The sequence below is a fragment of the Pseudomonas sp. URMO17WK12:I9 genome (assembly GCF_900230165.1).
In the GTDB taxonomy this organism is placed as follows: Bacteria; Pseudomonadota; Gammaproteobacteria; order Pseudomonadales; family Pseudomonadaceae; genus Aquipseudomonas; species Aquipseudomonas fulva.
The window spans coordinates 113561-170713 of record NZ_OCMQ01000005.1 but is presented as its reverse complement, the minus strand read 5'-3'; the positions used below and the strand labels follow the sequence as shown (position 1 = coordinate 170713).

Sequence of the window (57153 nt, the reverse complement as noted above, 5' to 3'; positions counted from 1 at the left end):
GTCCAGCCGGCGGGCAGGTAGCCATTGAGCGGGTCATGCGCGCTGGTCTGGTCGGTGACCATGTCTGGCCGCACCCCGCGCCTGACCAACTCAGGCAATACGTCGGCCGCATTGCCATGCAAGGCGATGGAAATAGCCTTGCCTTCGGCGGTGTAACGGGCGATGCGCGCCAGGGCATCGTCCAGGTCAGTGGCCTGCTCATCGACGTAGCGGGTTTGCAGGCGGAAATCGATACGGCTTTGCTGGCACTCGATGTTCAGCGAACAAGCCCCGGCCAAGGTCGCGGCCAATGGCTGGGCCCCACCCATGCCACCCAGACCTGCGGTCAGCACCCACTTGCCCTTGAGGCTGCCGCCGTAGTGCTGGCGACCCGCCTCGACGAAGGTTTCGTAAGTGCCTTGGACGATGCCCTGGCTGCCGATGTAGATCCAGCTGCCAGCGGTCATCTGGCCATACATGGCCAGGCCTTTGGCGTCCAGCTCGTTGAAGTGCTCCCAGCTGGCCCAGTGAGGGACCAAGTTCGAGTTGGCGATCAGCACGCGTGGTGCGTTGCTGTGAGTCTTGAACACGCCGACCGGCTTGCCGGACTGGACCAGCAGGGTTTCGTCGTCTTCCAGACGGGTCAGGGTTTCGACGATCTTGTCGTAGCAGTCCCAGTTGCGCGCGGCCCGGCCGATGCCACCGTACACCACCAGTTCCTTGGGGTTCTCGGCGACCTGCGGGTCGAGGTTGTTCATCAACATGCGCAGTGGCGCTTCGGTCAGCCAGCTTTTGGCAGTGAGCGTATTGCCACGCGGGGCACGGATTTCAACGTCACGGTATTTGTTGTTGTCGGTCACGGGAATGTCCTTTGCGGTCGGCTGCAGCAGATGTGTCGTGGAACAATACAAACACATCTTTACTTGTATGTACAAGCATGGACAAGTGAAATTCGCAGACCTTGACGCCGCAAGCGATGCCAGCCCAGGGTCAGCTCAACGGGGATCGAGTTCGATCAGGCAGCACTGCCCCTGTACGTCCAACGCCAGCAACGCTTCGTTACCTTCCAGTTGCAGGCAGTCATGACGCCCCAATTGCAGGGCCTGGTGCCCCGCCGCCACTTCTACCGCTTGGCTGGCGGCAAACAGCAGCACGGTCGAGGCCGAGGTGTGCAAACGGTTGAAACCTTCCAGCCATTGCAAGCGCGCCCGATAGCGCTGCGGTGCGTAGATGAGGTTGAAATCACGAATCGGCCCGCCGATAAGGTGGCAATCGACCTCGCTTGCCCCCTCGAACGCAAACCCGTCGAATGGCAGCAGCGGCCGGCTGAGTTGGCCGTCTACCCACAGACGCATGCCATCGCCCTGCAGCACGGTGATGATCCGCTGGTAGCCGGCGAAGCTCGAAAAAGCGCCCGACGCCTGGATATCGGCAATCGACAAGCGCCAGCCAAAACCGTCCAGGCCGTTGCCGTGGTCACGGGCGATTTCCTCGGTGAAGCCAGCGCCGTTTTTCCAGGGCATGCGCGGATAGTCCCGCGCCTGCAACACATGCAATCGGCTCATTTGCCAAAACGTCCTTCCAGGCGATGGCGCGAACCGGGGTGAATCAGGCGCGCGGCCGTGACCGGCTGGCGCCCGGACCAGGTACGGCGGCGGATCAGCAGGCATGGCTCGCCGCGTTCGATTTGCAGGAGCTGGCATTCTTCAGGCTCTGCCAGGATCGCCTCGACCACATGCTCGCCCTCCGTCAGCGGAGCTACCTGGGACAGATAGGCATAAGGCGTCTGACGGGTGAAGTCCTGCAGAAGGTATTCGGGCGCCACGGCCGCATTGACGTAGCGATCTTCGATCTGCACCGGGGTATCGTTCTCGAAATGCACGATCAGTGAATGAAATACCCGCTGACCTTCGCGCATGTTCAAGGCCAGCGCTCGCTCGGAACCTGCAGCTTCCTCGGCAAGCACCACGACCTGGCAGCTATGCCGGTGCCCGCGTGCGGCGATTTCGTCGGCGATGTTGTTCACTTCGAACAGCGCCGAGCGGCCTTTGGGCTCGGCTACGAAGGTGCCGACACCTTGCATGCGCACCAACAGCCCCTCGGCTGTGAGCTCGCGCAGGGCGCGATTGATGGTCATGCGGCTGAAGCCCAGTTGGCTGACCAGTTCGCTTTCCGAGGGCACACGGTGATGCGGCGGCCAGCTACCGTCGTCGATGTGCTGCTTGATCATCTGTTTGACCCGCGCGTACAGCGGCGCCGGGCCTTCGCCCATGGGGGCAACCAGCGCGTTGGCAGGAGGTGTCGGCACGGCCAGAAATCCTTGTGCATAAGAAATGAGCGTTAGCTTGCCGGAGTTTACCCGGCAGGCAAACGCCTGTATATGTATATACAAGCTAACAAGAACAGGAGCCTGCAATGCCCGCCTATTTTGCCCAACGCGCCTTGTTGCCTACGGGGTGGGCCCGAGACGTGCGCTTAGACGTCGGTACGGACGGGTTCCTGACACGCATTGAAGCCGGCGCTTGCGCCGACGGCGCAGAGCGTCTGGCGGGGCCCCTACTTCCCGGTATGCCGAATGTGCACTCCCACGCGTTCCAGCGGGCCATGGCCGGGCTTGCCGAGGTCGTCGGCGACCCCAATGACAGCTTCTGGACCTGGCGCGACCTCATGTACCGGCTGGTCGGGCAGATCACGCCTGAGCAGCTGCAGGTCATCGCCCGCCAGCTCTACATCGAGATGCTCAAAGCGGGCTATACCGCGGTGGCGGAATTCCATTACGTGCACCATGACCAGGCAGGCAATGCGTATGCAGACCCGACCGAGTTGTCTCGCCGGATCAGCGCAGCGGCCACGCAGAGCGGCATCGGCCTGACCCTGCTGCCGGTACTCTACAGCCATGCAGGGTTTGGCGGCCAAACGCCAAGCGATGGCCAGCGCCGGTTCATCCAGTCCACCGATCACTACCTGCGTTTGCAGGCGCAATTGGCGCCGCTGCTGGCCGCGCAACCGGCGCAGGGGCTGGGCTTGTGCTTTCACTCGCTGCGGGCCGTGACGCCTGGGCAGATCGCCGGGGTATTGGCGGCCAGTGACGACAAATGCCCGGTGCACATTCATATTGCCGAGCAGCAACGGGAAGTCGATGACTGCCTGGCCTGGAGCGGCCTGCGACCCTTGCAATGGCTGTATGAGCACGTGGCCGTGGATGAGCGCTGGTGCCTGGTGCACGCCACACACGCCCAGCCGGACGAAGTGACAGCCATGGCCCGCAGCGGCGCCGTGGCGGGATTGTGCCTGACGACCGAAGCCAACCTGGGCGACGGCATTTTCCCGGCCACAGACTACCTGGCACAGGGCGGGCGCCTGGGGATTGGTTCGGACAGCCATGTCTCGCTAAGCGTGGTTGAAGAGCTGCGCTGGCTGGAGTACGGCCAGCGCCTGCGCGACCAGCGACGCAACCGCTTGCATCGCCGCGAGCAACCGATGGTCGGGCGCACCTTGCTCGACGCTGCGTGGGCAGGGGGTGCACAGGCGCTGGGTCAGCCCATTGGCGAACTGGCTGTAGGCAAGCGCGCCGACTGGCTGGTGCTTGATGATCAGGACCCCTACATCGCCATGGCCGACGGTGATGGCATTCTCAATCGGTGGCTGTTTGCCGGCGGTGACCGGCAGGTTCGCGACGTGATGGTCAATGGCCAATGGGTGGTACGCCAAGGCCATCATCTGCAAGAGGAGCAAAGCCGCGCGGCATTCGCTCAGGTACTGCGGCAGCTTTTGGGATGACCCTATCAAGGCCGCTTAGCGGCGGCCGCGATTCGAGCTGAGGCGCTACAGCAGGCCCCGGGTAGGCATGACGTTCGCTTCCGCCCACCACGCCTGCAACCCACTCAGTGCATCTTGACGATCTGCTGGTCGGAAGCTCGCCAGATCAACCGGCTGGTGTCGTAGCCCTGCTGGCGGGCCTTGGCGAGCAAGTGTTCGCGCTCCCAGGCCGGCAAGCTGGGCGTGCGTGACAGAATCCACAAGTACTTGCGGTCCGGGCTGCCGACAACCGCGGTGCGGTAGCGCTCGTCCACATACAAGATCCAGTATTCGCCCCTGGCAACGCCAGGGACCAGGCGTGTGAACCAGTTGTCGAATTCCACCCACAGCCTGTCGGTATGCCCTGGCGCCTCGATGTAGGCACGGCCTTCGGCACGCAGCCACTCGTCACCCAGGGTGCGGCAGCGGTTCAGCAAACCGAATGACCCGTCGGGTTTGAGGTTGTAATGGGCCTCCGACTGTTCGCAGCCGGCCTGATAGCGCATGGGCAAGCGTGCAAGCTCGTACCACTTGCCCTGGTAACGCTTGAGATCCACCTGCCCCGCGGTCTTCGGTGCAAGCGGGTCGTTCATCGACCCCGCGCACCCGCCGAGCAAGAGGGTCAGGCACAGGCCCAACAGTAGCCCGGCAGCCCTCATTTGAGACCCTGCCCCGAATACATCAAGACCTTGTCCGACGCGTACTGCACGCTGATGAAGCTCCGCTCGTCCCCCCACGTGCAACTGCTCATGCCCAAGGCGCCAGAACACTCGGTCGGCGTGCCGAGCAATTGCTCGACCTCGGCCTTGCTCATGCCGGCCTTGAGTTTGGAATAGTTTTCCTGATTGATCTTGCTGCAGGCGGCGAGCACGACACACAGCGACAACAGGGCGAGGGAACGCAACGACATGAAGACACTCCTGAACGAGGGAGCAGGCGAGTGGCCTGCAGTGCCCTTCGACGGGAAAATGCCTCCCAGGTTCCCTGTTGGACCTGCCCAAGACCGCTACCGCTGATCGGGAAAATGGCTTATTCGAATGAGCCGCCCGGGGCTTGGTGTGTTCAATATGGGGTTTTACGTGCCTGGGCCGGGTCTGAAACAGCAGACACTAATGGGGCCGCTGTGCGGCCCCATTAGTGTCAAGTCAATCGCATTAGCCCATGGAGGGCGGCCTCAGTCATTGGACGTAGAGCGCTGCTTCAGAACCTGGAACCCGGCTCGAGCAGAAAATCCATCTCTTCACTGGTACTGGGCCTGTCCAGCACGAGGTTGCGGTGCGGGAACCGGCCAAACCGCTCGATTACCCGCTGGTGTTGCTGGGCATAATCCAGGAAGCCTTCGAACAACCGACGGTTGGCTTCAGGTTGCTCGTCAAGCAGCACCTGGTAGCGCTCGACGGACATGTTCTGCCAGTCCAGCACTTCGGCATGCTCGAGCACCAGCAGCACGAATACCCGCTGGATCGGGAGCAACTGATAATCCCAGTCCTTCTGCAACCCCTGAAGGGCGACCACTTGCGCACGCCGATCACCCTCGAACGCACGTGGCGTGTCGCGGTAGATCATGCGTGGCAGCTGATCGAGCAGTAGCAGAAGCCCAAGCCAGCCCTGAGGGCTCTGCTGCCACTCGTCGAGCCCACCTGCCAAGGCCTGGTCGACAAGCTCACCGAACAGCGCCTGGGCCTCGGCGTCGTGATGCTTGCCGAACCATTGGGCGCTCTTCTCGTCAGCCACGGCCTGGGCGCTGGTGCCCCAACCGAACCACCATTCCAGCAAAGGCTGCCAAGGTGCGAGCATGACTTACTCCTTGTGGTAGGCGGTGACGCGCTCAACCTCTTCCTTCGAGCCCAGGATCACCGACACACGCTGGTGCAGGCTCTCTGGCTGAATGTCGAGGATGCGGTCGTAGCCGTTGGTGGACGCGCCACCGGCCTGTTCGATGATGAACGACATCGGGTTGGCTTCGTACATCAGGCGCAGCTTGCCCGGCTTGCTCGGCTCACGGGCATCACGCGGGTACATGAACAGGCCGCCACGGGTGAGGATACGGTGTACGTCGGCCACCATCGAGGCGATCCAACGCATGTTGTAGTTCTTTTTCAGCGGGCCGGTCTCGCCTGCCAGCAGCTCGCCCACGTAGCGCTGTACCGGGGCTTCCCAGTGACGCTGGTTGGACATGTTGATGGCGAATTCGGCGGTGGTTTCCGGAATGCTGATGTTCTCGTGGGTCAGCACGAAGCTACCCAGTTCGCGGTCCAGGGTGAAGCCCTTGACGCCGTTGCCCAGGGTCAGAATCAGCATGGTCTGCGGGCCATAGATGGCGTAGCCGGCCGCAACCTGCTCGGTGCCCGGCTGCAGGAAGGCATTTTCGTTCAGGGTTTCGTTCTGGCTCAGGTACTCGTTAGGGCAACGCAGTACCGAGAAGATGGTACCGACCGACACGTTGACGTCGATGTTGGAGGAGCCGTCGAGCGGGTCGAAGACCAGCAGGTAGGCACCTTTGGGGTAGCGACCCGGAATCTGGTAGGCGTTGTCCATTTCCTCGGACGCCATGCCGGCCAGGTGACCGCCCCATTCGTTGGCTTCGAGCAGGATGTCGTTGGAGATGACGTCCAGCTTCTTCTGGACTTCGCCCTGGACGTTTTCGGTGCCCATGCTGCCCAGCACACCGCCAAGGGCGCCCTTGGACACGTGATGGCTGATTTCCTTGCACGCACGCGCCACCACTTCGATCAGGAAGCGCAGATCGGCAGGGGTATTGTTGCTGCGGGTCTGCTCAATCAGATAGCGACTCAGGGTAACGCGGGACATGTATGGCTCCAACAGGATTGGGGATGGAAAACCCACGCAGTTTACAGGGAGAGCGGCGGGCTAGCGAGCGATGAGACTCGCCACGGCTGTCAGACGGCACAATGGATCGGGAGTTCAGCGCTCGCCAGGCCGACGGTCGGCACAGGGCTGCCCGGCCCCATGCTGGCGCCGGGCGGACTGTGATCGCTGCTGCTGGCAACGTCGACGAGCCAGGTGGCGGTGCCCACCTGGCCTGCCCTGTGTCAGTCCAGCGCCTTCCAGATCTCGGTCGCGTACTCGCGGATGGTCCTGTCCGACGAGAACCAGCCCATGCGTGCCGTGTTCAGCACTGCCATGCGCCACCACTGCTGCGGCTTGTGCCACAGGTCTTCCACCCGCTGCTGAGCGTCCCAGTAGGCATCGAAATCAGCACAGACCATGAAGCGGTCGTAGCCAATCAGGCCATCGATCAGACCGGTGTAACGCGAAGGGTCGTCCGAGGAAAACACACCGCTGCGGATGGCCTGCAACACGTCGTTCAAGCGCCCGGAGGCCGCGATGGCAGCCGAGGCGCCGAAATCGCCGGCGCGCTTGCGCGCTTCCACTTGCTGCGCCGTCAAGCCGAAGATGAACATGTTGTCGGGGCCGACCTGCTCGCTCATCTCCACGTTCGCGCCATCGAGGGTGCCGATGGTCAGGGCGCCATTGAGGCCGAACTTCATGTTGCTGGTACCCGAGGCCTCGTAGCCGGCCGTGGATATCTGCTCGGAAAGGTCCGCCGCCGGGATGATGCTTTCGGCCAGGCTTACGTTGTAATTGGGCAGGAATACGACCTTGAGCAGGCCGCGCACGGTGGGATCGTTGTTGACCACCCGGGCGATGTCGTTGGTCAGCTTGATGATGAGTTTGGCCTGATGGTAGCTGGCCGCTGCCTTGCCCGCGAAGATCTTGACCCGGGGTACCCAGTGCGTACCCGGGTCGTGGCGAATAGCCTGGTACAACGCTACGGTGTGCAGCAGGTTGAGCAGTTGCCGCTTGTACTCGTGGATGCGCTTGACCTGCACGTCGAACATCGCTTCCGGGTTCACCGTAACGCCCACGCGATCCTGGATGATGCTCGCCAATGCACGCTTGCTGTGCAGCCGCTGCGCTGCGAACTGCTTGCAGAAACTGGCTTTGTCGGCGAACGGAACCAGCCCGGTCAGCAGGCGCTCAGGGTCGTCCAGCAGCTCGGGGCCCAATGCCTCCACCAGCATGCCGGTCAGTTGGGGGTTGGACTGATAGAGCCAGCGGCGGAAGGTGATGCCGTTGGTCTTGTTGTTGATCCGCTGGGGGTACAGCTTGTGCAGCTCGGAAAAGACCGTGCTCTTCATCAACTGGCTGTGCAGCGCCGATACGCCATTGACGCTGTGTGAGCCAAGGAACGCCAGGTTGCCCATGCGCACCCGCCGGCCGTTGTCTTCTTCGATCAAGGACACGGCACGCAGCAGGTCGAAATCATGCATGCCTTTGGCACGCAACGAATCGATATGGTAGGCGTTGATCAGGTAGATGATCTGCATGTGCCTGGGCAGCATGCGCTCCATCAGGGCCACCGGCCAGGTTTCCAGGGCCTCGGGCAGCAAGGTGTGGTTGGTGTAGGCCAAGGTGCCCACAGTCACTTCCCAGGCGGTGTCCCAGGGGATTTGATGTTCGTCGACCAGCAACCGCATCAGCTCGGCCACGGCGATGGAGGGGTGGGTGTCGTTGAGCTGGATAGCCGCCGCATCGGGCAGGTTGAGCAAGTTGTCGTGCATGTTCAGGTGCCGACGCAGCAGGTCTTGCAGCGATGCTGACACGAAGAAGTACTCCTGGCGCAGGCGCAGCTCCTGGCCAGCCTCGGTACTGTCGGCCGGGTACAGTACGCGGGAGATGCTTTCGGCGCGCGCTACCTCGGCAACGGCGCCCAGGTGGTCCCCTGCATTGAAGCGCTCCAGGTGCAGTTCCTCCAGCGCCCGTGCACGCCACAGGCGCAAGGTATTGACGCTGGAGCCTCTCCAGCCAACGACCGGCGTGTCGTACGCCACCGCCCGGACGGTTTCGCTGGGAGACCACACCTGGCGCTGGTTGCCATGCGTGTCGCTGACCGTTTCGACGCTGCCACCAAAACTGATGGGGTAGATGACTTCGGCCCGCTCGAATTCCCATGGGTTGCCGAAATCCAGCCAGTTTTCCGTCTGTTCCTGCTGCCAACCGTCCACCATGGCCTGCCGGAACAGCCCGTGCTCGTAGCGGATACCGTAACCATGCGCGGCAATGCCCAGCGTTGACATGCTTTCCATGAAGCACGCTGCCAACCGGCCCAAACCGCCGTTGCCCAGCGCCGCGTCGGGCTCAAGCAAGCGAATGCGCTCCAGGTCCACGTCCAGGCCATCCAGCGCGTCGCGCGCGATGTCCAGCAAGCCCAGGTTGCTCAGGCTGTCATACAGCAGCCGACCGATCAGGAACTCCAGGGAGAGGTAATACACCCGCTTCTGACTGCGTCGGTAGGATTGCCGGGTATGGTCCATCCAGTGATCGACCATATGGTCGCGCGCAGCCAGGGCGATGGCTTCGAACCAGTCATGGTCGAAAGCATGCTCCGGGTCCTTGCCGACGGCATAGGTAAGTTTATCCAGCACTGCAGCGCGAAAATCCGCGACTTCAGCGTCACGCGCTTTGGGTTCCTGGGACATGCGTCATCCTCGGGGCAAATGGACAAGAGCAGAAAGCAAATGTTGAGCCTAGACGCTTCGACCGGCCGCAATCACCAGTGTTCGAGTATTTGCGTGGCCGCATGCAACCGGTCATAAAATTGTTCATAAATTGAGCAATTCCGGTATCATCGCGCGCCCTATACCGTGATCCGCCTCATAAAACGATGAAAACGACCCTGATCGCCGCTGCCGAAGTCGACCGCCTGGAGACTTGGCAGCGCTATGCCAGCCACATGTGCGGCGGCTGCCATTCAACTTGCTGCACCTTGCCGGTGGAGGTCAAGATCAAGGACCTGATCCGCATCGGCGTGGTGGATGAATTCGAAAAAGACGAGCCGCCTAAAAACGTGGCCAAGCGTTTGCAGAAAGAAGGCATCATCGAGCGCTTCAACCAGAAGTCGGGCATCTTCACCCTGACGCGCATGAGCAACGACGATTGCATGTACCTGGATCGTAAGAGCCGCCTGTGCACCATTTATGACAAGCGCCCCGACACCTGCCGCAACCATCCGAAGGTCGGGCCACGGCCGGGGTATTGTGCGTACAAGCCGAAGGTGGTTGGGCGCTAAGACCCAATAGGGGTCGATAACCTGTCGGTATTTGCATACCGCTGGAGCCTAGCTGGCCACCGACAGGACAACGAGTCGCCAGACAAACAAAAACGCCCCCAGCCTTTCGACGGGGGGCGTTTTCATTCAGCCTGAGCTAACTCAGTTCTTGGCTTTCTTGGCAGCGCGGGTACGCTCGCCTTCGTCCAGGATCTTTTTGCGCAGACGGATCGACTTCGGCGTGACTTCGCACAGCTCGTCGTCCTGGATGAATTCCAGGGCCTGTTCCAGGGTGTGACGCACTGGCGGTACCAGGGCGATGACTTCGTCTTTGCCCGAAGCACGCATGTTGTCGAGCTTCTTGCCTTTGGTCGGGTTCACACCCAGGTCGTTGTCGCGGCTGTTCAGGCCGATGATCTGACCACCGTAGATTTCCTGACCGTGCTCGACGAACAGCTTGCCGCGCGCTTGCAGGGTTTCCAGGGAGTAGGTCAGGGCCTTGCCGGTTTCGACCGACACCAGTACACCGTTCAGACGGCCGGACATCTGGCCCGACTTCATGGTGTCGTAGCGATCGAAGATCGAGGTCAGGATGCCTGCACCGTTGGTCAGGGTCAGGAACTGGTTACGGAAGCCGATCAGGCCACGGGCCGGGATGTTGTACTCAAGGCGCACACGGCCCTTGCCATCCGGAACCATGTTGGTCAGGTCGCCCTTACGCAGGCCCATCTCTTCCATGACCTTGCCCTGGGATTCTTCAGGGATGTCGATGGTGACGTTTTCGAACGGCTCTTGCTTGACGCCGTCGACTTCACGAATGATCACTTCCGGACGGCCCACGGCCATCTCGAAGCCTTCGCGACGCATGGTTTCGATCAGCACCGACAGGTGCAGCTCGCCACGGCCCGATACCTTGAACTTGTCAGGAGAATCGGTTTCCTGAACGCGCAGGGCTACGTTGTACAGCAGTTCCTTGTCCAGACGGTCCTTGATGTTCCGGCTGGTGACGAACTTGCCTTCCTTGCCGCAGAACGGCGAGTCGTTGACCTGGAAGGTCATGGACACGGTTGGCTCGTCAACGGTCAGTGGCTTCATCGCTTCGACGGCGGTTGGGTCGCACAGGGTGTCGGAGATGAACAGCTCGTCGAAACCGCTGATGCAGACGATGTCGCCAGCCTGGGCTTCTTCAACGTCGACGCGGTGCAGACCGTGGTGGCCCATCAGCTTGAGGATACGGCCGTTACGCTTCTTGCCATTGGTGTCGATGGCGACAACCGGGGTGTTCGGCTTGACGCGACCACGGGCGATGCGGCCAACGCCGATCACACCCAGGAAGCTGTTGTAGTCCAGTGCCGAGATTTGCATCTGGAACGGGCCGTCACGGTCAACCGAAGGCGCAGGTACGTTGTCGATGATCGACTGGTACAGCGGGGTCATGTCTTCGGCCATGTCGGTGTGGTCCAGGCCGGCAATGCCGTTCAGGGCCGAGGCGTAGACGACTTTGAAGTCCAGCTGCTCATCGGTGGCGCCCAGGTTGTCGAACAGATCGAAGATCTGGTCCAGAACCCAGTCAGGACGCGCGCCCGGGCGGTCGACCTTGTTGATGACCACGATTGGCTTGAGGCCAGCTTCGAAGGCCTTCTTGGTCACGAAGCGGGTCTGTGGCATCGGGCCGTCCTGGGCATCGACCAGCAGCAGCACGGAGTCAACCATCGACATCACACGCTCAACCTCGCCACCGAAGTCGGCGTGGCCGGGGGTGTCGACGATGTTGATGTGGTAGCCGTTCCAGTTGATGGCGGTGTTCTTCGCCAGAATGGTGATGCCGCGCTCTTTTTCCTGGTCGTTGGAGTCCATCACGCGCTCGTCGTTGAGCTCGTTACGCTCGAGCGTGCCCGACTGGCGCAGGAGTTTGTCTACCAGGGTGGTTTTGCCATGGTCAACGTGGGCGATGATGGCGATGTTACGCAGATTTTCGATCACAACTGTATCTCGATCAGAGGATTCGGTTGCCGCCAGTGTAGGCGGCGAATAAGTACGTTTGAGGCTCAGCGGGCCCGCAGGTCGGGAGGGCGATGGCGGATGCTGCCGCCATACAGCCCTGGCGTCTTATGCCGGACGATAAACACGCACATTGGCATGTCCCTCACTGAGCAGGTGGTGTGCGTGCAGACGGCTCATCACACCTTTGTCGCAATACAGCAAGTACTGGCGCGTGGGGTCCAGGTGCTTGAACTTGCTGTTGATGGCATAGAACGGAAGCGCCTGGACTTCGATACCGTCGATCGCCAGAGGCTCGTCCTCCTGGGCGTCGGGGTGGCGGATATCGATGACGATCTGGCCCGGCAATGCCTCGGCCACTTCTTCGATCTCGATGTCCTTGCCCAGCTCATCGATCACATGGTCGATGGAGATGAACTTGGCGCGCTCGATGGCGCGCTCGAGTACCTGCATCTCGAACTGCTTTTCTTCGTGCTCCATGCGGTGACGCTTGGCATGGGTAGTCGGGTTCACCGAAATCACGCCGCAGTATTCGGGCATGTGCTTGGCGAAATCAGCGGTACCGATGGCGTTGGCCTGGTCGATGATGTCCTGCTTGTGGGTCGCCAGCAGAGGGCGCAGCACCAGCTTGTCGGTGGCCGAGTCGATGATCGACAGGTTCGGCAGGGTCTGGCTGGATACCTGGGATATGGCTTCGCCAGTCACCAGCGCGTCGATCTCAAGGCGCTCGGCCATTCGCGCCGCGGCACGGAGCATCATGCGCTTGAGGGTGACGCCCATGTAGCTGTTGTCGACCTTGTTGAGGATCTCGCCGACCACTTCCTCGAAGGGTACGCTGATGAACAGCACGCGCTGGCTGCTGCCGTACTTCTTCCAAAGGAAGTGTGCCACTTCCATCACGCCCAGTTCGTGGGCACGTCCGCCGAGGTTGAAGAAGCAGAAGTGCGTCATCAGGCCGCGACGCATCATCTGGTAGGCGGCCACGGTAGAGTCGAACCCGCCGGACATCAGGACCAGGGTCTGCTCCAGGGCGCCCAGCGGGTAGCCGCCAATCCCTTGGTGCTGGTTGTGGATCACGAACAGGCGCTGGTTGCGGATTTCGATGCGTACCAGCACTTCCGGGTTCTTCAACGTGATGCCGGCCGCACCGCACTGCTGGCGCAGCTGGCTGCCAACGTAGCGGTCGACGTCCATCGACGTGAAGTCGTGGTGCCCACCGCGCTTGCAACGCACCGCAAAGTGCTTGCCGGCCAGCAGGTGGCCGAAGTGCTGCTTGCACTTGGCGACGATGTCGTCGAAGTCGCCCAGGGGGTACTCCTCGACCTGCAGGAAGTGGGTAATACCCGGTGTACAGGTCAGGCGCTCGACGATCTCGCGCTGAACCTTCTCGTCCTCGATGCGGGTGATTACCTCGAGGTTGTCCCAGACACCATCGACCACGAGCTCAGGATCCAGATCCTTGAGCACGTTGCGGATGTTCTTGGCGAGCTGACGGATGAAGCGCTTGCGCACCGGCCGGCTCTTGATGGTGATCTCTGGGAAGACTTTGACGATAAGTTTCATTGGTTTACAGCGCGCGCAGGGCCTGCCGAAAATGAGGGGCGCGAATTATATCGGAAATTGCTCAGGATTTGACCAACTTTTGAGCAGAAGCTTGCAGAAAAATGCAGGAAGCCAACTTGAGACACCGCACGTCGGGGCTTGAAGGCGGTATCTGCGATCTTGAGCAGACGGCCCATTGCATCCAGTCGGCCTAATACGTCGAGTACGATCCCATTCAACGCCATTCGACCCAATGCACCTTATTGGTGCGACAATTAAAAAAATCGCATCGTAAGGGTGCACATTTCTCCCTGCAGCCCCAGCCAGATGCCCACAAACGCCCCCTTCTGTCCCGACCTCGCCATTTTCGGGCACTGGCATGCAATTTGCTCCCTTGTGAGGCAGGTAAGCTTGGCCGACTATCCGCGCCCGGCAACACCCTTTTTCCAGGGCGGCGGCCAACCGTGCCCTAGACCATCCGGAGGACAACATGTCGAAGTCGGTTCAGCTCATCAAAGATCATGACGTCAAGTGGATTGATCTGCGTTTCACGGACACCAAAGGTACTCAGCACCACGTGACCATGCCGGCGCGTGATGCGTTGGACGAAGACTTCTTCGAAGTCGGCAAGATGTTCGACGGCTCCTCCATCGCTGGCTGGAAAGGCATCGAAGCCTCCGACATGATCCTGATGCCGGTAGACGAGACTGCCGTTCTGGACCCGTTCACCGAAGAGCCGACGCTGATCATTACCTGTGACATCGTCGACCCGTCGAGCATGCAGGGCTACGACCGTGACCCACGTGCGATCGCCAAGCGCGCCGAGGAATACCTCAAGAGCACTGGCATCGGTGACACCGTGTTCGCCGGCCCGGAGCCTGAGTTCTTCATCTTCGACGAAGTGAAGTTCCAGTCGGACATCTCCGGCTCGATGTTCAAGATCTTCTCCGAGCAAGGCTCGTGGATGACCGGTGCCGATATCGAAGGCGGCAACAAAGGCCACCGCCCAGGCGTCAAAGGTGGCTACTTCCCAGTACCGCCATTCGACCACGACCACGAAATCCGTACTGCCATGTGCAACGCACTGGAAGAGATGGGCCAGCTGGTCGAAGTGCACCACCATGAAGTGGCCACTGCCGGCCAGAACGAAATCGGCGTCAAGTTCAACACCCTGGTGAAGAAGGCCGACGAAGTCCAGGCCCTCAAGTACGTCGTGCACAACGTTGCCGACGCCTACGGCCGCACCGCTACCTTCATGCCGAAGCCGCTGTACGGCGACAACGGCTCGGGTATGCATGTGCACATGTCGATCTGGAAAGACGGCAAGAACACCTTCGCAGGTGAAGGCTATGCCGGCCTGTCCGACACCGCCCTGTACTTCATCGGCGGCATCATCAAGCACGGCAAGGCCCTGAACGGCTTCACCAACCCGTCGACCAACTCGTACAAGCGTCTGGTCCCAGGTTTCGAGGCACCCGTGATGCTGGCCTACTCGGCACGCAACCGTTCGGCTTCGATCCGTATCCCTTATGTCGGCAGCCCGAAAGCCCGCCGTATCGAGGCGCGTTTCCCAGACCCATCGGCTAACCCGTACCTGGCCTTCGCGGCCTTGCTGATGGCTGGCCTGGACGGCATCCAGAACAAGATCCACCCAGGCGATGCAGCCGACAAAAACCTGTATGACCTGCCGCCTGAAGAGGCCAAGGACATCCCACAGGTGTGCGGCAGCCTGAAGGAAGCCCTGGAAGAGCTGGACAAGGGCCGTGCGTTCCTGACCAAGGGCGGCGTGTTCTCCGATGATTTCATCGACGCGTTCATCGAGCTCAAGAGCGAAGAAGAAATCAAGGTCCGTACCTTCGTCCATCCGCTGGAATACGAGCTGTACTACAGCTGCTGATCTGATCGGCGCCTGGCGCCGATGACTGGATCGAAACGGCCTCCCTTGGGAGGCCGTTTGCGTTTTGGACTTCAGGCATTTCGGAAGTTACCTACCTCGGTGCGTTGCCCATCCCTCTCAGAATCAGACCTCCATCCCTAGGAGGCACCCTGTATGCGCAATCGACTGCTTTGTCTGTTTACAGCGTTCAGCTTGACTGGCTGCACTGCTGCTGCACCGCAACACCCTGCTCTTGAGCCGTTGTTAGCTACCATTGAGCAGCGCCTGGCCATTGCGCAGGCCGTTGCCTTGCACAAGTGGGACAAAGGGCAACCCGTGCAAGCCACTGAACGCGAGCAAGAGGTCCTGATGCGCGTGCAGGTGGCTGCACCTGTGTTTGGCCTGGCCCCGCACGATACCGAAGCCTTTTTTGCCGACCAGATGGAAGCCAACAAGCTTGTGCAGTACACCCTGCTGCACCAATGGCGCTTGGCAGGACAAGCGCCGCACCACCTGCGGGCGGACCTGCAAACGGTCATTCGCCCGCAGCTGGACAGGCTCGAAAGTCAATTGCTTGAACAGCTTGCGGCATTCAGGCGTCAGGACGGGCGGGCCTGTGCGAAGCGCGTGGCTAGCGCTATTGCAAGCCGGCCAAGTGCACCGCTGATGAAGCAGGGCCTGATCAGGGCAACTGGCCAGCTTTGCGATCCCTCGTAAAAGCCCTATGCTCCAAAATGGTGCAGCAATTTCCTGGTTGCACCGTTATTTATTCCAAAATGAAGCACCTGAAACGTTAATGCAGCGTCTTCTGGTGCGAATCTGGGCGAAAAGTTACAGGATCCTGTCGAATCTGCCTCTTTTCGGCGCCTTGGTTTGTTTCTTGCATTTCCAGACCAACAGCAACCACTGGATGTGTCGCGCACAGCGCGGCTCCTTTGCCAGCAAGCACCGAAAGAGGTCGACGCCGCACCATGACCATCAGTGATGCACAACACCGTCTGCTTCTGGACAACCTGACCACGGCCACGCTGCTGCTCAACGCCGAGCTGCGGCTGGAATACATGAACCCGGCCGCCGAAATGCTGCTGGCCGTCAGTGGCCAGCGCAGCCACGGGCAGTTCATCAGCGAGCTGTTCACCGAGTCCACCGAAGCGTTGAGCTCGCTGCGCCAGGCCGTGGAGCAGGCACACCCCTTTACCAAGCGTGAAGCCCAGTTGACCTCGCTGACGGGGCAGACCATCACGGTGGACTATGCCGTTACACCGATCCTGCACCTGAGCCAGACCCTGCTGCTGCTGGAGGTCCACCCACGCGATCGCCTCCTGCGCATCACCAAGGAAGAAGCCCAGCTAAGCAAGCAGGAGACCACCAAGATGCTGGTGCGCGGCTTGGCCCATGAGATCAAGAACCCCTTGGGCGGCATCCGCGGTGCAGCACAATTGCTGGCGCGTCAGTTACCCGAAGAGAGCTTGCGTGATTACACCAACGTGATCATCGAGGAAGCTGACCGCCTGCGTAACCTGGTCGATCGCATGCTGGGCTCGAACAAGCTGCCGTCGCTGGCCATGACCAACATCCATGAGGTGCTGGAGCGGGTATGCAGCCTGGTGGAGGCCGAGAGCCAGGGCTGCATCACCCTGGCGCGTGACTATGACCCTAGCCTTCCGGACGTGCTGATCGACCGCGAACAGATGATCCAGGCTGTGCTCAACATCGTGCGCAACGCCATGCAGGCCATCAGCTCGCAAAATGAGCTGCGCCTGGGCCGCATCACCTTGCGCAGCCGGGCACTGCGCCAGTTCACCATCGGTCACGTGCGCCATCGCCTGGTGGCGCGCGTCGAGATCATCGACAACGGCCCCGGCATCCCTGCCGAGCTGCAGGACACCCTTTTCTATCCCATGGTCAGTGGTCGCCCGGACGGTACCGGCCTGGGCCTGGCCATTACCCAAAACATCATCAGTCAGCACCAGGGGCTGATCGAGTGTGAAAGCCACGCAGGTCACACCGCCTTCTCTATCTATCTGCCCCTGGAACAAGGAGCCACCGCCTCATGAGCCGAAGTGAAACCGTATGGATCGTCGACGATGATCGCTCCATTCGCTGGGTCCTTGAAAAAGCCCTGCAACAGGAAGGGATGACCACCCAGAGCTTCGACAGTGCCGAGGGCGTCATGGGCCGACTGGCCCGTCAGCAGCCAGACGTGATCATTTCCGACATCCGCATGCCTGGCTCCAGTGGTCTGGAGCTGTTGGCGCAGATACGCGACCAGCACCCTCGCCTGCCGGTCATCATCATGACCGCGCACTCGGACCTGGACAGCGCCGTGGCGTCATATCAGGGCGGTGCTTTCGAGTATTTGCCCAAACCTTTCGATGTGGACGAAGCGGTTGCCCTGGTCAAGCGTGCCAACCAGCACGCCCAGGAGCAGCAAGGGTTGGAAGTTCCACAAAACCTGGCGCGAACCCCTGAAATCATCGGTGAAGCGCCGGCGATGCAAGAGGTGTTCCGCGCCATCGGCCGTCTGAGCCATTCCAACATTACCGTGCTGATCAATGGCGAGTCCGGTACGGGCAAGGAATTGGTCGCCCACGCGCTGCATCGGCACAGCCCGCGCGCAGCCGCACCCTTCATCGCCCTGAACATGGCGGCAATCCCCAAGGACCTGATGGAGTCTGAGCTGTTTGGCCATGAAAAAGGCGCTTTCACCGGCGCGGCCAACCTGCGTCGAGGGCGCTTCGAACAAGCGGACGGCGGCACGCTGTTTCTCGATGAGATCGGCGACATGCCGGCCGATACCCAGACGCGCCTGCTGCGTGTGTTGGCCGACGGCGAGTTCTATCGCGTAGGCGGCCACATTCCGGTCAAGGTCGACGTGCGCATCATTGCTGCTACCCATCAGAACCTGGAAGCGCTGGTGCAGGCCGGAAAGTTCCGCGAGGACTTGTTCCATCGCCTGAACGTCATCCGCATTCATATCCCTCGGTTGGCGGACCGCCGTGAAGACATTCCCGCCCTTGCCCGCCACTTCCTGGCCCGGGCGGCCCAAGAGCTATCGGTAGAACCCAAGGTACTCAAGCCAGAGACCGAGGAGTTCATCCGCAACCTGCCATGGCCGGGCAACGTGCGCCAGATGGAAAACACCTGCCGCTGGATCACGGTAATGGCTTCGAGCCGTGAGGTATTGATCGGCGACCTGCCACCTGAGTTGTTGAATCTGCCACAGGATGCCGCACCGGTTACCAACTGGGAGCAAGCACTGCGCCAGTGGGCGGACCAGGCACTGGCGCGCGGGCAGACCAGCCTGCTTGACAGCGCCGTTCCGAGTTTCGAGCGCATCATGATCGAGACGGCCCTCAAGCACACCGCCGGGCGGCGCCGAGATGCGGCACTGTTGCTGGGATGGGGTCGCAATACCTTGACGCGCAAGATCAAGGAACTAGGCATGAACGTAGCCGGTGGTGACGAAGAGGAAGGTGAAGACCACCAGGCGTAGACGACTGCAGAACACCTGAAAAGGGCCGCTTCGCGGCCCTTTTTCATTTAGGCGCATGGTTGCACCGTTTCTGTGCCAGACGCACCGCCCGAAGGCACAAATGGCCGCAAACACTGGCCGTTTTCCCCTTTTCACCCTGTTATAGCGGGGCTCAGAAGTTGGCACGGCACCTGCAACAGGACAAATAACATCCGTTTCGGGGGCCCTGGTACAGGCAGGCCAGGTGACCCCTCTTTTATTCGCTCACGCACACGTTTCGGGGACCTTGGTACAGGCAGGCCGGGAATCCCCTCTTTTATTCGCGCAGGTCCACCTGCACCCGCCAGCGTCCAGACACTTCTTCACTGGACCAGTGGCCCTGCAGCGTACGCGCAGCCACCACCGTCAACAGCAGGCCCTCCTGGCTGTCCTGCACCCGCCAGCTGACCGGCTTGCCACGCACGGTCAACTGCCCTCGCTGGGGGCGGCCCTTGGCCTGAAACAGCAACGCCACGGTACCTTCCACATTCTCCCCATGCAGCTTGGGTTCTGCGTTGAACCACAACACCAACCCATCTTGCGCCACGCTCACCTGCTGCAGCTCGCGCTCCACGGGCGCGGTCAGACGGCCAATCATCAAACCGATCATCACGCCCACGATTGCCAGTGAAAGCATCACCCGGGGGAAGGCTTTCGATCGCACGTCCGGTTCAGGGGTAGAATGCTCACCATCTTCATGCTTGGAGCCGTGCATGTTTCACGTCATCCTTTTTCAACCCGAAATTCCACCCAATACGGGCAACATCATTCGCCTGTGCGCCAACAGCGGGTGCGCGCTGCACTTGATCGAGCCCATCAGCTTCGAACTGGACGACAAGCGCTTGCGCCGCGCAGGCCTCGATTACCACGAGTATGCCACGCTCAAGCGCCACCCAAGCTTGGCGCACTGCCTGGAAAGCCTGGGCCAGCCAAGGCTCTTCGCCTTCACGACCAAGGGTTCGCACCCTTTCCATGAAGTGGCCTACCAGCCTGGCGACGCATTTCTGTTTGGCCCCGAAAGCCGCGGCCTGCCGACGGATGTGCTGGACAGCCTGCCCGCCGAACAACGACTGCGACTGCCCATGCGCCCCGGGTGCCGGAGCCTGAACCTGTCCAACACGGTAGCTGTGACGGTGTACGAAGCCTGGCGTCAGAACGGGTTTGCCGGTAGCTGACTAGCGTCAGGCAGCAGCGCAATGCCCTACGGGACCTGCCGGCGTGAGGCTGTACGCCAGACAAACAAAAAGCGCCCCTGAGGGCGCTTTTGGTGAAGCGGGCGATCACTGCACGGTGGGTGCTTCGCCGGCTTCCTGCATACGCTGCATTTCTTGCGCATACAGCGCGTCGAAATTGACCGGCGACAGCATCAGGGCCGGGAAAGAACCACGGGTCACCAGGCTGTCCAGGGTTTCGCGAGCATACGGGAACAGGATGTTCGGGCAGAACGCACCCAGGGTGTGGCTCATCGACTCGGCATCCAGGTTCTTGATCAGGAAGATACCCGCCTGTTGCACTTCGGCGATGAAGGCGACTTCGTCACCGTTCTTGACCGTCACCGACAGGGTCAGCACCACTTCGTGGAAGTCACCTTCCAGGGCCTTCTGCTTGGTGTTCAGGTCCAGCCCGACGCTCGGCTCCCAGGTCTGACGGAAGATCTGCGGGCTTTTCGGGGCTTCGAACGACAAGTCACGCACATAGATGCGCTGCATCGAGAACTGAGGGCTGTTGTCTTCTGCAGCAGCGCCGGTGGTCTGTTGGTCAGTCATGGCAGATCCTTATCCTAATGTTTGGGAATGCAGTGCAAAAATCAGTCGGCCAGCAGTGCGTCGAGCTTACCGGCGCCCTCCAGGGCATGCAGTTCATCGCAGCCACCGACGTGGGTGCTGCCGATCCAGATCTGCGGCACGGAGGTGCGGCCGGCCTTCTGGGTCATCTCAGCGCGAACCTGCGGCTTGCCATCGACCTTGATTTCCTGGAATGCCACACCCTTGCTTTGGAGCAGGTACTTGGCACGCATGCAGTAGGGGCAGTAGTCGCTGGAATAGACGATGACAGGCTTCATATCACTTCACCAAAGGCAGGTTGTCGGCTTTCCAGCTGGAAACGCCACCGCTGAGCTTGGCAGCGTTGTAACCAGCCTTGAGCAGGTCGCGGCACACGGTGCCGGCATGTTGACCCATCGCGTCCACCACGATCAGGGTCTTGTCCTTGTGCTTTTCGAGCTCGGTCATGCGGGTGGCCAGCTTGTCCTGGGGGATGCTGAGCGCACCGACGATGTGACCGGCAGCATATTCCTTGGCCGGGCGGATATCGATCACCAGCCCTTTGTCGGCGTTGACCAGGGCGGTGAGTTGCCCATTGCTCAGGCTCTGCCCGCCACGGCGGATTTCGTTGACCAGCAAGGCCGCCAGCAGAACGACGAAGATCGCCACCAGGAGGTAGTGGTTTGTCGCGAATTGAATCAGGTTAGCAACCATCTGGGGTGTTCCACGCGATTGAAAATGCCGGCCAGTATACACACCAGCCCGGTGCCACCAAAGCCTGACCGGAGCGCCGATCAAGCGCCGTTACACATTGCCGCATGGGTGCACCGGTCGGGTTCGAGGACGATTATTCGCCCATACCCAGCGCATTTGCCCTAAAATGCGTGTCTTTATCATCTTTGAACAACCGTGAGTTTGATTGATGACGAGCACGCCCAAACCCCTGGTCCTGATCATCCTGGACGGCTTCGGTTACAGCGAAAGCCCTGAATACAATGCCATCCACGCCGCCAACACGCCGGTGTACGACCGCTTGCAGGCTACCCAGCCGCACGGCCTGATTTCCGGTTCGGGCATGGATGTCGGCCTGCCGGATGGCCAGATGGGCAACTCCGAGGTCGGCCACATGAACCTGGGCGCCGGGCGCGTCGTTTACCAGGACTTCACCCGCGTCACCAAGGCCATTCGTGACGGCGAGTTCTTCACCAACCCGGTGCTCACGGGTGCGGTCGATGCGGCGGCGGGCGCTGGCAAGGCCGTGCACATTCTCGGCCTGCTGTCCGACGGTGGCGTTCACAGCCACCAGGACCACCTCGTTGCCATGGCCGAGCTGGCTGCGCAGCGTGGTGCCGAAAAAATCTACCTGCACGCCTTCCTCGATGGCCGCGACACCCCGCCGCGCAGCGCCCAATCCTCCATCGAGCTGCTTGACGCCACCTTCGCCCGGCTGGGCAAAGGCCGCATCGCCAGCCTCATCGGCCGCTACTTCGCCATGGACCGCGACAACCGCTGGGACCGGGTGAGCGCCGCTTACAACCTGATCGTCGACAGTGACGCGCAATACACTGCCGATACTGCCCTGGCCGGCCTTGAAGCAGCCTACGCCCGCGATGAGAGCGATGAGTTCGTCAAGGCCACGCGCATCGGCGAGCCCGTCAAGGTCGAAGATGGCGATGCGGTGATCTTCATGAACTTCCGCGCCGACCGCGCCCGCGAGTTGTCGCGCGTGTTCGTCGAGCCTGACTTCAACGAGTTCCCGCGCGCGCGCCTGCCGAAAGTGGCGGCGTACATCGGCCTGACCCAATACTCGGCCAAGATCCCGGCGCCGGCCGCCTTCGCGCCGGCCAGCCTGCACAACGTACTGGGCGAATACCTGGCGAACAACGGCAAGACCCAGCTGCGCATCGCCGAGACCGAAAAGTACGCGCATGTCACCTTCTTCTTCTCGGGCGGGCGCGAAGAGCCATTCGAAGGCGAAGAGCGCATCCTTATCCCATCGCCCAAGGTCGCCACCTATGACCTGCAGCCGGAAATGAGCGCGCCCGAGGTCACCGACCGTATCGTCGAAGCCATCGAGCAGCAGCGTCACGACGTGATCGTGGTGAACTACGCGAACGGTGACATGGTTGGCCATACCGGTGTGTTCGATGCGGCAGTCAAGGCCGTCGAGGCCCTGGATGGTTGCATGGGCCGCATCGTCGCGGCGCTTGAAAAGGTCGGTGGCGAAGCGCTCATCACGGCCGACCATGGCAACGTCGAGCAAATGGAAGACGAATCCACCGGCCAGGCGCACACCGCGCACACCACCGAGCCAGTACCGTTCATCTATGTAGGCAAGCGCAACCTCAAGGTCCGCGAAGGCGGCGTGCTGGCAGACGTGGCACCGACCATGCTCAAGCTGCTGGGGCTGGAGAAGCCTGCCGAGATGACAGGCACTTCCATCCTGATCGACGCCTGACGGTCATGCCACACGCCACACGAAGCACGTGCCGGTTCACGGCCCCTTCCTGTGGCGTGTAGCGTGCAGCCTGCCGCTCATTCATACTAGGCCAGTCTCCATCCCCGGTATGTCAAACCCATGCTTCGCGCCCTGATCCTTCTCGCCTTGTCTTGCCTGCTCACCCCGGCGTTCGCCGATGAGCGCGCACAGACCCAGCAGCAACTGGACGCCACCCGCCAGGACATCGCCGAACTCAAGAAAACCTTGGGCAAGCTCCAGGAAGAAAAGGCAGGTGTGCAGAAAGACCTAAAGGCCACCGAAACCGACATCGGCAACTTGGAGAAGCAGGTGGAGGCCCTGCAGCAGCAACTAAAAAAGACCGAGGGCGAACTGGAGCGCCTTGATACCGAGAAAAAAAAACTCCAGAGCGCCCGCGTTGAACAACAGCGGCTGATCGCCATTCAGGCCCGTTCGGCCTATCAGAACGGCCGTGAGGAATACCTCAAGCTGCTGCTCAACCAGCAGAACCCCGAAAAATTTGCGCGAACGCTCACCTACTACGATTACCTCAGCAAGGCACGCCTGGAGCAACTGCGCGCCTTCAATGACACCTTGCGCCAACTGGCCGGTGTGGAACGCGACATCGGCAGCCAACAAGCGCAATTGCTGGCCCAGCGCGCCGACCTCGACACCCGCCGTCAGGCGCTGGAAGTCGAACGGGGCAAGCGCCGCGAGGTGCTGGCCAAACTCAACGGCGATGTGAAAGACCGCGACCAGAAGTTGCGCGCCCGCGAGCAGGACCAGGCCGACCTCTCCAAGGTGCTCAAGACCATCGAGGAAACCCTGGCCCGCCAGGCGCGTGAAGCCGAGCAGGCTCGTCAACGCGCACTGCTGGCCCAGCAGGAAGCGGAAAAACGCCGCCAGCAAGAGGCCCTCGCCGCCGCCCGTGACAAGGCACCCGAGCCGGTCGAGCCACCTCGCAAGGCCCGCGCGACCCTCGGGCCCATGGTTTCGAGCGACGGTGCCAGTTATGGCGGTGCATTTTCTGCTTCCCGCGGAAAACTTCCATGGCCAGTCAATGGTCGATTGCTGGCACGCTTCGGGGATGCCCGCGGCGGTGATTCACGCGCCAAGTGGGACGGGGTGATGATCAGTGCCAACCCCGGTACCCAGGTGCGGGCTGTCCATGGAGGCCGTGTGGTGTTCGCCGACTGGTTGCGTGGCGCCGGTCTTCTGGTCATTCTCGACCATGGCAATGGTTACCTGAGCCTGTATGGCCATAACCAGAGCCTGCTCAAGAGCGCCGGTGACGTCGTCAAGGCGGGCGAAGCCATTTCGACAGTCGGCGACAGTGGTGGCCAGGAGGCTGCCGGTCTGTATTTCGCCATCCGCCAGCAGGGCCGGCCTTCCGACCCCTCCCAGTGGTGCCGCGGCTAGTCAAACTTATGTGGCGCAGCGTGTGCTGTGCCCATGCTCCGAAGGGAGCGTCTACAGGATCAGGAGTTCGTTCGACATGCTGCACTCGCCCCGTCTTACCCAGCTGGCCCTGTCCATCGCCCTGGCGGTCGGCGCACCCCTGGCCGTTGCCGCAGAGCCGACCAAGGCGGCAGCCGTGCCGGCCACAGAGGTAACGGCCAAGGCGCCGCTGCCGCTTGAAGAGCTGCGCACTTTCGCTGAAGTCATGGACCGCATCAAAGCGGCCTATGTCGAGCCTGTCGATGACAAGACCCTGCTGGAAAACGCCATCAAGGGCATGCTCAGCAACCTTGATCCCCACTCGGCCTACCTGGGCCCTGAAGATTTCCAGGAGCTTCAGGAAAGTACCAGTGGTGAATTTGGCGGTCTGGGCATAGAAGTCGGCCAGGAAGACGGCTTCATCAAGGTCGTCTCGCCCATCGATGACACGCCGGCGTCCAAGGCAGGTGTCCAGGCGGGGGACCTGATCGTCAAGATCAACGGCGCACCGACACGTGGCCAGACCATGACCGAAGCCGTGGACAAGATGCGCGGCAAGGTGGGCGACAAGATCACCCTGACGCTGGTGCGCGACGGGGGTACGCCGTTCGATGTGACGCTGGCCCGTGCAGTCATTCAGGTCAAGAGCGTCAAGAGCCAGCTGCTTGAGAACGACTACGGCTACATCCGCATCACCCAGTTCCAGGTCAAGACCGGCGACGAAGTGGGCAAGGCCTTGGCCAAGCTGCGCAAGGACAACGGCAAGAAGCTGCGTGGCGTGATCCTGGACCTGCGCAACAACCCGGGGGGCGTGTTGCAGTCGGCGGTGGAAGTGGCTGACCATTTCCTGACCAAGGGCTTGATCGTGTACACCAAAGGGCGGATCGCCAATTCCGAGCTGCGCTTCTCGGCTGACCCCGCCGATGCCAGCGAAGGTGTGCCACTGGTGGTGTTGATCAACGGCGGCAGTGCCTCGGCCTCGGAAATCGTTGCGGGCGCCTTGCAGGACCAGAAGCGCGGCGTGCTGATGGGCACCGACAGTTTTGGCAAGGGCTCGGTCCAGACAGTGCTGCCACTGGCCAACGACCGTGCGCTGAAACTGACCACTGCCCTGTACTTCACCCCCAACGGTCGCTCCATCCAGGCCCAGGGTATCGTGCCGGACATCGAGGTCCGCCAGGCCAAGCTTACGGCCGAAGCGGACAACGACAACTTCAAGGAAGCCGACCTGCAAGGGCACCTGGGCAACGGCAATGGTGGCGCCGACCGCCCCACAGGCAGCAGCAAGCGCAAGGAGCGGCCCCAGGACAACGACTTCCAGCTGAGCCAGGCCCTGAGTCTGCTCAAGGGCCTGAACATCACCAAAGGCAGCTGAGCCACCCATGCGTTATTTGCTGTATCTGCTGATCGGGCTGGTGGCGGGCGTGGCGCACGCAGCGCCCACCGGCCAGGCGTACATGAGCATCATCATCGATGACCTGGGTCAGAGCCCCGAACGCGACAGCCGAACCCTGGCGCTGCCGGGGCCGGTGACCATGGCCATCATGCCTGACACCCCGCATGCCACCGACTTCGCCCGCCAAGCGCACAAGGCGGGTAAAACCGTCATCCTGCACATGCCCATGGACCCGGCCACCGGGCCCTATGCCTGGCACCCCGGCGTGCCGCTGGCCGAGCTTGCCAGGCGTCTTGATGCAGCCCTGGCCAAGGTGCCTTATGCCGCTGGTGTGAACAACCACATGGGCAGCCGTATGACTGCACAACGCGACGCCATGACCTGGTTGATGGGCGAGCTACAGCGACGCGACCTGTTCTTCGTCGACAGCCGCACTAGCGCCGCGACCGTGGCCGCGGCACAAGCTCAGGCACAGGGTACGGCGAACGTGTCCAGGGATGTGTTTCTGGATGACGAGCGCACGCCAGAGGCAATCACGCGCCAACTGCACCAAGGCATCGCCCTGGCGCGCAAGCAGGGGTCAGCGGTGCTGATTGGCCACCCGTATCCACAAACCCTCGAAGTGCTGGAGCGCGAGCTACCCACCCTCGCGCGACAGGGTGTGAAGCTGATCAACCTGCAACAGATGATTGCCGAACGGAGCAACCTGGCCATGCCCGCCCACGGCAAGCAAGGCCGTTACAGCAATCGTTGAGCGGGCGTCGCGTGCGGGCCTGCGAAGCGAGTCGAGCGCGTGCCTTCATGCCAGCGCAGGCACGTCGGTGACGTCTGGACCCTGCCCCCCGGGCGGCGAGCAGAGCACAGGCCATCACAGTCAACAGCGTTACCCGAATGGAATGATGCCCTCGACATCGCCTTTGCGTAGCTGGCCACGGTAGATGGAGAGCACTTCCTGTTTCTTCGCGGCCCGCAACACGGCTTGATGCCCAAGCCTGCGCTGCTCCCACAATTTCAGATGCCCTCGAGAAAATTCTCGATCCGGCGTGTCGACGGCGGGGTAGTGAAAGTGAGCCTCCCAGATAGGCTTGCCTGACGCCCGTTTGATCTCGTAGGTGTCCAAGTAATCGTTTGCCCCCAACGGCACCCTGCGATCGGCTTGACTAATGCTGATCTCACCCAGTCCGTGAAGGAACTTGAGCGCGTTCAAGGTAGGGGTCTTGCAGGTCAGGTAATACGTTTTGAGCAGCTCCTGACGATGGTCTTCGAGCTCGGTGATTGCATGCTCGATTCGCCCTCTCAACGCACTCTCGGCATCCGTTCGGGGCAAAAGCGCCAGATTGCTTTCGAGGTCTTTGACGTGCTGATCGACAATCGTGGTCAATCCCAGGGGCTCATTCTTGGCGAAAAATTTCTTTGCCATCGCAACCGTGGCATCAACGCCATCGATCAGCTTCTGCGCTTGTCGGCGTAGTTCGCTTAGCCTTATGGCAGGGCCAGGCGAATGTTCGGTCGTGCCTAAGGGCTCGACCTCTTGCCACTGGCTATTCTGCCGGCGAAAGGTTCGCAACACCTTCGCATGACTGTCCACTTGCTGCACCACGGGCAGGCCTGCGTCGTCGACGCTCTCGACACCCACAACATTACGTCCCTGCTGGGTCCTGACCATTCGACGCACACCGCCGCGCGGCGCATAGACGGGAGCGCGTGGTGCAGAGGTCTTGGTCTGCTCGACCTCACGAAGATTGGCCTGCATTTCCTCGTTGGCCAACAGCTTCAACCGGCGTAGCTCTTCCAGATACTGCTGGAGCTTATCGAGCCGGATAGCTTCAGGTTTGGCGCCGGCCAGGTATTGCGCCATGCCAATGGTCTCTTCGTACGCATCGATCACGTCATTGAGCACAGCGACTCGCTCTTCGCCAGACAGGCTACTGCCAGCCAATTCACCATGCGCACTGCCCGCACTCTTGAGTGCCTTTCCAACCAACATTTCGTTGTACTCGTTGATCTGCTTTTCAGAGGCGCCCCGGAGACGATCAACTGACAGTTCGCCAAGGTCTTCAAGCAGTCGAAACTCAAGATCAATGGCGTTCAATTGGCGCTGTTGAATGATTCTGGTCAGTTCAAGATGCTTGTTTTCGCTCTTGCCATCCTCGTCCTGGAACACAATGTCATTGTCGGCTCGGGTGCTCTCAAGTAGAGGATCAAGTTTAGCGGCCAAGGCCAGCATGTCTTTGGCCCACTGCGTCACGCGTTCGAGCGAGGCGGTCAATTGCTTGTAGCGTTGCTGCTCCTGCTCAGTGGTAGGGAGGACTGCGATTTCCTCAAGCTGTGCGTCTATGGACTCCTCATTGATCATATCCGCCAGCAAGTTGTAATACATCTCGCAGGACCTCAACAGGCCACGTCGGATAATACTGCGTTGATACGCTACCGTGGTCGAGACGAGCTGACTGGAAGGTCTTACCGATCCGCCCGACATGAGCAGAGCGTCGTGCTCGCTGTCGTGTTTGATGAGTGCGTCCAGGTCTTTGCACACATACTGGCGCTGCCCCCTTCTGACTTGGCGCAGTAGACTGATCATTTCCAGCTGCTGTGCATCGGGCGTTTCGACTCGCTCGAGTTCCTCAAGTTTTTCGGTGGTCTTATCCACTTCAGAAGCATGTCGGTCATAGGTCTCGGCCAATGTTTCGCGCGCATACGTCAAGCGCGCATCCTCTTCACGCATGCTCTCTTCGCGGCGCATGTTCTCTTCGCGCACAAGCTGAAGACGGCTCTTGGGCATACCGCCGAGCAAGCGTTGGCCCGAGTCGATACGCCACGCTCCCCCCACATACCTCAACCACGGGCCAGGCTGGCCCTGCGCATCAACGATCCGCACACCCTCGGTATCAACCGATACAGCAAAGGTGCCCATCAGCATTTTTGCGTAGCGCTGCCCATCGACCGTGTAAAGACCTGCGGCCTCCCCGCTGGAAGCGGGCGAGTGCTCTTCCAGATCGATCTGCACGCGCAACCCCAAGACCTTGCTGCGCATTTCGACCGGCAAGGCATTGAACCCTTCCCCACCAGAAAAGGAGAAATCCATGATCGCCTGCGGCTTGGTGACCGGCCCAGGAAGGTAGACTTTGCCTTGCGTGGGCATATCGGCATCGGCCAGCACTGGGAGTGTCGACCCCGGCGCCAACGTTGAAGGGCGTAAGGCATCGGGTAACTCTACCGGCTTGGCGGCAGTTTTTGGTCCGAACACATGCCCCAGTGCCATTACCAGGTTGAGCACGATATCCACAATGGCAGCCGAGCACTCGAACGCCGTACCTTCTCGGATGGCTTTTTCGTCGGCCGCCGCGGCATTGAGCGTTTGGACCATCCAGGCTATGGCGCCGACGGGCCCTGTTACCACCATAGAAGCGACATCGAACAGCAACCAGGCACCTTGAGTGAGAATCGCCCACTGGCTTTCTGCGTTGGAAACCGAGCTGCGCTCGGCCAAATCGACCAGCAAATCGCGGTTGGCTCTGTACAGCTTGAGATCGACAGCATCCAACCAAGGCTTGGCCCAGAACTGAGCAGGCGCTACACGCCCGGGCAAGATCGAGGTATCGATGATCGAATGCCCCAGATGAGGCTCGCTGAAGCCGCCGTGGTCGTAGACCGGGCGCACTTCAGGCGTGAGCCAGTCAAGGATGCTGGTCTGCAGCTCAGCATCGTCGCGCACCTGAGCCATCAAAGCGTCCGTACTGGTGAATTCCAGCACGGCCTTCCCGCCGTAGAGGGGCCTGTACAGCACAACGGTCCCTGGGGTTTGATTGACCAGGACATACATGCCATGCACCCGATCGTATTGCTCACTGTCCGGCGCACGTCGCAATGCGAACGGCATCAGTGTGCTGGCCGGTTGCGCTGCGTCCAGCCTACCGCCGCAATAATCGGAAATAGCCTGCAGGCCGATTTCGCTCAACTGTTGCGTCAATTTCGCCAGCAAGGCGCTATTGAGGAATGCGCTTCGCCATTCTCCTGCGAAGCGTTTGACCCGCTCAGGTTGGCGCTGCGCGTCGTCGAGATGGGTGACCACATACGCTGGGTAAGTAGCACCGATGTCTACTCGCCAGACAAGCTGCTTGAGGTAATCAACGGTCAACCAATCCATGATCAGCTGATCTTCACGGTGGCCGATGGCGGTGATGGTCGCTTGCCCGAGCGAACTCAGGTTACCAATGGCAAACTCCGTCAACGTGATAGTGCGCTTTTCCACAACGCCGTCGCCGGCGCCCGTACCTGCCCCGCCAGGAACCCCGTAGGCAGTGCTCAATTCCAGAAGCACATCATCGGGAAAGTAATTGGCATCAATCGGATGGTCCTGCAACAGCTGCTTTCGCAATTGCTGACGGGTGTAGCTGTGAAGATCGAGAATCCCGGACAGTGCCCCTTCCCCGTCCGAGTCGGCCTGGGCCAGGGCAATTTCGAAAAAGGCGCTCTGGCAAGCGAAGCTATCGGCTGCTGCCACCCGAAATACACCTACCGGCGCTTTCTTGAAATCGGACGGGTCGACATAACCTTCGATGAACCATTGCGCAGGATCGCTCAATGCAAAGTAGCCGTTTTCCAACTGCGTGACGTCGGTCAATGGCGCCTTGTACAGGTCGTTCACTTGCCCCAGCATGAGTTCCTGCATCATGGCCGTTTGCTGCGCAAAGGGATCCCCTTCAAGCTCATGCCGATGCCAGGCCATCTCTAGCTCGTCCACAAGGCCGGGATATTCCTGCTGCAGGGCCTGCGCGAACTCATCCAGCGTGTCGAACGCCCAGACCACGCCGGACGGTTTGCACCACAGCACTGTCTCACCCTCATCCCACTGCCCTTGCACGATAAGATCGGGCAGGAATCGGCTAACGGTGGTGTTCTGATAGGGGCGGGTCATCTCCACCATGAACACCGTCGGCCGCTCACTGGGGCTGCCCAAGAGTCCACGCAAACATGCCTGCTGCCGAGCGCTCAAGCCTTGAAGTGACAGGTTGTGCAGCAGCGCCGTCTTCAAGACCAGTTGCAGCCAGCGGTCACGGCTGACCCCCATGCTGCCGACAGCACGCCAGTACTCGACCTGCGCCGCGTTGAAGTAGCCATCCAGTAAAAGCAGCAGGTCTTCGAAGGCAGGTTGCAGAGCGAAGAGATCGATTTGATCGCCCTCTGCTGTCTCGAACGGATCTGGGATGGCGAAGAAATGTTTGCCGTCGAGCAGCAGATACTGGTTGAAATTGGCCACTGGCGCGAAGTCCAGCACCCGGTTGTGCAGCTTTGCCTTGAGGATCTCGTCCACGAGCGGAAGGGTCGATACGCTTTGCCCATCGGGGTTAGCTCTGACCAGGCTCAGCTGGTTGGCATCCTTGAGCGTGGGGCGATGGACGGCGATCAGGGGGTAGTGCTCGATCAGCAGACCCATGATCTGCCGGCTGGCTACTTGCCGTAATGTAGGCCTGCTTGAAAATTGCGCGTTGACCTGGGCTTTGAGGTCGTATGAAGCGGCTCGAGCGGTGGGCATGGTGGGCCTCCTTGAATCGGGAGACCCACCGTAGCCACGCACGTGTGGTCATCGGCCGTACATATTGCTAGGCCAGGACCAAGCGTCAGCTGTATACCCGCCCCAACACTTGCCGATGGCTCTCGAACTGGTCCAGTACATCGCGCACGATCTGTTCAGGCGCAAAGCCCATCAGGTCATACTCCTGGCTACCGTCGTGCAAATACACTTCGGCACGGTAGAAGCGTTGCCGTACCTCGGGCTCACCTTCGACCGGGGCTTCTGTCGGTGCAGCCATGTAGCCGTCGAGGCTGACTTCATAGACGAAGGGGTTACCTTCTTCCATCATCACCCGCAGGCCCATCATGTTGCGCGATTGGCCGACCCGGGTCTCGACGTCGAAGCCCTGGGTTTGCAACTGAGCCGCAGCATCCTTCAGCGCAGGGCTGACCTGCTTGTCCATGAAGCGCTGCACCACAGCCTGGGTCGGTTGCAGTTCGAGCTGGGTCAGCCGCTCACTGAAGCCTCGACGGCCACGTGCGGCCAGTTCGGCCCGCTCCTGCTCCATGGCCACGTCCTGCCGCATGGCCTTGTACAAGCCGAACATGAACAGCACCAGCACCACCGAGAACGGCAGGCCTGCCAGTACCACCATGGTCTGCATGGCTTCGAAGTTGCCGGCGAACAACAGGCCGATGGTGACCAGGGTGATGATCACCGACCAGAACACCACCATCCAGTGCGGGGCGTCCTCGTCGACCTTGCCGCCTTTGCACGACAGGTTGGCCATCATGACTGCGCCGGAATCCGCTGGGGTCAGGAACAGGACGAAGCCCACGAACACGGCCACGCCGATCACGATCTTCGCGGCCGGGAAATATTCCAGCAGCTGGTAGATCGACATGGACGGCTGCTCGAGGGCGGTCTTGCCCAGTTCGACGGCGCCATGGTTGATCACCAGGTCCAAGGCTGTGTTGCCGAAGATCGACAGCCACGCCAGGGTGAAGCCCAGCGGGATCAACAGCACACCGCTGACCAGCTGGCGCACGGTACGGCCCTTGGAGATCCGGGCAATGAACATCCCCACGAACGGGCCCCAGGAAATCCACCAGGCCCAATAGAACACTGTCCACAGGCCCAACCAGCGCTCTGACTTGCCCGACTCACCCTCATACACATAAAGGTCGAAGGTTTTCAGCACGATGCCGTTGAGGTAGTCGCCCACGTTCTGCACGAAGCCGTTGAGCAGGTGCAGGGTCTGGCCGCCCAGCAGTACGAAGATCAGCAGCCCGCTGAACAGCGCGATGTTCAGGTTGGACAGGCGGCGGATGCCGTTTTCCACACCCGAGACCGCCGCCACCGTGGCAACGCCAGCCATTACCAGGATCACTACCAGCAGGTTGGTCTTGCTGTGGTCCATGCCGAACAGGTATTCGAGCCCCGATGCGACCTGCATCGAGCCGATCCCGAGGTTGGTGACCAGGCCCAGCAGGGTCACGAACATGCCGAAGATATCCACAGCGTTGCCGGCAGCGCCCTTGACCCAGCGCTCGCCTACCAGTGGATAGAGTGCCGAGCGCAGTGCCAGCGGCTGGTTGTGACGGTAGGCGAAGTACCCCACGGCCAAGCCCACCAGGGCGTAGATCGCCCAGCCATGCAGGCCCCAGTGCAGGAACGTCAGTTGCAGGCCCTGACGCGCCGCTTCCAGGCTGGCCGGCGTGCCTTCGGGCGGATTGAAATAGTGATCCAGTGGCTCGGATGCGCCGAAGTACAACAGCGAAATACCGATGCCCGACGAGAACAGCATGCCGGCCCAGGCGCCATAGCTGAAGTCAGGCTGATCTTCCTTGCCGCCCAGCTTGAGCTTGCCGTAGTCGGAAAACGCCAGGTAGATGACGAACAGCAAGTAGCCGCAGATCACCAGCATGTAGTACCAGCCGAAACTGCGCGTCAGCCACTGCTGGGCGACGCCCAGTACGCGGCCGGCAGTTTCAGGAACAGCGATAAGCAAGGCAGTCAGAACGAGGATCATCAGCGCCGAGGTGTAGAACACCACGCGGTTGACCCGTACCCTCTCGGCGGGGGGTTTGGTTAGTGAGGCAGAACTCATTGCAAGAAGGCTCCGGGCAGAACGGCAGTGGAGGCTAATCGGTCTTCCTGAGCATTTGGTGGAATACCCCCACTGCATCAGGTGTTATAAAAGCACCCTGGGAATCGCGGTTTCGAACCGATCCGCTGCAACACATACGCCGTTATCACCGCTTCAAACTGCTGCGCAGGGTTGCACATGCGCGCATTGGTCACAGGGATATCGCCCGATCCTGAGGCATGTCGCAGGTTGTTCACGCTGCGACGGCGTCTGCGTCCTTTATCGATCGCCCCCGTACAAGCCTTGCCGGCCCTGGGTTTGCGCGATTTCCTAAGGTTTTAATCGATGCCGCTGGCGCCGCCACATGGGCTGTCAATGGCACAAATTGTCGCAGAGCTTATTCTTTATTGATTGAACGTTCAATCAAAACAAAATAGACTGGTCTTCGCCGAGTCAGACGCTTGTCGTCTGCTGGCAGACCTGAGGAGAAAGCAAGATGCCCAAGGTCGGTATGCAACCCATCCGCCGTCAGCAGTTGATCGAAGCCACGCTACAGGCGGTCGATCAGGTCGGTCTGGGGGACGCCAGCATTGCGCTCATTGCCCGTTTGGCCGGCGTGTCGAACGGCATCATCAGTCACTACTTTCGGGACAAGAACGGCCTGATCGCAGCGACGATGGGTTACATCATGAGCATGCTCAACGAAGGCGTGCGAGCGCGCCGCCAGGCGTTGACGGACAATGCGCCGCGCGCCCACCTGAAAGTGATCATCGAGGGCAACTTCGATGCCAGCCAGGTGAATGGCCCGGCGATGAAAACCTGGTTGGCTTTCTGGGCTTCCAGCATGCACCAGCCCGATCTGCACAGATTGCAACGGATCAATGACCACCGTTTGTACTCCAATCTGTGTTGCCAGTTTCGCCGCGTGCTGCCGCTTTACCATGCACGCAAGGCAGCCCGCGGGCTGGCGGCCCTGATCGACGGCCTGTGGCTGCGTGGCGCCTTGTCGGGGGATGCCTTCGACACTGACCAGGCGATACGGATCGCTTACGAATACATGGATCTACAACTGGCCAAGCAGCACACACTGGGCACCGACCCCGCTGCTGAAAAACGGCGCACGGCCTCTGCCAGCACGGCAGGAGCGTGACGCCCGGCCTACTCACACATTGCACTTGCGAGGACACTATGGCCCGTTTCGGAACGCAAAAACTCTACATCGATGGCGGTTATGTCGACGCTGGCACTGATGCCACCTTCGAAGCCATCAACCCGGCTACCGGCGAAGTGATTGCCCACGTGCAACGCGCCACCGAAGCTGACGTCGAGAAGGCTGTCGAAAGCGCCGAGCGCGGCCAGAAAGTGTGGGCGGCCATGACCGCCATGCAGCGCTCGCGCATCCTGCGCCGCGCCGTGGACATCTTGCGCGAACGCAACGACGAGCTGGCCATGCTGGAAACCCTGGACACCGGCAAGTCCTACTCCGAAACACGCTACGTCGACATCGTAACCGGCGCCGACGTACTGGAATACTACGCAGGCTTGGTACCTGCCATCGAAGGCGAGCAGATTCCGCTGCGCGAATCGTCCTTCGTCTACACCCGCCGCGAACCGCTGGGCGTGACCGCAGGTATCGGTGCCTGGAACTACCCGATCCAGATCGCCCTGTGGAAATCCGCACCGGCCCTGGCTGCCGGCAACGCGATGATCTTCAAGCCGTCGGAAGTCACTTCGCTGACCACCCTCAAGCTGGCCGAGATCTACACCGAGGCCGGCCTGCCGGACGGCGTGTTCAACGTACTGACCGGCAGCGGCCGCGAAGTCGGTAGCTGGCTGACCGAGCACCCGCGCATCGAGAAGATCTCCTTCACCGGCGGCACCACCACCGGCAAGAAGGTCATGGCCAGCGCCTCGAGCTCCTCGCTCAAGGAAGTGACCATGGAGCTGGGCGGCAAGTCGCCGCTGATCATCTGCGCCGACGCCGACCTGGACAAGGCCGCCGACATCGCCATGATGGCCAACTTCTACAGCTCGGGCCAGGTGTGCACCAACGGTACCCGCGTGTTCATCCCAGCCGAGCACAAGGCCGCTTTCGAAGCCAAGATTCTCGAGCGCGTGGCGCGCATCCGTGCCGGCAACCCGGAAGATGAAAACACCAACTTCGGCCCGCTGGTCAGCTTCCAGCACATGGAAAGCGTGCTGGGCTACATCGCCAAGGGCAAGGAAGAAGGTGCTCGCGTACTGTGTGGCGGCGAGCGCCTGACCGAAGGCGACTTCGGCAAGGGTGCCTTCGTGGCCCCGACCGTGTTCACCGATTGCCGCGACGACATGACCATCGTCAAGGAAGAGATTTTCGGCCCGGTCATGAGCATCCTCAGCTACGAGACCGAGGAAGAAGTGATCCGCCGCGCCAACGACACCGAATACGGCCTGGCAGCCGGCGTGTGCACCAACGACCTGAACCGTGCCCACCGCATCATCCACCAGCTTGAAGCGGGCATTTGCTGGATCAACGCCTGGGGCGAGTCCGCAGCCGAAATGCCGGTGGGTGGCTACAAGCAATCGGGCGTTGGTCGCGAGAACGGCATCAGCTCGCTGGCCCAATACACCCGCATCAAGTCGGTACAGGTCGAGCTGGGCGACTACGCGTCGGTCTTCTGACCGCCCGTAGCACGCCAGCCCATGCTGCAGGACAGCGCCGGTCGTTGACCGACCGGCCCTTGCAGCACTCATCCATTTGCGCGTGAGGCCAGGCTGCACCCAGGTGCAGCGCCAGACGCGCAACTGCTTCCGGAGGAAGCTTCCCCATGGAATACGATTACATCATCGTTGGTGCCGGCTCTGCCGGTAACACCCTGGCTACTCGCCTTACCGAAGACGCAGGCACCACCGTACTGCTGCTCGAAGCGGGCGGCCCTGACTATCGCTTCGACTTCCGCACCCAGATGCCAGCCGCCCTGGCCTTCCCGCTGCAAGGCCGTCGCTACAACTGGGCCTACGAGACCGACCCGGAGCCGCACATGGACGGCCGCCGCATGGAATGTGGCCGTGGCAAGGGCCTGGGTGGCTCCTCGCTGATCAACGGCATGTGCTACATCCGCGGCAACGCCCTGGACTTCGATGGCTGGGCTGAGCTGCCAGGCCTGGAAGACTGGGCCTACCTGGACTGCCTGCCGTACTTCCGCAAGGCCGAAACCCGCGACATCGGCCCCAACGACTATCACGGTGGCGACGGCCCGTTGAGCGTGGCCACGCCCAAGGCGGGTAACAACCCGCTGTTCAACGCCATGGTCGAAGCTGGCGTACAGGCCGGCTACCCGCGCACCGAAGACCTCAACGGCTACCAGCAAGAAGGCTTCGGCCCGATGGACCGTTCGGTGACCAAGAATGGCCGCCGCTCCAGCACTGCCCGCGGTTACCTGGACCAGGCCAAGAAACGCCCCAACCTGACCATCGTGACTCACGCCCTGAGCGACCGCGTACTGTTCGACGGTAAGCGCGCCATTGGTGTGAGCTACCTGGTGGGCGACAGCGAAGAGCGCGTCGAAGCACGCGCGCGCAAGGAAGTGATCGTCAGCTCCGGCGCCATCGCCACGCCGCAACTGCTGCAGCGCTCCGGTGTAGGCCCGCGCGCCCTGCTCGAAAGCCTGGACATCCCGGTCGTTCACGACCTGCCAGGGGTTGGCGAAAACCTGCAGGATCACCTGGAACTGTACCTTCAGTACGCGTGCACCCAGCCCGTATCGCTGTACCCATCGCTGCTGTGGTGGAACCAGCCGGCCATCGGCGCGGAGTGGCTGTTCAACGGTACCGGTATCGGGGCCAGCAACCAGTTCGAGGCCGGCGGTTTCATTCGCTCGCGCCCTGAATTCAAATGGCCGAACATCCAGTACCACTTCCTGCCGGTTGCCATCAATTACAACGGCTCCAAGGGCGTCAAGGAACATGGCTTCCAGGCGCACATGGGCTCGATGCGCTCGCCTAGCCGCGGCCGCGTGCAGGTCAAGTCCAAGGACCCACGCCAGCACCCGAGCATCCTGTTCAACTACATGGCCACCGAGCAGGACTGGGAAGAATTCCGTGACGGTATTCGCCTGACCCGCGAAATCATGGCCCAGCCGGCGCTGGACCCGTACCGCGGTCGGGAAATCAGCCCAGGCGCGCATGTGCAGACCGATGAAGAGCTGGACAAATTCATCCGTGAGCACGCCGAAACCGCCTACCACCCATCCTGCTCGTGCAAGATGGGTACCGACGACATGGCGGTGGTCGATGGCGAAGGCCGCGTGCATGGCATGCAGGGCCTGCGTGTAGTGGATGCGTCGATCATGCCGATCATCATCACCGGCAACCTCAACGCCACCACCATCATGATTGCCGAGAAAATCTCGGACAAGATCCGTGGTCGCAAGCCGTTGCCGCGCAGCACTGCCAAGTACTACGTGGCCAACGACGCGCCGGTCAAAGGCAAGCCCATGCGCGAAGTGAAGCAGGGCTGATCAGCAAAAGGGGCTGCCTGGCAGCCCCTTTTTTTTCGGGTCAGCGAACGACGATTCCGCGCGCTGCCATATAGGCCTTGGCCTCAGGCACCGTGTACTCCCCAAAATGGAAGATGCTGGCAGCCAACACGGCACTGGCATGCCCTTGCAAGATGCCATCGGCCAGGTGCTGAAGGTTACCCACCCCGCCCGAGGCGATCACCGGGATGCTCAACGCATCGCTGATGGCACGGGTCACGCCCAGGTCGAACCCGTTCTTCATGCCATCCTGGTCCATGCTGGTCAGCAGGATCTCGCCCGCGCCCAGGCCTTCCATCTTCTTGGCCCACTCTACCGCGTCCAAACCGGTCGGCTTGCGTCCGCCGTGGGTGAAGATTTCCCAGCGCGGCGTTTCGCCAGGGCCGGATACCTGCTTGGCATCGATGGCCACGACAATGCACTGCGAGCCGAAACGATCGGCGGCCTCGCCCACGAATTCCGGGTTGAACACGGCGGCAGTATTGATCGACACCTTGTCGGCACCGGCATTGAGCAGGTTGCGGATGTCCTGCACGGTACGCACGCCACCACCGACGGTCAGCGGGATGAAGACCTGGCTGGCCATGCGCTCGACGGTGTGCAGCGTGGTGTCGCGGCCGTCAACGCTGGCCGTGATATCGAGGAACGTGATTTCGTCCGCACCCTGCTCGTTGTAGCGCCGGGCGATTTCAACCGGGTCACCGGCATCGCGGATGTTCTCGAACTTGACGCCCTTGACCACACGGCCGTTGTCCACGTCCAGGCAAGGGATGATGCGTTTAGCTAAAGCCATGAGAGGGCTCCTGGGAAGCAACTGCAAGCTTGGGGCGGCAAGGGATACGCACCGAACGGGCCCCTTGCCGCAGACGCTTAGCGCTGGCCAATGCTCGGGTAGGTGTCACAGAAGGCCTGGGCCTCGGCGACGTCGAGGGTGCCCTCATAGATGGCACGGCCGGTGATGGCGCCAATGATGCCAGGCGCATTGGCCTGTAGCAGTGCCTTGATGTCGCCCAGGTTGTGAATGCCGCCCGAGGCGATTACCGGTATCGACGTGGCTTCTGCCAGGGCCTTGGTGAAGGGCACGTTGCAGCCCTGCATCATGCCGTCCTTGGCGATGTCGGTGTAGACGATCGCCGAGACGCCATCGGCCTCGAAGCGCTTGGCCAGGTCAATGACCTGCACCGTGCTCACCTCAGCCCAGCCGTCGGTGGCGACGAAACCGTCCTTGGCGTCCAGGCCGACGATGACCTTGCCGGGGAAGGCCTTGCAGGCCTCGGCCACGAATTCAGGCTGCTTCACCGCCTTGGTGCCGATGATCACGTAGCTGACGCCAGCCTTGACGTAGTGCTCGATGGTTTCCAGCGAGCGAATGCCGCCACCGATCTGGATCGGCAGGGTCGGGTAGCGCTTGGCGATGGCGGTGACCACTTCACCGTTGACCGGCTGGCCTTCGAAGGCACCGTTGAGGTCGACCAGGTGCAGGCGACGGCAGCCGCCCTCGACCCACTTGGCGGCCATGCTCACCGGGTCATCGGAAAATACCGTGGAATCTTCCATACGGCCCTGGCGCAGACGCACGCAGGCACCGTCCTTCAGATCGATAGCGGGGATAATCAGCATCTTGGGAACCTGTCCGTTCTTGGGGTTTCAGGGCTTCTCGAGCGCCCACAGATCGCTTTCGATGCTCTCGAACCGCTCCTTGAGGTGCAGCTGAACATCGGCGATCGCCCTGTTGTAGTAATGGGGTGCAATGTGATGGGTGAACAGTTCGAGTACCTCAGCGACTTCGAACGACCCCAGCTCCAGCTCGAAACGGTCTTCGAGAAAGCGCTTGAGCGTATCGAGCGCTTCACGCTCCTGCTCGGGGGCCAACGTGAGGATCGGCGCCTTGGTCTTCGAACGGCTCATTTACCAGCGCCCGTCCCAGGCCACGAAGTTCTGCAACAGCTGCAGGCCATGGGTATGGCTCTTCTCCGGGTGGAACTGGACCGCGAAGCGCGAACCATCAGCCAGCGCCGCGGCGAAATCGACGCCGTAGTGACCGCGCCCGACCACCTGCGTGGGTTTGCCGGCGGCAATGTAGTAGCTGTGCACGAAATAGAAACGCGCCCGGTCGCTGATGTCGTGCCACAGGGGGTGGTCGACGCTCTGGCTGACTTCGTTCCAGCCCATGTGCGGCACCTTCAGGTGCTCGCCCTCTTCTTGCAGGTCTTTGCCGAAGAAGCGTACCTGGCCCGGGAACAGGCCGATGCAGTCGACGCCGTCGTTTTCTTCGCTGTGCTCAAGCAGTGCCTGCATGCCCACGCAGATGCCCAGAAACGGGCGATCCTGGCTCACTTCACGCACCAGGCTGTCAAAGCCCAGGCGGCGAATTTCGGCCATGCAGTCGCGAATGGCGCCAACGCCTGGGAACACCACCCGGTCCGCTTCGCGGATCACCGCTGCATCGCTGGTGACCAGTACCTTGCCGGCGCCGACGTGCTCGAGCGCCTTGGCGACCGAGTGCAGGTTGCCCATGCCATAGTCGATTACCGCTACCGTCTGCATTTACAGGCACCCTTTGGTGGACGGCATCTGCCCGGCCATGCGCTCGTCGAGGGTAACAGCCATGCGCAGTGCGCGGCCGAAGGCCTTGAACACGGTCTCGATCTGGTGATGGGTGTTGTGCCCACGCAGGTTGTCGATGTGCAGGGTGACCAGGGCGTGGTTGACGAAGCCCTGGAAGAATTCCTGGAACAGGTCGACGTCGAAGCCGCCTACGCTGGCACGGGTGTAAGGCACATGCATCTGCAAGCCAGGGCGGCCGGAGAAGTCGATGACCACGCGTGACAGCGCTTCGTCCAGCGGCACGTAGGCGTGGCCGTAACGGAAGATGCCTTTCTTGTCGCCGATGGCCTGGGCAAACGCCATGCCCAGGGTGATACCGACGTCCTCGACGGTATGGTGATCGTCGATATGCAGGTCACCCTTGCACTCGATATCCAGATCGATCAGCCCATGGCGAGCGATCTGGTCCAGCATGTGTTCAAGGAACGGCACGCCGATATCGAATCGGGCCTTGCCACTGCCATCGAGGTTGATCGAGCACTTGACCTGGGTTTCCAGGGTATTGCGCTCGACGGAAGCCTTACGTTCGACCATCACCAGCTCCGCAAAATCATTAGGCGAAAGGGCTGCATTATAGGCGCAGATGGCCGCTGCTTGGAACGCGCAAGATAGATGGCAAGCCCAGCAATGGCGGGCTCGGATACCACTACAGGTCTATACAACCAGGAGCGGGGGATCGTTTGTGGGGTATCTGAAGGGCCGCCACTCAACGCGGCCCTGTCGCACGTGCTGGTAGCACCGACGCCACGGAGCCAGGCGCGACGGCCCCGTGGCAAGGCTTCGACCAGCCCGGATCAGTGGAACAATACGGCGGTCTTCTGCAGGGTCACCCAGACGCCCCAGGCCAACGGCACCACCACCACGGCCCAGGCCAACAGCACCAGCGGCAGGCTGCCAGGCGCAGCTTTCCACTCGAGGGACCGCGCCCCGTCAGCGCCCTTGTCGTGGCTCAACGCACGTTCGGCGGCCAGTTGCGCATCGGTCATGAAGTGCTTGTCGGCCACCGGGCGGATCAGCATGTTGCAGATGAAGCCCAGCACCAGCAGGCCGGCGAGGATGTACAGGGTCATGTCGTACGCTGCCGCACGTTCAACGCCAGCCGCCAATTGAGATTCGCGCAGGTAGGTGATCAACACAGGCCCCAGCACCCCGGCGGCCGCCCAGGCTGTCAACAGACGCCCGTGGATGGCGCCGACCATCTGTGTGCCGAACAGGTCGGCCAGGTAGGCGGGTACCGTGGAGAAGCCACCGCCATACATCGACAGGATGATGCAGAACGCCGCCACGAACAGCGCCACGTTGCCCAGGTGGCCCATGTTCGGGATCAGGCTGTACAGGCCAACGCCCAAGGCGAAGAAGGCGAAGTAGGTATTCTTGCGCCCGATGTAGTCGGAGAACGACGCCCAGAAGAACCGCCCGCCGATGTTGAACAGGCTCAACAAGCCGGTAAAGCCCGCCGCGATGGCGGCAATCTGCGCCAATTGCGCGGCATTGAGCTGGCTGAAGGTGAGTTCATTGCCCAGCAACTTGCCAGCGAACACTTCCTGCAACAGCGGCGAGGCCATGCCGAGAATGCCGATACCGGCCGACACGTTCAGGCACAGCACCAGCCAGACCAGGACGAACTGTGGGGTTTTCCAGGCTACGCTGACGTGCACATGGCGATCGGTGACCATGCCGTTGCCCGCCTTCTTGGCCGGCGCGGTCCAGCCTTCAGGCTTCCAGCCGGTGGGCGGAATGCGATAGGCCAGGGCGCCGGCCGTCATGAACACGAAGTAGATCGCGGCCATGACCACGAAGCTCTGCCACACGCCCACTTCTTGCGCGCTGCCAAAATGACCCATCAGCGCCGTGGCCAACGGTGCACCCACCATGGCACCGCCGCCGAAGCCCATGATGGCCATGCCGGTGGCCATGCCGCGCTTGTCCGGGAACCACTTGATCAGGGTGGACACGGGCGAAATGTACCCCAGGCCCAAGCCAATACCGCCAATCACGCCGGAACCCAACCACATCAGCCACAGCTGATGGGTTTTCACCCCGATGGCGGAGATCAGCATGCCGCCACACCAGCACAGCGCCGAGACCAGCCCGGCCTTGCGCGGGCCGGCGTGTTCCAGCCAGCCGCCCAGCACGGCGGCCGAGCAGCCGAGGAAGACGAAGAACAGGGTATAGATCCAGCTGAGCATCGAAATGGGCCAGTCGCACTCGGCGCTGAACAATCGGGCGACGAAGCTCATGTCTGCCGCGCATGCCACTGGCGCCGTAATGCCCAAAGCTTGAGACAACGGCAGCCAGAACACCGAAAAGCCATAGGCCATGCCGATGCACAGGTGGATGGCCAAAGCAGCCGGAGGCACCAGCCAGCGGTTGAAGCCCGGCCGGGCGATGATGCGTTCCTTGGAGAGGAAGCCTGGCGCACTGGCCAAGGCATCCGCCGTCATGGTGCGGCTCATGGGGATGATCCTTTTTTATAAGTTGTGGAGGCAGGCAAAGCGGCGCAAGGGTAGCAGTATCCGATCACATGAAAGCAATCTGATATCGCCTATTTTAGTTCGGCTGAAACGGTAACGCGCTGTAGCCGATCTTTCTGAACTGCCAAGATCACCGCTGTCGAAAGCCGTAGCATCTACTGAGCACGTGGGAAATGGCCGGTATATCCAGCCGAATCAGCAGGGACGGCCGCTGCGGCGCTATACTCTCGCGCTTGAATTCACATTCCGATAGTTAAGGACTCGCCCATGAAAGCGTTCGGCAAAATCCTGGGCCTAGGGCTTCTCGGGTTGTTGCTGATCATCGTGGCGCTGGGCTTTGCCCTGACCCACCTGTTCGATCCCAACGACTACAAAGACGAGATTCGCCAGCTGGCGCGCGACAAGGCTCACGTGGAGCTGACTCTCAACGGCGACATTGGCTGGAGCCTGTTCCCATGGCTGGGGCTTGAGCTGCATGACGCCAGCATCGCCACCTTGAATGCGCCCAAGGCGCCCTTTGCCGACTTGCAGATGCTGGGCCTGTCGGTGCGGGTGCTGCCGCTGCTGCGCCGCGAGGTGCAGATGAGTGATGTGCGCGTCGAAGGGCTGAACCTGATCCTGACACGTGACGAACAAGGGCATGGCAACTGGGAGGACATCGGCAAGCCTTTGCCTGCGTCGGCCGAGGGCGAAACCCCTGCACCAGGCAATGCGCAAGGCCCCGAAAACACCGATCAGCGCTCCGGCACTGCCAACGCAGACCGACCGGTCAAGCTCGATATCGACAGCCTGACCGTGAACAACGCACGCGTGCAGTACACCGACGCACGCAGCGGCGTCAGCTACAACGCCGAAAGCATTCAACTCAGCACCGGCGCGGTACACGAAGGCGCCACTATTCCACTCAAGGCCAGCGCATTCATCAGCGCCAGCCAGCCCAACATCAAGGCGCGCACCGAAGTGGCCGGCGAGCTGCGTCTGGACCGTGCGCTCAAGCGCTACAGCTTCGAAGACATGCGCCTGTCGGGCGAAACCTCTGGAGAGCCCACTGGCGGCAAGACCGTAACCTTCGCCGCCCAGGGCCAGTTGCTGCTCGACCAGGCCGCCAACGTGGCGTCATGGAACGGCCTGAAACTGTCGGCCAACCAGCTGCGCGCCCTGGGCGAACTCAACCTGCGCGAGCTGGACAAGACGCCGCAGCTAAGTGGCGGCCTGTCCATTGCCCAGTTCGACCTGCGTACCTTCCTGGACGGTATCGGCCACCCGCTGCCTACCACTCAGGACCCGGCTGCATTCGGCAAGCTCGAGCTGGTCACGCGCCTGCAAGGCACGCCTGCCAGCATCGCCCTGGAAGACCTGTCGGTGAAACTGGACAGCAGCACCTTCACCGGACGCGTGGCGGTTGAAGATTTCGCCAAGCAAGCCCTGCGCCTGCAACTGAAGGGCGACAGCTTCGATGCAGACCGGTACCTGCCGGCCAAGAGCGAAGAGGCCAAGGGCGCCACTGCTGCGCGCAAGGCCCAGGTACAGCAGCAAGAAGCCAGTGCCGTGGCCGGTGCAGGCAGCACACCCCTGCCCGACGCCCCCACCCAGGGCGCCTGGAGCACTGACAAACTGCTGCCGGTGGACCGTCTGCGCGCCCTCGACCTGCAGGCAGACCTGAGCTTCGGTTCGCTGACGCTGGACAAGCTGCCCATCGGCAGCGCCCGCCTGACGGCCAATGGCCAGGGTGGGCTACTGACCCTGCAAACCTTGCGCGGTGACCTATACAACGGCACGTTCGAGGCCAAGGGTACGGTCGACGTGCGCCCCGCCGTGCCACAGCTGGGGGTCAACACCCGCATCCAGCGAGTACCCGTCGAGCATTTCATCAAGACCGACGACAAGGACAAGACGCCGCCGGTCAAGGGTTTGCTGACCCTGTCCAGCGACCTGACCGCCACCGGCAACAGCCAGAAAGCGCTGGTGGACACGCTCAACGGCACGGCCAACTTCACCATCAATGACGGTGTGCTGGTCAACGCCAACCTCGAACAACAGCTGTGCCAGGCCATTGCCACGCTCAACCGCAAGTCGCTCAGCGGCGAGCCGCGCGGCAAGGACACCCCGTTCCAGGCGCTGCGTGGCAGCGTGGTGATTCGCAATGGCGTGGCCAGCAACCCTGACCTCAAGGTGCGAATTCCAGGCCTGACCGTCAACGGCCATGGTGACGTGGACCTGCGGGTACTGGGCATGGACTACAACGTGGGTGTTATCGTCGAGGGCGATCAGCGGGCCATGCCCGACCCGGCCTGCCAGGTCAACGAGCGCTACGTGGGCGTGGAAGTGCCGCTGCGCTGCCGTGGCCCGCTGGAGCTGGGCGCCAAGGCCTGCCGTCTGGACAAGGACGGCATGGGCAAGGTCGCCGCCAAACTCGCAGGCAACCGCCTCAAAGACAAGATCGACGAAAAACTCGATGAAAAACTCGGAGACAAAGTGAGCCCGGAACTCAAAGACGCGCTCAAGGGGCTGTTCAAGCGATGACACCCGAGCAGTTTTCCAGCGCTGTGCTGGAGTGGTACGACACGCACGGCCGGCACGATCTGCCCTGGCAACAGGGCATCAACCCGTACCGGGTGTGGGTGTCTGAAATCATGCTGCAACAGACCCAGGTCAGCACCGTGCTGAACTATTTCGACCGCTTCATGCATGCGCTGCCGACCGTGCAAGCGCTGGCCGAGGCGCCCGAGGACGAGGTGCTGCACTTGTGGACGGGCCTGGGCTACTACACCCGCGCCCGCAACCTGCAGAAGGCTGCACGCATCGTGGTCGAGCAGCATGGCGGGGTGTTTCCGCGCAGCGTCGAGCAGCTCACCGAGCTGCCCGGCATCGGCCGCTCCACAGCCGGGGCCATCGCCAGCATCAGCATGGGCATCCGTGCACCGATCCTGGACGGTAACGTCAAACGAGTCCTGGCGCGCTTCACCGCCCAGGCCGGTTACCCGGGTGAGCCGAAGGTAGCCAACCAGCTGTGGGCCACTGCCGAGCGTTTCACGCCCATGGTTCGTGCCAACCACTACACCCAGGCGATGATGGACCTGGGCGCGACGCTCTGCACCCGCAGCAAGCCCACCTGCCTGCTCTGCCCGGTACGGCGCGGCTGCGAGGCGCACCTGCACGGCGAAGAAACCCGCTACCCCGAGCCCAAGCCGCGCAAGGCGCTACCCCAGCGGCGCACGCTGATGCCGCTGCTGGCCAACGACGACGGCGCCATCCTGCTGTACCGTCGCCCGTCCAGTGGCCTGTGGGGCGGGCTGTGGAGCTTGCCGGAGCTCGACGACATCGCCCAGCTCGACGACTTGGCCGACCAGCACGGCCTGCGCCTGGGCCGCAGCCGCGCCCTGGACAACCTGACCCACACCTTCAGCCACTTCCAGCTGGCCATCGAGCCTTGGCTGGTGCACGTCGACCCGGTTGGCGAGCACATGGTCGAGGCCGACTGGCTCTGGTATAACCTGGCCACCCCACCGCGCCTGGGCCTGGCCGCCCCGGTGAAGAAGCTGCTCAAACGCGCAGCCGACGAACTGATTGCAGGAGATGCCTGATGACCCGCACCGTGATGTGCCGCAAGTACAACGAAGAACTGCCCGGCCTGGACCGCCCACCCTATCCAGGGGCCAAGGGCCAGGACATCTTCGACCACATCTCGCAGAAGGCCTGGGCCGACTGGCAGAAGCACCAGACCATGCTGATCAACGAAAAGCGCCTGAACATGATGAATGGCGAGGACCGCAAATTCCTCCAGGCCGAGATGGACAAGTTTTTCGCTGGCGAAGAATACGCTCAGGCAGAAGGCTACGTACCGCCCTCGCAATGACCCGGGGGCACGTAAGCGACGGAATTAATTTAATATTTTTTTCAAAAAGTCGTTGACGAGCGGTCTGAAAGTCTATTTAATTCACCTCGTCGCCCAGATAGCTCAGTCGGTAGAGCAGAGGATTGAAAATCCTCGTGTCGGCGGTTCGACTCCGTCTCTGGGCACCACCTTCAGCTTCTGGTGGTTGCAAAGTTACCCGAAGCGACACAAGAAACCCGCCCAGTGCGGGTTTTTTGTTGCCTGTCGAAAAGTGCTGGTGGGTCGCCCTTCGTCGTGGGTAGCCTTCGGTCAGCAGCACTCATCCCGGCCGGGTTGATCAACATCAAAGAGCCAGCGCCCTGTCGTCCTTAGCATTCAAGGTGAACATTCGAACCACCTTGCAAGGACCTCCATGAGCGACGACGCCCCTCTCCAGACTTCCCCACCCCCCAAGAAGGCTACCCCCACGGCCAAGCCCCGCACTCGCCGCCCCCGCCCGCGCAAACCCGAACCGACCATCACCGCGATCAGCCAGGCACCGACCGCACTGGAAGTGGCCAGCGCTCCCAAGGGCAGCAGCGAAGACAGCACATCGGCGCGCTTGCCATCCGGCTACCCCTACCCGCAGCGCCTGCGTCGACAAGAGTACGAAAGGGCCAAGCACGCCCTGCAGATCGAGTTGCTCAAGGTGCAAAGCTGGGTGAAAGAAACCGGCCAGCGGGTGGTGATTCTGTTCGAAGGGCGGGACGCTGCAGGCAAGGGTGGGACCATCAAGCGGTTCATGGAGCACCTGAACCCCCGGGGCGCTCGCATCGTGGCGCTGGAAAAGCCGTCGGAACAAGAGAAAGGCCAGTGGTATTTCCAGCGCTATGTGCAGCACCTGCCCACGGCGGGGGAAATGGTGTTCTTCGACCGCTCCTGGTACAACCGCGCGGGCGTCGAGAAGGTGATGGATTTCTGCTCGCCCCTTCAATACCTGGAGTTCATGCGCCAGGCACCGGACCTTGAGCGGATGCTGTGCAACAGCGGCATACTGCTCTTCAAGTACTGGTTTTCGGTGAACCGCGAGGAACAACTGCGCCGCTTCATCTCGCGCCGGGACGAGCCCCTCAAGCACTGGAAACTGTCGCCCATCGACATCAAGTCTCTGGACAAGTGGGACGACTACACCGCCGCCAAGGAAGCCATGTTCTTCCACACCGACACCGCCGACGCGCCGTGGACGGTGATCAAGTCCGATGACAAGAAGCGTGCGCGCATCAACTGCATCCGCCACTTCCTGCATTCGCTGGACTACCCGGACAAGGACTTGAGCGTGGCCTACGCGCCGGACCCACTGCTGGTCGGGCGGGCATCGCGCGGGTTCGAGGAGGACGACGCGATCGCCAGCTGACAGCCGGCGCTGCGTGCATGGCACTTGGGTTTCGCGGGCAACTGCGCTTCAATACGCGCACTTTCAAGCCCCACCCAAGGATTGCCCATGGCCACCTCCAGCAAGCAACAAAAACGCGCCAAGCGCGCCGCCACCAAGGCCAAGCAGAACCGCATGGTGCGCAGCGGCCAGGCCGTGAAGGCCAGCGCAGGCGATAGCGCCAGCGTCGAGCAGGTGTTCGACAAGGCCATGGCGTCGGCCAGTTACGACCCGTTGTTCAAGAAGATGAAGGAAGCCCAGGAAGGCGGCCTGGTGCCGATGATCTCGGTGTTCCTGGTTGATCCGCTGCTGGCTCTGGTGCTCAAGGGCCACAAGGAAGAACACGCGACCGACTATATCGTGATGGTATTCAACGCCTACCGTGCATGGCTCGACGGCGCGGACGAAGACACGACCATGGCGTGGCTGGAAAGCGATGAGTTCCAGGAGGCTTACCTGGCTGCGTCCGAGCTGGTGGCCAAGCAGCAGCAACAGCAGAAGCAGTTTGGTTGATTAGGGTGGCCGGGCTGACGGCTTGGAAACAGCCGACTTGCCCCGCTCCTAAAGACGACCGAATACCTGCGTGAGCGGCCTTGCCGAGGCGCTGGACCGGCCGCGATGGCCGGCCCTGCACGCAGGCAAATGGAGTGGCGGCCTTACTTGGCCACCGCTGCCCGTCCACCGGCTTCGCGCTTGCGGTGCACCAGCAGCCCCGCAGCCACCACGGCGATGCTCAGCAGTGCCGTCGCGATGATCTCGATGCGGTGGTCCTCACGCAGTGCCATTACGCCCAGTACCGCCACGATGAAGGCGATGGTCGCCCAGGTCAGCCCTGGGAACAGCCACATCTTGAACGCGATCTGCTCACCACTGGCCTCGCGCTTGGCACGCATGCGCAGTTGCGAAACGGCAATCACCAGGTACACCAGCAACGCGATGGCGCCGGAGCTTGCCAGCAGGAACTCGAAGACCTGGGCTGGCGCAAGGAAGTTGGCGAAGACGCACAGGAACGCCGCCGCAGTGGACAGCAGCACCGCCACGTAAGGGGTAGCCGCCTTGGTGGTGCGTTGGGCCATGGCCGGGGCATCGCCACGCTTGCTCAGCGAGAACAACATGCGCGAGGACGTGTACAGCGCCGAGTTCAGGCAGCTGGTCACGGCGATCAGTACCACAATATCGACGATCAGCTTGGCGTTGGGTACACCGATGCGGCTGAGCACGGTCTGGTAGGAACCGACTTCGGCCAACGCCGGGTCATTCCATGGCACCAGCGCCACGACCAGGAAGATCGACACCAGGTAGAACAGGCAGATACGCCAGATCACCGAGTTGGTGGCACGGCTGATCTGCTTGCCCGGGTCCTTGGACTCGGCAGCGGCGATGGTGACGATCTCGGTGCCCATGAACGAGAACATGGTCGTCAGCATGGCAGCCAGCACGGCGCCGAGGCCGTTTGGCATGAAGCCTTGGGTATCGAACAGGTGGCTGGCACCGCTGACCTGGCTGTTGGGTACCAGGCCGAACATGGCCACACAACCGACCACGATGAACGCGATGATGGCCAGCACCTTGAGCAGGGCGAACCAGAACTCGAACTCACCGTAGTTCTTCACGCTGAACAGGTTGGTCACGGTCAGTGCCAAGGTGATCAGCAGGGAGAACGCCCACAGGTCAACGGCCGGGAACCAGGCATGCAGGATGGCTGCAGCGGCGTTGGCCTCAAGTGGAATCACCAACACCCAGAACCACCAGTACAGCCAGCCGATGGTGAAGCCGGCCCAGCGCCCGATGGCGCGGTCGGCGTAGGTGGAGAACGAACCGGTGTCAGGCGAAGCCACTGCCATTTCACCGAGCATGCGCATGACCAGCACCACCAGCGTACCGGCGGCGGCATAAGCCAGCAGTACCGCCGGGCCCGCCGCTGCAATGGCGTGTCCGGAACCGACGAACAGGCCTGCGCCGATGACGCCAGCAATGGACAGCATGGTCACATGCCGTTGTTTAAGCCCCTGAGCGAGGTCATTGGAATTGTTGCCGCTCATAAAACTACCTTTGCAAGGAGTAGATCACATCGGTTGCACAAGCGCGGCTCGCGTCAGGAGCATGCACAGCGGCAACCATTGATTGGACACTGGCAATAACCGCGCCATGTGCTACGCACACTCGGCCCGACCACGCCCGAAGCCAATAACGGCGGGGGCCACGGCAAAAAGGGCCATTAAATGGCCGATTAGCCATCAAAAGCGCTCATTACCGAAATACTCACTTACAAATGCACCAAAGGTGCCCCTCGGTAACACCTGCGCACCATCACAAGGCAAACAGGGCGCAACCCTTCGGTACAACCCTGGACCGCGGCGGGGGTAAAAAAGGCTGCACCGGGCCGCCTCGACAGGCTGCCCGGACAGTCAGGTTTGACGGCCACATGGTCCGAAAGCGCTTCCCTGAGACCGTCAAAACTGGCACCATCGCGCCTTTTTTCATCATGGCTCTGGTGCCGGGTAACCTCCCTTGTGGACATCTGCGCGACGTTGCGCTGCAACGATGCGACAAACTGCCCCACCAATGCCCAGAGTGCCCGGCGACCCTGTTGGCCGTCATAATGCCGCTATGCTAGCTTGGCGCACGCCAGGAAGGCCGCCAACAGCTGGGAACGCACCCGAACACATGAGGACCGCACATGGCTCAGGCCACGCCCGCGCTGGAAATCCGCAACCTGCACAAACGTTATGGCGAGCAGGAAATTCTCAAGGGCATTTCGCTGACCGCACGCGACGGTGACGTGATCTCCATTCTGGGGTCGTCCGGCTCCGGCAAGTCCACCCTGCTGCGCTGCATCAACCTGCTGGAAAACCCGCACCAGGGCGAAATCCTCGTGGCCGGTGAAGCCCTCAAGCTCAAGGCCGCAAAGAACGGCGACCTGATGGCTGCCGACAACCGCCAGATCAACCGACTGCGCAGCGAAATCGGCTTCGTCTTCCAGAACTTCAACCTGTGGCCGCACATGTCGATCCTCGACAACATCATCGAGGCCCCACGCCGCGTACTTGGTCAAAGCAAGGCCGAGGCCGTCGAGGCAGCCGAAGCGCTGCTCAACAAGGTGGGGATCTACGACAAGCGTCACAGCTACCCCGCCCAGCTGTCCGGTGGCCAGCAGCAGCGCGCCGCCATTGCCCGTACCCTGGCCATGAAGCCCAAGGTCATCCTGTTCGACGAGCCCACCTCGGCCCTCGATCCGGAAATGGTCCAGGAAGTGCTTAACGTTATCCGCGCATTGGCCGAAGAAGGCCGTACCATGCTGCTGGTGACGCACGAGATGAACTTTGCCCGCCAGGTGTCCAGTGAAGTGGTCTTCCTGCACCAGGGCCTGGTCGAAGAGCAGGGATCGCCGCAGCAGGTCTTCGAGAACCCGACCTCGGCGCGTTGCAAGCAATTCATGTCCAGCCACCGCTAACGGAGCAATACATGCACACCTACAAGAAGTTTCTCCTGGCAGCCGCTGCCACCCTGGTCATGTCGGCCAATGCCATGGCCGCGGAAAAACTGCGCATGGGTATCGAAGCCGCCTACCCACCGTTCAACAACAAGGACGCCAGCGGTAATGTCGTCGGTTTCGACAAGGACATTGGTGATGCCTTGTGCGCCAAGATGAAGGTCGAGTGCTCGGTCGTCACCTCCGACTGGGACGGCATCATTCCGGCCCTGAACGCCAAGAAGTTCGACTTCCTGGTCTCGTCGCTGTCGATCACCGACGAGCGCAAGCAGGCGGTGGACTTCACCGACCCGTACTACTCCAACAAGCTGCAGTTCATCGCACCGAAGAACGTCGACTTCAAGACTGACAAGGACTCGCTCAAGGGCAAGGTCATCGGCACCCAGCGCGCCACCCTGGCCGGCACCTACCTGGAAGACAACTACAGCGGTGTGGACATCAAGCTGTACGACACCCAGGAAAACGCCTACCTGGACCTGGTCTCCGGCCGTATCGACGGCATCCTGGCTGACAAGTACGTGCAGTACGAGTGGCTCAAGAGCAAGGACGGCATGAACTACGAGTTCAAGGGCGAGCCAGTGATGGACAGCGACAAGATCGGTATCGCCGTGCGCAAGGGTGACACCAAGCTGCGCGACGACTTGAACAAGGCCTTGGCCGAAATCAAGGCCGACGGTACGTACAAGAAGATCAACGACAAGTACTTCCCGTTCAGCATCGAATGATCCGCCCCGATTGGCGCGCCCCGGTGGCGCGCCTCTCCCTAGAATGACCTGCCCATGAATATCGACTTGCACGGATTCGGTCCGGCCATGATGGCCGGCACCCTGATGACCGTAAAACTGGCGCTGTGCGCCTTGCTGTTAGGGCTGGTGCTGGGCCTGCTCGGCGCCCTGGCCAAGACTTCCCCGCTCAAGCCCTTGCAGTGGCTTGGCGGTTTCTACTCGACCCTGGTACGGGGTATTCCCGAACTGCTGTGGGTGCTGCTGATCTACTTTGGCACCGTGGGCCTGATGAACGCCCTGGGCGAAGCCCTGCACATGCCAGGCCTTGAGCTCAGCGCCTTTGCCGCAGGCGTCATTGCCCTGGGCCTGTGTTTTGGCGCCTACGCCACCGAGGTGTTCCGGGGCGCTATCCTGGCCATCCCCAAAGGCCACCGCGAAGCCGGGCTGGCGCTGGGCATGTCCAAGGGCCGCATCCTGTCGCGGATCATCCTGCCGCAGATGTGGCGCATCGCCCTGCCGGGCCTGGGCAACCTGTTCATGATCCTGATGAAGGACACCGCGCTGGTGTCGGTGATCGGCCTTGAAGAAATCATGCGCCATGCCCAGATTGGCGTGACCGTGACCAAGGAGCCGTTCACCTTCTACATGGTGGCGGCCTGCATCTACCTCAGCCTGACCGTCATTGCCATGACCGGCATGCATTTCCTGGAACAACGCGCCGCTCGCGGCTTCGCGAGGGCCGAACAATGAACTGGGAAGTGATCATCAAGTGGCTGCCGCGCCTGGCCCAGGGCGCCACCCTGACCCTGGAGCTGGTGGCCATCGCGGTGGTGGCCGGCTTGATCCTGGCCATCCCGCTGGGTATCGCCCGCTCTTCGCGGCACTGGTACGTGCGCGCCGTGCCGTTCAGTTACATCTTCTTCTTCCGCGGCACCCCGCTGCTGGTGCAGCTGTTTCTGGTGTACTACGGCCTGGCCCAGTTCGACGCCGTGCGCGCCAGCGCGCTGTGGCCGTACCTGCGCGACCCGTTCTGGTGCACCGTGCTGACCATGACCCTGCACACCGCCGCCTACATCGCCGAAATCCTGCGCGGCGCCTTGCAGTCCATTCCCAAGGGCGAGATCGAGGCTGCGCGTGCGCTGGGCATGTCCCGGGCCAAGACGCTGGTCTACATCATGCTGCCCCGGGCTGCCCGCATCGGCCTGCCGGCCTACAGCAACGAAGTGATCCTGATGCTCAAGGCCAGCGCGCTGGCCAGTACGGTCACCCTGCTGGAACTGACCGGCATGGCGCGGACCATCATTGCCCGCACGTACTTGCCGGTGGAGATCTTCTTCGCCGCTGGCCTGTTCTACCTGCTGATCTCGTTCATGCTGGTGCAGGGCTTCAAGCTGCTGGAGCGCTGGTTGCGCGTGGACGCCTGCCAAGGGCGCTGATCCGTTACCGGCTGCAGCCGGTTGGCCCTTTTTTACCCGGCATGTGAATGCCTGGGTGAAAGCGGGTTCAGCCGGCAGCAAGGCCTGACCACCCTTTATCGACAGCGCTCCCAATGCCTCCCTCCCTCCACAGCCACCTTTTGCTCGAACGCTTTCAGGCGCTTGACCGGTTTTTGACCGAGCATCAGGCGCTGTGGAAACCCAGGCCGTTCACCCATCTGCACCTGGATTGGGAAAGCACCTACCCGGAACTTGCGCGGCATCTGCGCCAAAGCACCTTGGCCGAGGCCGAAGGTGACGTCGACCCACACGCACTGCCCGCACCTTATCCACAGTTGGCTGATGCCGCCCAGGCGCTCAGCGCGCTGGGTGCCCTGCCCACCTGTGCGCTCCCCGCCGCCGTCCACCGGCTTGACGTCAATGTACCCGGCCGCAAATGGCAGCAGATCGAAGCCTTCGCCCGTCACCTCGCCTTCCGCGCGCCCTCGCGCCACTGGCTGGACTGGTGCTCGGGCAAAGGCCACCTGGGCCGGCGTTTGCTGCACCCCGGCCAGCGCCTGACCTGCCTGGAGTACGACAGCGCGCTGGTGGCTGCCGGGGAGGCGCTCAGTGCCCATCACCATTTGCCCGTGCAACACATCCATCAGGACGTGATGGCCCCTGGGAGCGCCGAGCATCTGGATGCAGACACCAGCGTGGTCGCCCTGCACGCCTGCGGCGACCTGCATGTCCGGCTGCTGCGCCTGGCCAGCCAGCAACATTGCCCACAACTGGCCGTGGCCCCATGCTGTTACAACCGCATTGCCACCGCCCAGTACCAGGCGTTATCCACAGCTGCTCGCGCCTCGGCCTTGCACCTGTCGCTGGATGACCTTGGCCTGCCCTTGAGCGAAACCGTCACCGCCGGTGCCCGCGTACGCCGCCAGCGCGACACGTCCATGGCCCGCCGCCTGGGTTTCGACCTGCTGCAACGCCAGCAGCGCCAGACCGACCAGTACCTGCCCACGCCATCGCTGCCGGTGGCCTGGTTGGCCAAGCCCTTCGAGCAGTATTGCCGTGACCTGGCTGCGCTCAAGCAACTGGACCTGCATGGGGATATCGATTGGGCGGCGTTGGAATCGGCAGGGTGGGATCGCCTGGCGCAGGTACGCAACCTCGAACGCCTGCGCAACCTCTTCCGCCGTCCACTCGAACTCTGGCTGGCACTGGATCGTGCCCTTTTTCTGACCGAACAGGGCTATGACGTACGTTTGGGCATGTTTTGCGACTATGCCCTCACCCCACGCAACCTGATGATCCTCGCCGAGCGCGACAGATAGCCGCAGAAAAACCTGTGGATAAGTCTGTGAACAAGCTTGGGGTTACCTGTTGGTGTACGGGGCCATTCGCATGGATTGGCTTATTCCAAAATGACGTTCAAGACCAGCAAAAACAGGCATTTGCGCAAATTTAGTTAACCGCGGGCGGGGTTATGCCATTGGCACAAGCATTCGATGCCGCTTGTGCATAAGCAATTTTTCAGGGGCGATTTTTTGTTGATTTCAGAGAGGTTTGGTGCGTAGGGGATCGAGCTGCCATGCCGGAAGTGGGAATGGCTCTAGGTCTGGCACATGGCCTTGAAATTTTAAGGTCTGTTTTCTTTGAGCAGTTATGAAAGCATTGGGCGGGTGCCTGAGAACGGTTTGTCTATCCGCTTGGCACCCTGGCCCCTTGTCATCCATGCCGCCAAGGTTCTGGTTGGCTAGTGGCGTTTGCCTTTGGCGATTTCGATGTCATTCAGCAAGGCGTTGGCCATGTCACAGAGGTAATCCGCCGCACCGAGCAGCTTGTGGTCATCCTCCATGTCCCCCTCACGCACCAGGTGCTTGATGTAACCCATCAGAATGGAGACATGCTCGTACGCAGCATCCACCGGGATGCCGGGCTGTACGCGAAGGAGGTTTACGGGTGGGGTGCCGGCTTGGAGGAAGGTTTCTACGCCTGCGGTGGTGATAGGGTCCGAATTGCTCGTATCCATGACTTGGTTCCTTATTCGAAAACAGGAGCCGCCACGCAGACCTTCTCACGGATAGGGTGGCAGCCGTACGCAGGGTGAGAAACCGAGTGAATAAGGAACCCCGGCCAGACCAAAGCCTGCCCGCGCACGGCCACCATTGCAGGTAGCGCTTATTCGAAGTCGGGTTCTCACACCCGGTCGCCAGAGCGACGGGGCAAAGGTATCCGTGAGGTATTTCCCAGACAACGGCGATACTTCGGCAGAGCGCGTAGGATACGTCCGATACGTAAATTTGCAGAAGCCTCCAGCAGAAGAGTCCAGACATTTCCTACAAAACCAAGGCCCTCAGACTACAAACCACTCATCCCGTACCATCAATCAAACACAAAATTCCAGCCCAACGTATCCCGGTGTGGGAGCGGCCTCGCGCCGCGATGGGCCGCAAAGCGGCCCCAGTAACTCCACCCCAAACCCCATATCCACAGCCCCACACACCCCCGCCTCCCCCAAAAACCCACTCAACTTCCCATTCCATGACCCACCGCACACTCCCCGCAACATCCCACCCCTAATCCCCGCCCCCACAACCGTGTATCATGCGCCCCCCAAATCATTAAAAAGTGACGTCGCGCGCTGCCTGCCAGCCCTGCGGCCATCTGGCGTTGCGCCAGATTCGACAACGGACCTGACTCTCGTGACCCAAGCCAAGCCCCTCGCCCTGCTCGCCTTCGCCCTGGCTCTTACCGCCTGCGCCAGCGGCCCCTCGCACCCCGCCCCCGGCAACCTCGGCTGGAACCACCCCGGCATGCAGCTGGGCGGCGACCGAGGCCTACCCCTGCGCGCCGACAACACCTGCCGCAAGCGCGGTTGCGACAACGACAAGCTGTTCTTCAACCCCGGCAAGACCGAACCAAACGTCACCACCCTCCACCGCGGCTGGTAAGAAAATTTCCCTTTTGGGTCGGTGAGTTAGGTCATTTTCAAACAATCGCAAGGAAGTGGTTTACACACGCCAAACGATCGTTATAATGACGCCCCATTGCCGGTATAGCTCAGCTGGTAGAGCAACTGACTTGTAATCAGTAGGTCCCGGGTTCGATTCCTGGTGCCGGCACCATATAAAGTTCCAGAGAAGGTTTTCGAAATCTCTGGAACCCCCGGAAAACCCGCCTTTTGGCGGGTTTTTTCGTTTTGGCGTGCCGTCGGATTTCGGGAGTG

Annotated in this window: 49 protein-coding genes and 2 tRNA genes (1 of these 51 running past the window's edge); 27 read left to right on the top strand and 24 right to left on the bottom strand. The window is 61.6% G+C overall.

What is annotated here, in order from left to right:
* From hutU to hutC, 3 genes are all read right to left on the bottom strand, one after another.
* A protein-coding gene (gene hutU, locus CRP40_RS12785; protein WP_027914063.1) for a urocanate hydratase crosses the window boundary here: on the bottom strand, window positions 1-839 show its 5' portion. The gene continues 835 nt to the left of window position 1, outside the view; only the first 839 of its 1674 coding nucleotides appear in the window; its start codon is at window positions 837-839; its stop codon lies off the left edge, out of view.
* Window positions 840-974: 135 nt separating this feature from the next.
* Window positions 975-1544, bottom strand: coding sequence for a HutD family protein (locus tag CRP40_RS12780; protein ID WP_027914064.1), 570 nt, complete (start codon window positions 1542-1544; stop codon window positions 975-977).
* Window positions 1541-2251 carry a histidine utilization repressor gene (gene hutC, locus CRP40_RS12775; RefSeq protein ID WP_173645899.1) on the bottom strand — a complete coding sequence of 237 codons (711 nt, stop codon included), beginning with the start codon at window positions 2249-2251 and terminating at the stop codon, window positions 1541-1543. Before hutC ends, CRP40_RS12780 begins: the two co-directional genes overlap by 4 nt.
* A gap of 143 nt (window positions 2252-2394) precedes the next feature.
* Here hutC and CRP40_RS12770 point away from each other — a divergent pair, with 143 nt between their 5' ends.
* Window positions 2395-3759 (top strand): formimidoylglutamate deiminase, encoded by a 1365-nt coding sequence (locus CRP40_RS12770; RefSeq protein WP_027914066.1) that lies wholly within the window; start codon window positions 2395-2397, stop codon window positions 3757-3759.
* 104 nt (window positions 3760-3863) lie between these two features.
* On the opposite strand, the gene CRP40_RS12765 is transcribed toward CRP40_RS12770, so the two are convergent.
* From CRP40_RS12765 to CRP40_RS12745, 5 genes are all read right to left on the bottom strand, one after another.
* Window positions 3864-4436, bottom strand: coding sequence for a lipocalin family protein (locus tag CRP40_RS12765; RefSeq protein ID WP_027914067.1), 573 nt, complete (start codon window positions 4434-4436; stop codon window positions 3864-3866).
* On the bottom strand, window positions 4433-4687 hold the full coding sequence (gene bamE, locus CRP40_RS12760; protein ID WP_027914068.1) for an outer membrane protein assembly factor BamE: 255 nt from the start codon (window positions 4685-4687) through the stop codon (window positions 4433-4435). Before bamE ends, CRP40_RS12765 begins: the two co-directional genes overlap by 4 nt.
* A gap of 290 nt (window positions 4688-4977) precedes the next feature.
* Window positions 4978-5574: a DUF924 family protein gene (locus tag CRP40_RS12755; RefSeq protein ID WP_027914069.1), complete on the bottom strand. Its 597-nt coding sequence runs from the start codon at window positions 5572-5574 to the stop codon at window positions 4978-4980.
* A gap of 3 nt (window positions 5575-5577) precedes the next feature.
* Complete coding sequence (locus CRP40_RS12750) at window positions 5578-6588, bottom strand: class 1 fructose-bisphosphatase (RefSeq protein WP_023532920.1); 1011 nt, start codon at window positions 6586-6588, stop codon at window positions 5578-5580.
* Window positions 6589-6830: 242 nt separating this feature from the next.
* The gene (locus CRP40_RS12745) at window positions 6831-9281 is read right to left on the bottom strand and encodes a glycogen/starch/alpha-glucan phosphorylase (protein WP_027914070.1); all 2451 of its coding nucleotides are present in this window, start codon (window positions 9279-9281) and stop codon (window positions 6831-6833) included.
* Between the two features lie 185 nt (window positions 9282-9466).
* Here CRP40_RS12745 and CRP40_RS12740 point away from each other — a divergent pair, with 185 nt between their 5' ends.
* Window positions 9467-9871, top strand: a complete 405-nt coding sequence (locus tag CRP40_RS12740; protein WP_016712459.1) for a YkgJ family cysteine cluster protein — start codon at window positions 9467-9469, stop codon at window positions 9869-9871.
* Between the two features lie 141 nt (window positions 9872-10012).
* Here CRP40_RS12740 and typA read toward each other — a convergent pair whose 3' ends face one another.
* Together typA and thiI are read right to left on the bottom strand one after the other, a co-directional pair.
* Window positions 10013-11833: a translational GTPase TypA gene (gene typA, locus CRP40_RS12735; protein ID WP_023532979.1), complete on the bottom strand. Its 1821-nt coding sequence runs from the start codon at window positions 11831-11833 to the stop codon at window positions 10013-10015.
* Between the two features lie 126 nt (window positions 11834-11959).
* Window positions 11960-13414 carry a tRNA uracil 4-sulfurtransferase ThiI gene (gene thiI / locus CRP40_RS12730; RefSeq protein ID WP_027914071.1) on the bottom strand — a complete coding sequence of 485 codons (1455 nt, stop codon included), beginning with the start codon at window positions 13412-13414 and terminating at the stop codon, window positions 11960-11962.
* Between the two features lie 469 nt (window positions 13415-13883).
* Here thiI and glnA point away from each other — a divergent pair, with 469 nt between their 5' ends.
* The 4 genes from glnA (at window position 13884) to ntrC (ending at window position 18765) form a co-directional block, all read left to right on the top strand.
* A complete protein-coding gene (gene glnA / locus CRP40_RS12725) occupies window positions 13884-15290 on the top strand; it encodes a type I glutamate--ammonia ligase (protein WP_023532915.1) in 1407 nt (468 codons plus the stop codon).
* Between the two features lie 153 nt (window positions 15291-15443).
* Window positions 15444-15986, top strand: coding sequence for a chorismate mutase (locus CRP40_RS12720; protein ID WP_027914072.1), 543 nt, complete (start codon window positions 15444-15446; stop codon window positions 15984-15986).
* Between the two features lie 254 nt (window positions 15987-16240).
* Window positions 16241-17326, top strand: a complete 1086-nt coding sequence (gene glnL, locus CRP40_RS12715; RefSeq protein WP_027914073.1) for a nitrogen regulation protein NR(II) — start codon at window positions 16241-16243, stop codon at window positions 17324-17326.
* The gene (ntrC, locus tag CRP40_RS12710) at window positions 17323-18765 is read left to right on the top strand and encodes a nitrogen regulation protein NR(I) (RefSeq protein WP_027914074.1); all 1443 of its coding nucleotides are present in this window, start codon (window positions 17323-17325) and stop codon (window positions 18763-18765) included. The genes glnL and ntrC overlap by 4 nt, the downstream gene beginning before the upstream one ends.
* 295 nt (window positions 18766-19060) lie before the next feature.
* Here ntrC and CRP40_RS12705 read toward each other — a convergent pair whose 3' ends face one another.
* Window positions 19061-19498 carry a hypothetical protein gene (locus CRP40_RS12705; protein ID WP_027914075.1) on the bottom strand — a complete coding sequence of 146 codons (438 nt, stop codon included), beginning with the start codon at window positions 19496-19498 and terminating at the stop codon, window positions 19061-19063.
* Between CRP40_RS12705 and trmL the strand changes: the two genes are divergently transcribed.
* Window positions 19497-19958, top strand: coding sequence for a tRNA (uridine(34)/cytosine(34)/5-carboxymethylaminomethyluridine(34)-2'-O)-methyltransferase TrmL (gene trmL, locus CRP40_RS12700; protein ID WP_027914076.1), 462 nt, complete (start codon window positions 19497-19499; stop codon window positions 19956-19958). The genes CRP40_RS12705 and trmL overlap by 2 nt on opposite strands.
* A gap of 105 nt (window positions 19959-20063) precedes the next feature.
* Here trmL and secB read toward each other — a convergent pair whose 3' ends face one another.
* From secB to CRP40_RS12685, 3 genes are read right to left on the bottom strand one after another with little or no spacing between them, the layout of a single operon-like run.
* On the bottom strand, window positions 20064-20549 hold the full coding sequence (secB, locus tag CRP40_RS12695) for a protein-export chaperone SecB (protein ID WP_023532907.1): 486 nt from the start codon (window positions 20547-20549) through the stop codon (window positions 20064-20066).
* A 41-nt stretch (window positions 20550-20590) separates the two neighbouring features.
* Window positions 20591-20845: a glutaredoxin 3 gene (gene grxC, locus CRP40_RS12690; protein WP_027914077.1), complete on the bottom strand. Its 255-nt coding sequence runs from the start codon at window positions 20843-20845 to the stop codon at window positions 20591-20593.
* 1 nt (window position 20846) lies between these two features.
* Window positions 20847-21260: a rhodanese-like domain-containing protein gene (locus tag CRP40_RS12685; protein WP_023532978.1), complete on the bottom strand. Its 414-nt coding sequence runs from the start codon at window positions 21258-21260 to the stop codon at window positions 20847-20849.
* A 208-nt stretch (window positions 21261-21468) separates the two neighbouring features.
* Between CRP40_RS12685 and gpmI the strand changes: the two genes are divergently transcribed.
* From gpmI to CRP40_RS12665, 4 genes are all read left to right on the top strand, one after another.
* On the top strand, window positions 21469-23004 hold the full coding sequence (gpmI, locus tag CRP40_RS12680) for a 2,3-bisphosphoglycerate-independent phosphoglycerate mutase (RefSeq protein ID WP_027914078.1): 1536 nt from the start codon (window positions 21469-21471) through the stop codon (window positions 23002-23004).
* 120 nt (window positions 23005-23124) lie between these two features.
* A complete protein-coding gene (locus CRP40_RS12675) occupies window positions 23125-24423 on the top strand; it encodes a murein hydrolase activator EnvC (protein WP_027914079.1) in 1299 nt (432 codons plus the stop codon).
* Window positions 24424-24499: 76 nt separating this feature from the next.
* Window positions 24500-25816 carry a S41 family peptidase gene (locus tag CRP40_RS12670; RefSeq protein ID WP_023533072.1) on the top strand — a complete coding sequence of 439 codons (1317 nt, stop codon included), beginning with the start codon at window positions 24500-24502 and terminating at the stop codon, window positions 25814-25816.
* 7 nt (window positions 25817-25823) lie between these two features.
* The gene (locus CRP40_RS12665; RefSeq protein ID WP_027914080.1) at window positions 25824-26591 is read left to right on the top strand and encodes a divergent polysaccharide deacetylase family protein; all 768 of its coding nucleotides are present in this window, start codon (window positions 25824-25826) and stop codon (window positions 26589-26591) included.
* Between the two features lie 129 nt (window positions 26592-26720).
* On the opposite strand, the gene CRP40_RS12660 is transcribed toward CRP40_RS12665, so the two are convergent.
* Together CRP40_RS12660 and CRP40_RS12655 are read right to left on the bottom strand one after the other, a co-directional pair.
* Window positions 26721-31373 (bottom strand): DUF6543 domain-containing protein, encoded by a 4653-nt coding sequence (locus CRP40_RS12660; RefSeq protein WP_027914081.1) that lies wholly within the window; start codon window positions 31371-31373, stop codon window positions 26721-26723.
* Window positions 31374-31458: 85 nt separating this feature from the next.
* The gene (locus CRP40_RS12655; RefSeq protein WP_230396038.1) at window positions 31459-33405 is read right to left on the bottom strand and encodes a BCCT family transporter; all 1947 of its coding nucleotides are present in this window, start codon (window positions 33403-33405) and stop codon (window positions 31459-31461) included.
* Between the two features lie 532 nt (window positions 33406-33937).
* On the opposite strand from CRP40_RS12655, the gene betI reads away from it, so the two are divergent.
* The 3 genes from betI (at window position 33938) to betA (ending at window position 37940) form a co-directional block, all read left to right on the top strand.
* Window positions 33938-34591: a transcriptional regulator BetI gene (gene betI, locus CRP40_RS12650; protein ID WP_027914083.1), complete on the top strand. Its 654-nt coding sequence runs from the start codon at window positions 33938-33940 to the stop codon at window positions 34589-34591.
* A gap of 38 nt (window positions 34592-34629) precedes the next feature.
* Entirely contained in the window at window positions 34630-36102 is a 1473-nt protein-coding gene (gene betB, locus CRP40_RS12645) for a betaine-aldehyde dehydrogenase (RefSeq protein WP_027914084.1), read from the top strand.
* Between the two features lie 146 nt (window positions 36103-36248).
* Window positions 36249-37940 (top strand): choline dehydrogenase, encoded by a 1692-nt coding sequence (betA, locus tag CRP40_RS12640; protein WP_023532909.1) that lies wholly within the window; start codon window positions 36249-36251, stop codon window positions 37938-37940.
* Between the two features lie 40 nt (window positions 37941-37980).
* Here betA and hisF read toward each other — a convergent pair whose 3' ends face one another.
* The 6 genes from hisF to CRP40_RS12610 all read right to left on the bottom strand — a co-directional run bounded on the left by hisF (window position 37981) and on the right by CRP40_RS12610 (window position 43021).
* Complete coding sequence (gene hisF / locus CRP40_RS12635; protein ID WP_027914085.1) at window positions 37981-38751, bottom strand: imidazole glycerol phosphate synthase subunit HisF; 771 nt, start codon at window positions 38749-38751, stop codon at window positions 37981-37983.
* 77 nt (window positions 38752-38828) lie between these two features.
* On the bottom strand, window positions 38829-39578 hold the full coding sequence (gene hisA / locus CRP40_RS12630; RefSeq protein ID WP_023533011.1) for a 1-(5-phosphoribosyl)-5-[(5-phosphoribosylamino)methylideneamino]imidazole-4-carboxamide isomerase: 750 nt from the start codon (window positions 39576-39578) through the stop codon (window positions 38829-38831).
* A gap of 27 nt (window positions 39579-39605) precedes the next feature.
* Window positions 39606-39866: a DUF2164 domain-containing protein gene (locus CRP40_RS12625; protein WP_027914086.1), complete on the bottom strand. Its 261-nt coding sequence runs from the start codon at window positions 39864-39866 to the stop codon at window positions 39606-39608.
* Window positions 39867-40505, bottom strand: a complete 639-nt coding sequence (gene hisH / locus CRP40_RS12620; RefSeq protein WP_023532895.1) for an imidazole glycerol phosphate synthase subunit HisH — start codon at window positions 40503-40505, stop codon at window positions 39867-39869.
* A complete protein-coding gene (gene hisB / locus CRP40_RS12615) occupies window positions 40506-41099 on the bottom strand; it encodes an imidazoleglycerol-phosphate dehydratase HisB (RefSeq protein ID WP_023532883.1) in 594 nt (197 codons plus the stop codon).
* A gap of 260 nt (window positions 41100-41359) precedes the next feature.
* Complete coding sequence (locus CRP40_RS12610) at window positions 41360-43021, bottom strand: OFA family MFS transporter (RefSeq protein WP_027914087.1); 1662 nt, start codon at window positions 43019-43021, stop codon at window positions 41360-41362.
* A gap of 285 nt (window positions 43022-43306) precedes the next feature.
* Between CRP40_RS12610 and CRP40_RS12605 the strand changes: the two genes are divergently transcribed.
* The 6 genes from CRP40_RS12605 to CRP40_RS12580 all read left to right on the top strand — a co-directional run bounded on the left by CRP40_RS12605 (window position 43307) and on the right by CRP40_RS12580 (window position 48798).
* Window positions 43307-45562 (top strand): AsmA family protein, encoded by a 2256-nt coding sequence (locus CRP40_RS12605; RefSeq protein ID WP_027914088.1) that lies wholly within the window; start codon window positions 43307-43309, stop codon window positions 45560-45562.
* A complete protein-coding gene (gene mutY / locus CRP40_RS12600) occupies window positions 45559-46623 on the top strand; it encodes an A/G-specific adenine glycosylase (protein ID WP_027914089.1) in 1065 nt (354 codons plus the stop codon). The genes CRP40_RS12605 and mutY overlap by 4 nt, the downstream gene beginning before the upstream one ends.
* Window positions 46623-46895, top strand: a complete 273-nt coding sequence (locus CRP40_RS12595; protein WP_027914090.1) for an oxidative damage protection protein — start codon at window positions 46623-46625, stop codon at window positions 46893-46895. Before mutY ends, CRP40_RS12595 begins: the two co-directional genes overlap by 1 nt.
* Before the next feature lie 91 nt (window positions 46896-46986).
* A tRNA-Phe gene (locus CRP40_RS12590) sits at window positions 46987-47062 on the top strand.
* Between the two features lie 224 nt (window positions 47063-47286).
* Complete coding sequence (gene ppk2, locus CRP40_RS12585) at window positions 47287-48267, top strand: polyphosphate kinase 2 (RefSeq protein ID WP_027914091.1); 981 nt, start codon at window positions 47287-47289, stop codon at window positions 48265-48267.
* Between the two features lie 87 nt (window positions 48268-48354).
* A complete protein-coding gene (locus CRP40_RS12580; RefSeq protein WP_027914092.1) occupies window positions 48355-48798 on the top strand; it encodes a hypothetical protein in 444 nt (147 codons plus the stop codon).
* Window positions 48799-48941: 143 nt separating this feature from the next.
* On the opposite strand, the gene gabP is transcribed toward CRP40_RS12580, so the two are convergent.
* On the bottom strand, window positions 48942-50327 hold the full coding sequence (gene gabP / locus CRP40_RS12575) for a GABA permease (protein WP_023535725.1): 1386 nt from the start codon (window positions 50325-50327) through the stop codon (window positions 48942-48944).
* A gap of 638 nt (window positions 50328-50965) precedes the next feature.
* Here gabP and CRP40_RS12570 point away from each other — a divergent pair.
* The 5 genes from CRP40_RS12570 (at window position 50966) to CRP40_RS12550 (ending at window position 55258) form a co-directional block, all read left to right on the top strand.
* Window positions 50966-51739 carry an ABC transporter ATP-binding protein gene (locus CRP40_RS12570; RefSeq protein WP_023535748.1) on the top strand — a complete coding sequence of 258 codons (774 nt, stop codon included), beginning with the start codon at window positions 50966-50968 and terminating at the stop codon, window positions 51737-51739.
* Window positions 51740-51750: 11 nt separating this feature from the next.
* On the top strand, window positions 51751-52503 hold the full coding sequence (locus tag CRP40_RS12565) for an ABC transporter substrate-binding protein (RefSeq protein ID WP_023535762.1): 753 nt from the start codon (window positions 51751-51753) through the stop codon (window positions 52501-52503).
* 54 nt (window positions 52504-52557) lie between these two features.
* Window positions 52558-53253 carry an ABC transporter permease gene (locus tag CRP40_RS12560; RefSeq protein ID WP_023535794.1) on the top strand — a complete coding sequence of 232 codons (696 nt, stop codon included), beginning with the start codon at window positions 52558-52560 and terminating at the stop codon, window positions 53251-53253.
* Window positions 53250-53939: an ABC transporter permease gene (locus tag CRP40_RS12555; RefSeq protein ID WP_023535781.1), complete on the top strand. Its 690-nt coding sequence runs from the start codon at window positions 53250-53252 to the stop codon at window positions 53937-53939. The genes CRP40_RS12560 and CRP40_RS12555 overlap by 4 nt, the downstream gene beginning before the upstream one ends.
* A 113-nt stretch (window positions 53940-54052) precedes the next feature.
* Entirely contained in the window at window positions 54053-55258 is a 1206-nt protein-coding gene (locus tag CRP40_RS12550; RefSeq protein WP_027914093.1) for a methyltransferase, read from the top strand.
* Window positions 55259-55680: 422 nt separating this feature from the next.
* Here the strand turns inward: CRP40_RS12550 and CRP40_RS12545 are convergent, their stop codons facing one another.
* Window positions 55681-55956 (bottom strand): DUF3077 domain-containing protein, encoded by a 276-nt coding sequence (locus tag CRP40_RS12545; protein WP_027914094.1) that lies wholly within the window; start codon window positions 55954-55956, stop codon window positions 55681-55683.
* Window positions 55957-56629: 673 nt separating this feature from the next.
* Here CRP40_RS12545 and CRP40_RS12540 point away from each other — a divergent pair.
* Both CRP40_RS12540 and CRP40_RS12535 read left to right on the top strand, forming a co-directional pair.
* A complete protein-coding gene (locus tag CRP40_RS12540) occupies window positions 56630-56878 on the top strand; it encodes a hypothetical protein (protein WP_023535804.1) in 249 nt (82 codons plus the stop codon).
* Between the two features lie 98 nt (window positions 56879-56976).
* Window positions 56977-57052, top strand: a tRNA-Thr gene (locus CRP40_RS12535).
* The last annotated feature ends 101 nt before the right edge of the window (window positions 57053-57153 follow it).

What these genes read in the sequence shown, in the direction of transcription:
- CRP40_RS12780 (WP_027914064.1), bottom strand. Translation starts at nt 1,544, where the DNA reads ATGAGCCGATTGCATGTGTTGCAGGCGCGGGACTATCCGCGCATGCCC.
- hutC (WP_173645899.1), bottom strand. Translation starts at nt 2,251, where the DNA reads ATGGGCGAAGGCCCGGCGCCGCTGTACGCGCGGGTCAAACAGATGATC.
- CRP40_RS12770 (WP_027914066.1), top strand. Translation starts at nt 2,395, where the DNA reads ATGCCCGCCTATTTTGCCCAACGCGCCTTGTTGCCTACGGGGTGGGCC.
- CRP40_RS12765 (WP_027914067.1), bottom strand. Translation starts at nt 4,436, where the DNA reads ATGAGGGCTGCCGGGCTACTGTTGGGCCTGTGCCTGACCCTCTTGCTC.
- bamE (WP_027914068.1), bottom strand. Translation starts at nt 4,687, where the DNA reads ATGTCGTTGCGTTCCCTCGCCCTGTTGTCGCTGTGTGTCGTGCTCGCC.
- CRP40_RS12755 (WP_027914069.1), bottom strand. Translation starts at nt 5,574, where the DNA reads ATGCTCGCACCTTGGCAGCCTTTGCTGGAATGGTGGTTCGGTTGGGGC.
- CRP40_RS12750 (WP_023532920.1), bottom strand. Translation starts at nt 6,588, where the DNA reads ATGTCCCGCGTTACCCTGAGTCGCTATCTGATTGAGCAGACCCGCAGC.
- CRP40_RS12745 (WP_027914070.1), bottom strand. Translation starts at nt 9,281, where the DNA reads ATGTCCCAGGAACCCAAAGCGCGTGACGCTGAAGTCGCGGATTTTCGC.
- CRP40_RS12740 (WP_016712459.1), top strand. Translation starts at nt 9,467, where the DNA reads ATGAAAACGACCCTGATCGCCGCTGCCGAAGTCGACCGCCTGGAGACT.
- thiI (WP_027914071.1), bottom strand. Translation starts at nt 13,414, where the DNA reads ATGAAACTTATCGTCAAAGTCTTCCCAGAGATCACCATCAAGAGCCGG.
- glnA (WP_023532915.1), top strand. Translation starts at nt 13,884, where the DNA reads ATGTCGAAGTCGGTTCAGCTCATCAAAGATCATGACGTCAAGTGGATT.
- CRP40_RS12720 (WP_027914072.1), top strand. Translation starts at nt 15,444, where the DNA reads ATGCGCAATCGACTGCTTTGTCTGTTTACAGCGTTCAGCTTGACTGGC.
- glnL (WP_027914073.1), top strand. Translation starts at nt 16,241, where the DNA reads ATGACCATCAGTGATGCACAACACCGTCTGCTTCTGGACAACCTGACC.
- ntrC (WP_027914074.1), top strand. Translation starts at nt 17,323, where the DNA reads ATGAGCCGAAGTGAAACCGTATGGATCGTCGACGATGATCGCTCCATT.
- trmL (WP_027914076.1), top strand. Translation starts at nt 19,497, where the DNA reads ATGTTTCACGTCATCCTTTTTCAACCCGAAATTCCACCCAATACGGGC.
- CRP40_RS12705 (WP_027914075.1), bottom strand. Translation starts at nt 19,498, where the DNA reads ATGCACGGCTCCAAGCATGAAGATGGTGAGCATTCTACCCCTGAACCG.
- secB (WP_023532907.1), bottom strand. Translation starts at nt 20,549, where the DNA reads ATGACTGACCAACAGACCACCGGCGCTGCTGCAGAAGACAACAGCCCT.
- grxC (WP_027914077.1), bottom strand. Translation starts at nt 20,845, where the DNA reads ATGAAGCCTGTCATCGTCTATTCCAGCGACTACTGCCCCTACTGCATG.
- CRP40_RS12685 (WP_023532978.1), bottom strand. Translation starts at nt 21,260, where the DNA reads ATGGTTGCTAACCTGATTCAATTCGCGACAAACCACTACCTCCTGGTG.
- gpmI (WP_027914078.1), top strand. Translation starts at nt 21,469, where the DNA reads ATGACGAGCACGCCCAAACCCCTGGTCCTGATCATCCTGGACGGCTTC.
- CRP40_RS12675 (WP_027914079.1), top strand. Translation starts at nt 23,125, where the DNA reads ATGCTTCGCGCCCTGATCCTTCTCGCCTTGTCTTGCCTGCTCACCCCG.
- CRP40_RS12670 (WP_023533072.1), top strand. Translation starts at nt 24,500, where the DNA reads ATGCTGCACTCGCCCCGTCTTACCCAGCTGGCCCTGTCCATCGCCCTG.
- CRP40_RS12665 (WP_027914080.1), top strand. Translation starts at nt 25,824, where the DNA reads ATGCGTTATTTGCTGTATCTGCTGATCGGGCTGGTGGCGGGCGTGGCG.
- CRP40_RS12660 (WP_027914081.1), bottom strand. Translation starts at nt 31,373, where the DNA reads ATGCCCACCGCTCGAGCCGCTTCATACGACCTCAAAGCCCAGGTCAAC.
- betI (WP_027914083.1), top strand. Translation starts at nt 33,938, where the DNA reads ATGCCCAAGGTCGGTATGCAACCCATCCGCCGTCAGCAGTTGATCGAA.
- betB (WP_027914084.1), top strand. Translation starts at nt 34,630, where the DNA reads ATGGCCCGTTTCGGAACGCAAAAACTCTACATCGATGGCGGTTATGTC.
- betA (WP_023532909.1), top strand. Translation starts at nt 36,249, where the DNA reads ATGGAATACGATTACATCATCGTTGGTGCCGGCTCTGCCGGTAACACC.
- hisF (WP_027914085.1), bottom strand. Translation starts at nt 38,751, where the DNA reads ATGGCTTTAGCTAAACGCATCATCCCTTGCCTGGACGTGGACAACGGC.
- hisA (WP_023533011.1), bottom strand. Translation starts at nt 39,578, where the DNA reads ATGCTGATTATCCCCGCTATCGATCTGAAGGACGGTGCCTGCGTGCGT.
- CRP40_RS12625 (WP_027914086.1), bottom strand. Translation starts at nt 39,866, where the DNA reads ATGAGCCGTTCGAAGACCAAGGCGCCGATCCTCACGTTGGCCCCCGAG.
- hisH (WP_023532895.1), bottom strand. Translation starts at nt 40,505, where the DNA reads ATGCAGACGGTAGCGGTAATCGACTATGGCATGGGCAACCTGCACTCG.
- hisB (WP_023532883.1), bottom strand. Translation starts at nt 41,099, where the DNA reads ATGGTCGAACGTAAGGCTTCCGTCGAGCGCAATACCCTGGAAACCCAG.
- CRP40_RS12610 (WP_027914087.1), bottom strand. Translation starts at nt 43,021, where the DNA reads ATGAGCCGCACCATGACGGCGGATGCCTTGGCCAGTGCGCCAGGCTTC.
- CRP40_RS12605 (WP_027914088.1), top strand. Translation starts at nt 43,307, where the DNA reads ATGAAAGCGTTCGGCAAAATCCTGGGCCTAGGGCTTCTCGGGTTGTTG.
- mutY (WP_027914089.1), top strand. Translation starts at nt 45,559, where the DNA reads ATGACACCCGAGCAGTTTTCCAGCGCTGTGCTGGAGTGGTACGACACG.
- CRP40_RS12595 (WP_027914090.1), top strand. Translation starts at nt 46,623, where the DNA reads ATGACCCGCACCGTGATGTGCCGCAAGTACAACGAAGAACTGCCCGGC.
- ppk2 (WP_027914091.1), top strand. Translation starts at nt 47,287, where the DNA reads ATGAGCGACGACGCCCCTCTCCAGACTTCCCCACCCCCCAAGAAGGCT.
- CRP40_RS12580 (WP_027914092.1), top strand. Translation starts at nt 48,355, where the DNA reads ATGGCCACCTCCAGCAAGCAACAAAAACGCGCCAAGCGCGCCGCCACC.
- gabP (WP_023535725.1), bottom strand. Translation starts at nt 50,327, where the DNA reads ATGAGCGGCAACAATTCCAATGACCTCGCTCAGGGGCTTAAACAACGG.
- CRP40_RS12570 (WP_023535748.1), top strand. Translation starts at nt 50,966, where the DNA reads ATGGCTCAGGCCACGCCCGCGCTGGAAATCCGCAACCTGCACAAACGT.
- CRP40_RS12565 (WP_023535762.1), top strand. Translation starts at nt 51,751, where the DNA reads ATGCACACCTACAAGAAGTTTCTCCTGGCAGCCGCTGCCACCCTGGTC.
- CRP40_RS12560 (WP_023535794.1), top strand. Translation starts at nt 52,558, where the DNA reads ATGAATATCGACTTGCACGGATTCGGTCCGGCCATGATGGCCGGCACC.
- CRP40_RS12555 (WP_023535781.1), top strand. Translation starts at nt 53,250, where the DNA reads ATGAACTGGGAAGTGATCATCAAGTGGCTGCCGCGCCTGGCCCAGGGC.
- CRP40_RS12550 (WP_027914093.1), top strand. Translation starts at nt 54,053, where the DNA reads ATGCCTCCCTCCCTCCACAGCCACCTTTTGCTCGAACGCTTTCAGGCG.
- CRP40_RS12545 (WP_027914094.1), bottom strand. Translation starts at nt 55,956, where the DNA reads ATGGATACGAGCAATTCGGACCCTATCACCACCGCAGGCGTAGAAACC.